The sequence below is a fragment of the Variovorax sp. CF079 genome (genome assembly GCF_900101545.1).
Classification (GTDB): Bacteria; Pseudomonadota; Gammaproteobacteria; order Burkholderiales; family Burkholderiaceae_C; genus Variovorax.
Map to the genome: position 1 here is coordinate 110,470 of NZ_FMZU01000014.1, position 55,836 is coordinate 166,305.

The following is a 55,836-nucleotide window of genomic DNA, read 5'->3' on the forward strand; positions in this document are numbered from 1 at the left end:
CCGAGCTCGAGCGCGACATCACGCGCTCGCCCTCGCTCGGCTACGAGGCGCCCGAAGAAACCGGCCTGGTGCGCTGCCTGGCGCACGGCTTTCCGAGCCCGCTGGTGCGCTGGCACTTCCACGAAGAATACGAGCTACACCTGATCACCGAGACCTCGGGCAAGGCCTTCATCGGTGACTGGATCGGGCCCTTCGAGCCCGGCCACCTGGTGCTGTGCGGGCCGCGGCTGCCGCACAACTGGATTTCGCTCGATGTGCCGGCGGGCGGCGCCGCCGGGCGCGACCGCGTGATCCAGTTCCGGCATGAGCCGATCGAACGCGCAGCCGTGGAAATTCCGGAGCTGCGCGAGGTGCTTCAGCTGCTCGAACGCGCCCGCCACGGCATCGAATTCTTCGGCTTCGCGGAACGCGCTCTGGCGCACTGGGATGCCGTCAAGGCGGCGCGCGGCCTGCGCCGCTTCGCCCTCTTCTGCGACTACCTGGCCGACCTCGCCCAGTGCACCGACTACCGCCTGCTCTCCAACGTCCAGATGCAGGGCGTGGAGGGCGATGCCGAGGTCGACCAGATCAACGTCATCGTCAACCGCATCACCGCCAACCTGGCCGAGCCGATCGTGATGGCCGACATCGCCGCCGAGCTGGGCATGAGCGAGAGCCGCTTCAGCCGCTTCTTCAAGCGCTCCACCGGCAACAGCTTCACCGATTTCGTGAACCGCGTGCGCATCAACAGCGCCTGCCACCTGCTGATGCAGACCGATCACTACGTGACCGACATCTGCTATCAGGTCGGCTTCAACAACGTCGCCAACTTCAACCGCCGCTTCCTGGAGATCAAGGGCATGACGCCGACCGAATTCCGGCGCCAGAGCGACCATCGCTTCGGCGGCGGCGCGTGAGGATCCCCTCTTGTACCTCGGACTCGATCTCGGCACCTCCGAGCTGAAGGCGCTGCTGCTGGCCGACGATCACCGCATCGTCGCGCTGGCACGAGCCCCGCTCAGCGTCAGCCGGCCGGCGCCGCTGTGGTCGGAGCAATCGCCTTCGCAATGGTGGGAGGCATTGGAAGCCGTCATGGCCGAACTGCAGCGCCATCACGCTGCCGCCCTGTCGTCCGTGCGTGCGATCGGCCTGTCGGGCCAGATGCACGGCGCCGTGGCGATGGATGCGCAAGGCCGGGTGCTGCGCCCCGCCATCCTCTGGAACGACGGCCGCAGCGCCGCCCAGTGCGACGCGTTGACGGCGCGCGTGCCGCGCCTCGCCGCGATCGCCGGCAACCTCGCCATGCCGGGCTTCACCGCCCCCAAGCTGCTGTGGATGCGCGAGCACGAACCGGAGCTATTCGCACGCATCGCCTGCGTGCTGCTTCCCAAGGACTGGCTGCGATTCAGCTTGAGCGGCGAACTCGCGAGCGACATGTCGGACGCGTCGGGCACGCTGTGGCTGGACGTGGCCGCGCGCGACTGGTCCGACGAACTGCTCGCCGCCTGCGGCCTCACGCGCGCGCAGATGCCGCGGCTGGCGGAAGGCAGTGCCACCGCGGGTCGGCTCAAGCCCGAGCTCGCGCGACGCTGGGGCCTGGCGCCCGAGGTCGCGATCGCGGGCGGCGGCGGCGACAATGCGGCCAGCGCGGTCGGCATGGGCCTCGTCGATGCCGGCGAGGGCTTCGTCTCGCTCGGCACCTCGGGCGTAATCTTCGTCTGCGGCGAGCGCTTCGAGCCCAAGCCCGAGGCCGCCGTGCACGCCTTCTGCCATGCACTGCCCGGGCGCTGGCACCAGATGTCGGTGATGCTGTCGGCCTCCAGCGCCGTGAGCTGGGCCGCGCGCAGCTTCGGCCTGGGCAACGAGGCGACGCTGCTTGCCGCGGCTGCCACGCTCGATGCCGAAGCGCGCCGCCGCGCGCCGCTGTTCCTGCCCTATCTCTCAGGCGAACGCTCGCCGCACAACGACGCGAATGCGCAGGGCGTGCTCTTCGGCCTGACGCATGCGCACGGGCCGGCCGACATCGCCTATGCCGTGGTGGAAGGAGTGAGCTTCGGCCTGCGGGACGGGCTGGACACGCTGGCCCGGCCGGCCGGCGATCTGGTGCTGGTCGGCGGCGGCGCGCGCAGCGCCTGGTGGGCCCAGCTGCTGGCCGACATCCTCGAACTGCCTCTTGCGCTATGCGAAGGCAGCGAAGCCGGCGGCGCGCTCGGTGCGGCCCGGCTTGCCTGGCTGGCGGACGGCGGCACGCAAGCCCGGGTGTGCCTGCGGCCGGCGGTGCGGGAGCGTTTCGAGCCGGCCGGAACGAAGGCCGATGTCCATGCCGCGCGCCATGCACGCTTCAAGGCGCTGTATGCGAGCTTGCGCGCCTGCTTCGCCGACGACCGATCGACACCCGACCTATGCCGCCTGGACAGGCCATGATGCGACCTTCGGCGGATTGGCCGATGGCGCCGCAGCAGCTACCTTCGAGGCCATGCCATCACTGCTCAAATTCGCAGCCCGATGCCGCGCGCCCTTTGCGGCATCCGGCGGCAAAGGGCGCTCATCAAAGCCTTGCAGCGCACCCGTGCAACCCCTGCTGGTCTTGCGCGGCGTCTCGCAGCAGGGGACGATCCGCGCGCACGCGGCCAAGGTGATCGCTGTCACCGCGCTGCACTTCGGTACGCAGATTCGGTAGATAGACGGATCTGCTGTGCCTGGCCTGCCAGGCTTACAGCATCGAGTGACCGGTGGTGAGCATGCAGGAATCCGCATCCATCGTCGATGCGGCTGCGGCGGACGGCTCCGGCACGCCTTCGGCGAGGCCCACCGGCGCCATGGGACGGCCGAAGGGTGCGAGCCCTTGCAGTACGCGCAGTGCCGAGGCGCCCTGAATGAGCGCCTCCGAATAATCGGGCAGGCCCTGGGTCGAGGAGTCGACGGGCCGGTACACCAGGCACTCCTCCGAATCCGCCTGCACTGCCTCCATCAGAACCCAATGAAATTCATAGGGCTCGAGTTCGAGCACAGTCAGGGCGAGATCGCGAAGCACCATAGGGAAACCTCTTATTCAGCTTGTTTGGGCGAATTGTTACAGGCGGTTAATCATCCACAAAGGCACTTTTGCACGATGTGCGCTCCATGTGAGGCGCCTTCGCCAACGCCGCAGCGGCCGCTGTGACTTCCATCAGCCGATGCGCACGGGCACGAAGATCCGGTCGCCATCGCGCTGGATGAGCAGCGCGATCGACTTGTCGGCCTTGTTCACCACCTCGCGCACCTGCTCGACGCTCTTTGCGGGCGTGCCGTTGACGGCCAGCAGCACGTCGCCCGCCTGCACGCCGGCGAGCGCCGCCGCGCCGCCCGCATCCTCGATCAGGAGGCCGCTCTCGACCGCGGCCTCGCGCTTCTCCTGCGGCTGCAGCGGTCTGAGCGCGAGACCGAGCTTGCCGCCGCCGGCGCGCTCGTCGCTCTTCGCCACCGTGCTCGCCTTTTCGCTCGCATCGCCCAGCCTGGCGCTGAGCTCCTGGCGTGCGCCCTGGCGCCAGACATCGAGCATGACCTTGGTGCCGGGCTTCTTCTGGCCGATCAGGGCCGGCAGGTCGCCGGAGGCGACGACCGGGTCGCCGTCGACCTTGCGGATCACGTCACCGGAGCGCAGGCCGGCCTGCTCGGCCGGGCCGCCCTTCTCCACGTTCGACACCAGCGCGCCCTCGGGCTTGTCGAGCTTGAAGGAGTCGGCGAAGGTCTGGTTCACCTCCTGCACCGCGACGCCCAGCCGCGCATGGCTGGCGCGGCCGGTGGCGACGATCTGGTCCTTCACCTGGATCGCGACGTCGATCGGGATCGCGAAGGACACGCCCTGATAGCCGCCGCTGCGGCTGTAGATCTGCGAGTTGATGCCCACCACCTCGCCGCGCGTGTTGATCAGCGGCCCGCCCGAGTTGCCGGGGTTGATGGCCACGTCGGTCTGGATGAAAGGCACGTAGCTGTCGTCGGGCAGCGAGCGGCCCTTGGCGCTCACCACGCCTGCCGTCACGGTGTTCTCGAAACCGAAGGGCGAGCCGATCGCAAGCACCCATTCGCCCGGCTTCAGCTCCTTGGTGTTGCCCAGCGACAGGGTCGGCAGGTTCTTCGCGTCGATCTTGAGCACCGCGATGTCGGTCTTCTCGTCGGAGCCCAGCACCTTGGCGCGGAACTCGCGGCGATCGGTCAGCTTGACCGTCACTTCCTTCGCGTCCTTCACCACGTGGGCGTTGGTCAGGATGACGCCGTCGGCGCTCACGATGAAGCCCGAACCCTGTCCGCGCACCGGCATCTCGCGCTGCTGCTGCTGTTTGCCGCGTGGGCCCATCTGGCCCTGGAAGCGGCGGAAGAACTCGAACATCGGATCGTCGGGATCCATGCCGGGGATGCCGGCCACACCCTCCATCGAAGTCTTCATGGTGCCCGTCACGCTAATGTTGACGACGGCGGGACCGTTGCGCGTGGTGATGGTCGAGAAATCGGGCATGGTGACCATCGGCGCGGCCACGGCGGGCGCCGGCGTGTTCACGGCATTGGCACTGGTGTAGGCGCCCGCGCCGACGGCGCCGATGACGCCCGCGGCCGACAGGGCGAGAACGAGCGCGCGGGGCGAGTTCAGACGGACATTCATTGAAGTTCCTTTCGAGGTGTCAGTTGGAAACACGATGAAAGGAATGTCGGTCCGCTCGCTTAAGCGCGCCTTAAACAGTTCTGGGAAAACGCATGCTCACGCGCAGGCCACCCAGGCTGCCGGAGCCATCGATAGCCAGCGTCGCGCCATGCAGGTCGGCGATCGACTTCACGATCGCCAGCCCGAGACCGCTGCCCGCCGCCTGCGGCTCGCCCGAGCGATAGAAGCGGTCGAGCACGCGCGAGCGCTCCTCGGCCGGCAGGCCCGGGCCGCTGTCTTCCACGCTGAGTTCCACCCCGTCCGGCGAGGCCGCGATGCCGACGTCGACGCGGCCGCCCTCGGGCGTGTACTTCACGGCGTTGTCGAGCAGGTTGCGCAGCAGCGTGCGCAAGGCCTCGGCCTGGCCGCGTACCTCGGCCGCATCCGCGCGCGCCATGCCGATGTCGATCCGGCGTGCCTGGGCGGCGGCAATGGCATCGGAGATCGCGAGCCGCGCGACCTCCTGCAGGTCCACCGGCTCCGCGCTGGCGCCGGTGGCGGCGCTGGCTTCGTGCCGCGCCAGCGCCAGCATCTGCTCGACCAGCCGCGTCGCCCGGTCGATGCCGGCTGCCAGACGGCCGACGGCGAGCTCGCGCGCGGCATCGTCGGGCGCGCGCTGCAGGCTCTGCACCTGCAGCTTCAAGGCCGCGAGCGGCGAGCGCAGCTCGTGCGCCGCATCGGCCACGAAATGCTTCTGCGCCTCGAAGGCCCGGCGCACGCGATCGAACAGCAGGTTGAGTTCGTGCACCAGCGGGCGTACCTCCTCGGGCAGGCCGCTTTCGCTGACCGGCGAGAGGTCGTCAGCCTGCCGGGAGGCAACCTGGCTGCGCACGCGCGCCACCGGCGCCAGCGAGCGGCTCACCACCCACCACACCACCAGCATCAGCAAGGGCGCCGCCAGCGCGATCGGCCCGACGGTGCGCAGCGCGAGCGTTCCCGCCATGGTGCGGCGCGCCGCCATGTCCTGCGCCACCTGGATCACCAGCCCGGCGCTCTGGATCGAGAACACCCTGTAGGTGGTGCCGCGCGCCTGCACGTTCGAGAAACCCAGCACCGCGCGCTGCGGCAGTGCGGCACGCGCGGCCGATTCGAAGATGCGCACGCCGTCGGCCGTCCATATCTGCACGACGAATTCGAAGTTCTCCTCGCCGCCGCCGAGCCCGCCCACGGCCGCACTGGGCGGCAGGCCCGCGCGCAGCGAGAACGCCATCTGCTGCATGTGGTAGTCGAAGATCTCGTCGGCTTCCTTGAGCACCGTGCGATAGGCCACGAAGGCCTGCGTTCCTGCTGCAAGCACGATGGCAGCCAATAGGAACCACAAAAGACGCGCGCGTAAGGACTTCATTCCTTGGGCACCATGTAGCCCACCCCCCGCACATTGCGAATGAGATCGGCGCCGAGCTTCTTGCGCAGCCCGTGCACATAGACCTCGACCGCGTTGCTGCTGATCTCGTCCTTCCAGCCGTAGAGCTTTTCTTCGAGCTGCGCGCGCGAGAGCACCATGCCCGGCCGCGCGATCAGCGGTTCGAGCACCGCCCATTCGCGCGCCGACAGCACCACCGGCTGGCCGCCCACGGCGACTTCGCGCGTCGACGGATTGATGCTGACACCCAGATGCTCGTAGACCGGCTCGGCCCGCCCCGATGCGCGGCGCAGCAAGGCCCGGATGCGCGCCAGAAGCTCGTCGAGGTCGTAGGGCTTCAGCACGTAGTCGTCGGCGCCGGCATCCAGGCCCTCGATGCGCTGCTGCACCGAATCGCGCGCCGTGGCGATCAACACCGGCATGCGCTGCTTGCGGGCGCGCAGCGAACGCAGCACCTCAAGGCCGTCGCGGCGCGGCACGCCGAGGTCGAGCAGCACCAGGTCGTACTGCTGCGTGCGCAGTGCGGTGTCGGCAGCGTCGCCGTCCTTGACCCAGTCGACCGCGTAGTTCTCGGCGCGCAGCAGGTCCAGCACGGCCTCGCCGATCATCACGTCGTCTTCGAGCAGCAGCAGTCGCATCGTCGTTCATCCGCCCAAAGGCGGTTCGAGATCGTAGCGGCGGCGAAGTTCAAGCGCGTTCACAGAAGCGCCCTGACCTCGCGCGCCGCCTCGAACAACAGCGGCAGCATGTCGCGGCGCAGCGCCTCTTCGGAGTGGCGCGTGCCCGACAGCACGACGTTGAGCGCCGCCACCGTGTGGCCCTGCATGTCGCGCAACGGCACCGCCAGCGCCTGCACGCCGAGCTCGTGTTCCTCGCTGGCAAAGCAGAAATCGTCCTTGCGCACCTGCGCGATGCGCTGGCGCAGCACGCGCGCCTGGGTGATGGTGCGCGGCGTGAGGCGCGGCAGGTTGCGGCCCTTGAGCCATTGCGTGAGCTGCGCCGCGCTCATGCCGGCGAGCAGCACGCGGCCGGTCGATGTCGCATGGGCCGGGAGGCGCGCCCCGAGGTGGAGGCCGTAGGCCAGCACGCGGGTCGGCGTGCCATAGCTGCCGCTGCGCGCGATGATGACCACCTCTTCGCCATCGAGCACCACGGCCGAGAAGGATTCGCCCGTCTGCGCCGCGAGCCGGTTGAGCGTGGGCTGCAGCGCGCGCGGCAGCCGCGACGACGCAAGGTAGCTGCCCGAGAAGCGCAGCACCTTCGGCGCCATCCAGAAATAGCTGCCGTCGGTTTCGAGGTAGCCGAGGTGCGCAAGCGTCAGCAGGTGGCGCCGGGCCGCGGCCCGCGTCAGGCCGGCGCGCTCGGCTGCCAGCGTGGCATTGAGACGCTGGCGCTCGGTGTCGAAACTCTCGAGCACGGCCATGCCCTTGGCGATGCCCTCGATGAAGTCGGGTTTGGCTATGGTCATGGCGCGAAGTGTTGCGCGATCATCGCGCAGGCCGCCTCATCATCGCACAGAGGATGGCATCGCGGCGAGCCGGGGAGTCCGCATCGTCCTACGCTTGAGGCCAAGCAATCAGGAGACACGCATGCGCACACAGGTCGCCATCATCGGCGCGGGCCCGGCCGGCCTCTTGCTCGGCCAGCTGCTCTACAAGGCCGGCATCGACAACATCATCATAGAGCGCCAGACCGGCGACTACGTGCTGGGCCGCATCCGGGCCGGCGTGCTGGAGCAGATCACGATGGACTTGCTCCAGCGCGCCGGCGTCGACGCGCGCGCCAAGGCCGAGGGCCTGCCGCACGAAGGCATCGAGCTGCTGTTCAAGGGCGCGCGCCATCGCATCGACATGCATGGCCTGACCGGCGGCAAGCAGGTCACGGTCTATGGCCAGACCGAGGTGACGCACGATCTGATGAATGCGCGCGAGGCGGAGGGCCTGACCACCATCTACGGCGCCTCGCCAGTCAGCCTGCACGACTTCGACACGGGGAAGCCCCGCGTGCGCTACGAGAAGGACGGTGCCACGCACGAGATCGAGTGCGACTTCATCGCCGGCTGCGACGGCTACCACGGCGTGAGCCGTGCCAGCGTGCCGGCCCAGGCGATCCACACCTACGAAAAGGTCTATCCCTTCGGCTGGCTCGGGGTGCTCGCCGATGTGCCGCCGGTATCGCACGAGCTGATCTACGCCAACACGCCGCGCGGCTTCGCGCTGTGCAGCATGCGCAGCGCCACGCGCAGCCGCTACTACGTCCAGGTGCCGGTCGAGGAGCGCGTGGAGAACTGGAGCGACGAGGCGTTCTGGAACGAGCTGCGCCTGCGCCTCGACCCCGAAGCGCGCGAGCGGCTCGTGACCGGCCCTTCGCTCGAAAAAAGCATCGCGCCGCTGCGCAGCTTCGTGGCCGAACCGATGCGCTTCGGCAGCCTGTTCCTGGCCGGCGACGCGGCCCATATCGTGCCGCCGACCGGCGCCAAGGGCCTGAACCTGGCGACGGCCGACGTCGGCTACCTGTCGCGCGCCTTCGAGATCTTCTACCGCGAACGCAGCGCCTCGGCGCTCGACCGCTACTCCGACCTGTGCCTGCGCCGGGTCTGGAAGGCCGAGCGCTTCTCGTGGTGGTTCACCTCGCTGATGCACCGCTTCCCGGAAACCGGGGAGTTCGGCCAGAAGATCCAGGAGGCCGAGCTCGACTACCTGGTGCACTCGCGCGCCGCCTCGACCTCGCTGGCGGAGAACTACGTGGGGCTGCCGCTGGAAGAGTTCTGAAGCGTTTCAGGGCCCCGGCTGCATGAGCGCCCACATGCGCGCGGGCGTGAGCGGCATGTCCAGGCGAGGCGTGAGCCCGGCCATGCCGTTGCGCGCCAGCGCATCGGCCACGGCATTGACGACTGCCGGCGTGGCGCCGATGGTGCCCAGCTCGCCCACGCCCTTCACGCCCAGCGGGTTGTTGAGGCAGGGCGTGCTCTGGTCCATCTCGGTCTTGAACATCGAGGCGATGATGTCGGCTCGCGGCGCGGCGTAGTCCATCAGGCTGCCGGTCAGCGGCTGGCCGGTTTCGATGTCGTAGACCACGCGCTCGCACAGCGCCTGGCCGATGCCCTGCACGGCGCCGCCTTCGAGCTGGCCGCGAACGATCATCGGGTTGACCACGCGGCCGACGTCGTTGACCGAGGCATAGGCCAGCACGCTCACATCGCCGGTGGGCGGGTCGATCTCGACCTCGCAGATGTGGCAGCCGTTGGGCCAGGTCGGGCCGGCGACGGCGCTGGTGGAGTCGACGAAGATCTGCCGATCCGGCTGGCGTCCGGCCAGGGTGAACAGGTCGAGCTGCAGATCGGTGCCGGCGACCTTGAAAACGCCGCCCGCGTAGCTGAGGTCGGCAGGCGCGACTTCGAGCTCCTGCGCGGCAAGCGCCTTCGCCTTGTCGATGGTGCGCTCGGCACCGATGCGAACGGCCGAGCCGCCGGTGAAGAGCGAACGCGAGCCGGCGCTGCCGAAGCCGTCGCCGCGGTCGGTGTCGCCCAGCACGATGCGCACTTTCTCGATCGGCACGCCGAAGGCATCGACCGCCAGTTGCGCCAGCGTGGTCGCGATGCCCTGCCCCATGGCGTTGACGGCGGAGAACACCTCGATGACGCCGTCGGCCTGCACCGAGACCGTCACGCGCTCCTCGAACACGTTGCCGCCGGTCCATTCGAGGAAAGTCGCGATGCCGAGCCCGCGCAACCGGCCCTGGCGCTTGGACTGCGCCGCGCGCGCATCGAATCCCTGCCAATCGGCCAGCTTCAGCGCCTGGTCCATCACCGACTCGAACTTGCCGGTGTCGTAGGTCTGCTGCATCGGGTTCGTGTAGGGCATCTGCGCCGGCTGGATGAAGTTGCGCCGGCGCAACTCGATGCGGTCGATGCCGGTCTGGCGCGCGGCCTCGTCCATCAGCCGCTCGATGGTGTAGATCGCCTCCGGCCGGCCGGCGCCCCGGTAGGCGCCCGTCGGCGCGGTATGGGTCAGCACCGCATGGAAATGGAAGTCGATGGTCTGGATGTCGTAGACGCTGGTCTGCACCCAGGGGCCGATCAGGAGCTGGATCACGACGCCGGTGCCGCCCGCGTAGGCGCCGACGTTGGCCAGGGTCCTGATGCGCAGCCCGAGAATCTTGCCCCTGGCGTCGAGCGCCAGCTCCGCATGGGCCTCGATGTCGCGGCCATGCCAGCTCGAAAGGAATTCCTCGCTGCGGTCGGCCACCCACTTCACCGGCCGCCGCACCGCGCGCGCGGCAAAGGCCACGACGATGTCTTCCGGGTAGGCGCTGGTCTTCATGCCGAAGCCGCCGCCGACATCGCCCACCACCACGCGCACCTGCTCCTTGGGCAGGCCGATCGCGTCGCAGACCGAATTGCGCACGCCCGAGGGCATCTGGGTGCTCATGCGCAGGGTGATCCGTTCCGAGGCGGCGTCGAAATCGGCCAGCACCGAGCGCGGCTCGATCGTGAGCGCGACCACCCGCTGGTTGACGACGTCGAGCGCGACCACGTGGCTGGCCTTGGCGAAGGCGGCGCTCGTCGCTTCCCTGCTGCCGTGGCGCATCTCGGCGGCGATGTTGCCGGTGGCCTCGTCCCAAACCAGGGGCGCGCCATCCGCCGTCGCGCCGGCGAGGTCGACCACCATCGGCAGCGCTTCGTAGTCGACCATCACCGCCTCGGCCGCATCGCGCGCCTCGCGCGCGGTTTCAGCGATCACGGCAGCGACCGGCTCGCCGACGAAACGAACCCGGTCGAGCGCCAGCACATGCCGCGGCGGCGCCGCGCAGTCGGTGCCGTCGGCGCGCGTGAAGCCCGCGGCGCCCGGCAGGGGCTTGACGCCGGCGCCGTGCAGCTCCGCACCGGTGAGGATGCGCAGCACACCCGGCATGGCGGCGGCCGACGCGGTGTCGAGCGACGCCAGCCGCGCGTGCGGATACGGGGAACGGACGAAGGCCAGAAAGGTCTGATTCGGTAGCGTGACGTCGTCGGTGAAACGCCCGGCGCCGGCCAGGAGGCTTTCATCTTCGAGTCGTCGAACGGCTTGGCCGCTGCCGAAGCGCATGGGATTGGTTTCTGTGCTCACCGTGGTCCTTTTTGCTTTGAGCGATGGCTGCGAATGCGGGAACGACTATAGGGGCTTCAGGCAAATTCGGCTTGCGACGACAGCGCGCCTGCGGAAGCCGTGTATACCTTCGACCATGCAACTGCCCTGGCTTGCCCCTGGTGACCCCCTGCCCGATGCCGCTTCGGCCTGGGGCGAATCCGACCCCGTGCCAGGCCTTCTGGCCGCAGGTGGCGGGCTCGATGTCGCCAGCCTCCTTCACGCCTACGCCAACGGCATCTTCCCGTGGTTCAGCGAGGGCCAGCCGATCCTCTGGTGGAGCCCGGATCCGCGAATGGTGCTCGAAACCGCCGGCTTCAGGCTCCACCGTTCGCTGCGCAAGACGCTGGAGCGTTTCCGCGCCACCGCGGGCTGCGAAATCCGCATCGACCACCGTTTTGAGACGGTGATCGATGCCTGCTCGCAGGCGCCGCGCATCGGCCAGACCGGCACCTGGATCCTGCCCGAGATGGTGCGCGCCTACACGGATCTGCACCGCGCCGGCCATGCGCACAGCGTCGAAACCTGGATCGACGGCGAACTCGCGGGCGGCCTGTACTGCGTGGCAATCGGCCGCGCAGTCTTCGGCGAATCGATGTTCGCCCGCCGGCCCGACGCTTCCAAGATCGCGCTGGCGGCCCTGGTCTCGTTCTGCCGGCGGCACGGGATCGCGATGATCGATTGCCAGCAGAACACGGGCCACCTGGCCAGCCTGGGCGCACACGAGGTGCCGCGCGAACGTTTCCTGTCGCATGTGGCCGACGCACGCCTGCAAGCAGGCCCTGCGTGGCGTTTCGAGCCCGTATACTGGTCTGAACTCCTGCCTGCGCGACTTTCCTTCACGACGTGACGCACCTCAAGGATCTCCCGCTCCACACGCTGCAGTTCTACGCGACAGCGCCCTATCCGTGCAGCTACCTGCCGGACAGGCAGGCGCGCTCGCAGGTCGCGACGCCGAGCCACCTGATCCACAACGACGCGTACTCGGACCTGGTGCTCGCCGGCTTCCGGCGCAGCGGAATGTTCACCTACAGGCCGCATTGCGACGGCTGCAGCGCCTGCATACCGCTGCGCGTACTGGCGAGCGCGTTCAAGCCCAATCGCAGCCAGCGCCGTGCCTTGGCACGCCATGCCGATCTGCAGGCCCGCGTGCTCAAGCTCTGCTTCGTGCCCGAGCACTACCAGCTCTACCTGCGCTACCAGAACGGCCGCCATGCCGGCGGCGGCATGGATCACGACAGCATCGACCAGTACACCCAGTTCCTGCTGCAAAGCAGGGTCAACTCGCGGCTGGTGGAGTTTCGCGAAACCCGGCCGGACGGCAGCGCGGGCGCCTTGAAGATGGTGTCGATCCTCGACGTGCTGAACGACGGAATCTCTGCGGTCTACACCTTCTACGAGCCCGAGGCGGGCGCGGGCTACGGCAACTACAGCGTGCTGTGGCAGATCGAGCAGGCCCGCAAGCTGGGCCTCGCCCACGTCTATCTCGGCTACTGGATCGAGGGCAGCGCCAAGATGAACTACAAGGCCCGTTTTGCCCCGCATGAAGTGCTGATCGACGGCCGCTGGCAAGCGCCGACCCATTTCACCAAGTAAAATGGCAGCCGGTTCCACACCGCGTTGCCCATGAGAAAACACCAATCAGACGTTCCTGCCGTGCCCGTCATCCAAGTGATCGAGCGCATGTTCGCGCTGATCGACGTCTTGGCATCCCGGGAAGAAGCCATCTCTCTGAAGGAAATCAGCGAGAAGACGGGCTTGCACCCGTCCACCACCCATCGCATCCTGAACGACCTGGCGGTCGGCCGCTTCGTCGACCGGCCGGAGGCCGGCAGCTACCGGCTCGGCATGCGCCTGCTGGAGCTCGGGAACCTGGTCAAGGGTCGGCTCAACGTGCGCGATGCCGCGATGGCGCCGATGCGGGAACTGCACAAGCTCACGCAGCAGCCGGTGAACCTCAGCATGCGGCAGGGTGACGAGATCGTCTATATAGAGCGCGCCTACAGCGAGCGCTCGGGCATGCAGGTGGTGCGCGCCATCGGCGGCCGGGCGCCGCTGCACCTGACTTCCACCGGCAAGCTGTTCCTCGCGCTCGACGAACCCCAGCGGGTGCGCAGCTACGCCACGCGAACCGGCCTGGCCGGCCACACGCGCAACAGCATCACGCAGCTGCCGGCGCTGGAGCGCGAACTTTCCAAGGCGCGCCAGTACGGCATCGCCCGCGACAACGAGGAGCTCGAGCTCGGCGTGCGCTGCATGGCCGCAGGCATCTACGACGATCAGGGCAAGCTGGTTGCGGGGTTGTCGATCTCGGCGCCGGCAGACCGGCTCGACGACGGGTGGCTGCCGAAACTGCAGGCCACCGCCAACGAAATCTCGAACGCGCTCGGCTACAACGCGAACACGCCCGCTTCGGCCTGATCGCCAGGCCGGCGCGGCTCAGCCCGCAACGTGCGTTGCGACGGCCTGCTGCTGCGCAGCCGGATTCACCATGTTGTGGGTGGCTTCGACCCAGCGGCGAACGCGCTCGGCATCGCCGATGCGGCCGAACTTGCCGGCCGAGTCGAGGAACACCATGATCAGCTTGCGCCCGGCGATCTTGGTCTGCATCACGAGGCATTGGCCGGCTTCCGAGATGTAGCCGGTCTTCTGCACGCCGATGTCCCAGTCCGGATTCTTGACCAGGCGATTCGTGGTGTTGTACTGCAGCACGCGGCTGCCGACTTCGACCTGGTACTCGGGCGAGGTGGAGAGCTGGCGCACCGTGGCGTCGGCATAGGCGGCATTGACCAGCAGGGCCAGGTCTTGCGCACTCGACTGATTGCGGCTCGAGAGCCCGGTGGGCTCGACGTAGCGCGTGTCCTTCATGCCGAGCATCTTGGCCTTGGCGTTCATGACGCTCACGAAGGTGGCGAGGCCGCCCGGATAGGTGCGCCCGAGCGCGTGCGCCGCGCGGTTTTCGCTCGACATCAATGCCAGGTGCAGAAGTTCGCCGCGCGGCAGCGTGGTGCCGACCGTCAGGCGTGAACGGCTTCCTTTTTCGGTGTCGACGTCATCCTGGCTGATGGTGATCAGTTCGTCGGAAGGAAGGCGCGCCTCGCTGATGATCAACCCCGTCATGAGCTTGGTCAGCGAAGCGATGGGCAGCACTGCGTGGTCGTTCTTGCTGAAGAGCACTTCGCGCGTGTCTTGGTCGATCACCAGCGCGACGCTGGATTTCAGGTCGAGCGCATCTTCGGTGCTGTGCAGGCCGGCCAGCTGGCCGAAAGACTGCCGCGCCTCGACCACACGCACCACCGACCGCCGCTGCACCGCCACCACCGTCTTGCCGCCCCGCTTGCGGATCGAAGCCACCACGTTGCGCCCGCCGCTCACGACGCGGTCGGCCTTGTCGTCATCCTTGACGCTGTGTTTCGATGCCGACTTGGCGCTGCTGCGCTTGCTGTCGGCACTCACCTGCTGGCCCTTCTTGCCTGCCGGCGGCTTCTTGGCTGCCTCCGCTGCGGGCAGCAAAAACGCCGTGGCGCAGAGCGCGACGGCGATGAGGCGGAATGCAGGAAGAAACCGCTGGCTGGAAACTCGGCAGAAACGGGCTTCGGGCATCAAAAACTCTCCAGCGGGACGAATAGAAACCGCAGTGTATCCAAATCAAAAAAGGCACGCAATATCAGTTACTTGCATCCCTTTCTTCATTAGAACCAAAGGATCCGTCGCAAGAACTAACCTTGTGCCGCCACTCTCTCAGCTTGGCTCTGTAACTTGTTGAGCGCACTCAAATAAGCCTTGGCCGATGCCACCACGATGTCCGGATCGGCCCCCACGCCATTGACGACCCGGCCCGCATTCTGCAAACGCACCGTGACTTCGCCCTGACTCTCCGTCGATCCGCTGATGGCATTGACCGAATACAGCACCATCTCCGCCCCGCTCTTCACGTGGGCCTCGATGGCCTTCAGCGAAGCATCAACCGGGCCATTGCCATCCGACTCGCTCGTGACCTCCTTGCCATGCACCGTGAAAACGATTCGCGCCTGGGGCCGCTCGCCGGTTTCGCTGTGCTGCGACAAGGATACAAAACTAAACTGTTCCGCAACGTGCGAATGCTCCTCGGCGCTTACAAGTGCAAGGATATCTTCGTCAAATATTTCACTCTTTCGATCGGCGAGTTCTTTGAAGTGCGCGAACGCGGCGTTGATGTCGGCCTCGCTCTCCATCGTTACGCCGAGCTCCTGCAGGCGCTGCTTGAAGGCGTTGCGGCCGCTCAGCTTGCCGAGCACGATCTTGTTGGCGGTCCAGCCCACATCCTCGGCGCGCATGATCTCGTAAGTGTCGCGCGCCTTGAGCACGCCATCCTGGTGGATGCCCGACGCGTGCGCGAAGGCATTGGCGCCCACCACCGCCTTGTTGGGCTGCACCACGAAACCGGTGGTCTGGCTGACCATGCGGCTGGCGGCCAAGATGTGTCGGGTGTCGATGCCGAGATCGAGGCCGAAGTAGTCCTTTCGTGTCTTCACGGCCATCACGATCTCTTCGAGCGAGCAGTTGCCGGCACGCTCGCCAAGGCCGTTGATGGTGCACTCGACCTGCCGCGCGCCGCCGATCTTCACGCCCGCCAGCGAGTTGGCGACCGCCATGCCCAGGTCGTTGTGGCAGTGCACGGACCAGACGGCCTTGTCGCTGTTCGGGATGCGCTCGCGCAGTGTCTTGATGAAGTTGCCGTAGAGCTCCGGCACCGCGTAGCCGACGGTGTCGGGCACGTTGATGGTGGTCGCGCCCTCGTGGATGACGGCTTCCAGCACGCGGCACAGGAAGTCGACGTCGCTGCGGTAGCCGTCCTCCGGGCTGAACTCGACGTCGCCCACCAGGTTGCGCGCGAAACGCACGGCAAGCTTGGCCTGCTCGAACACTTCGTCGGGCGACATGCGCAGCTTCTTCTCCATGTGCAGCGGCGAGGTCGCGATGAAGGTGTGGATGCGGCCGCTGGCAGCGCCCTTCAGGGCTTCGGCCGCGCGCGAGATGTCGCGGTCGTTGGCCCGCGACAGGCCGCACACCGTCGACTCCTTGATCGCGTTGGCGATCGCCATCACGGCTTCGAAATCACCGTTCGAACTGGCCGGAAAGCCCGCCTCGATGACGTCGACCCGCAGGCGCTCGAGCTGGCGCGCGATGCGCAGTTTTTCGTCCTTGGTCATCGAGGCACCCGGCGACTGCTCGCCGTCGCGCAAGGTGGTGTCGAAAATGATGAGTTTGTCGGCCATCGTGGATCTCCTTCTTGTCAGGCGGCTTCAGCCATGGATTGTGCGCTGCGTGCGCCCTGTGCCCGGGCCCGCTCGAGGCCCGAAACGATCGCCTTGAGCGAAGCCGAGATGATGTTCGCGTCCATGCCGACGCCGAACAGGGTCTGCGCCTCGTCGACCCGCAGTTCGAGATAGGCCACCGCCTGCGCATCGGCCCCGGCACCGATCGCATGCTGGTGATAGTCGATCACGCGGATCGAGTGCCCGGTGGCGCCGGCCAAAGCATGGATGAAGGCATCGATGGGCCCGTTGCCGCGGCCTTCGATCTTTCGAGTTTCACCCTCCCACGGCAGGTCGGCGCGCAGCACCACGGACGCGTCGGCACCCTCGCCATGCTCTTCGAGCACGCGGTGCTGCGGGCCCGTCTCGCCCTGGATGCGGTACTCGCGCTCGAACAGCTGCCAGAGGTCGGCCGCCGTGAGCTCCTTTCCCGCAACGTCCATCACGCGCTGCACGGCCTGGCTGAACTCCATCTGCAGGCGACGCGGCAGTTCAAGCCCGTACTCGCTTTCGAGCAGGTAGGCGATGCCGCCCTTGCCCGACTGGCTGTTGACGCGGATCACGGCCTCGTAGCTGCGGCCCACGTCCTTGGGATCGATCGGCAGGTAAGGCATGTCCCAGATGTCGCCGTCCTTGCGCGCGGCGAAGGCCTTCTTGATCGCGTCCTGGTGCGAACCGGAAAAGGAGGTGTAGACCAGATCGCCCACGTACGGATGGCGCGGATGCACCGGCAATTGATTGCAATGCTCGACGGCCGTCCGGATCTCGTCGATGTTCGAGAAGTCGAGTCCGGGCGATACGCCTTGCGTGTAGAGGTTGAGCGCCACGTTCACCAGGTCGAGATTGCCGGTGCGCTCGCCGTTGCCGAACAGGCAGCCTTCGATCCGGTCTGCTCCCGCCATCAGCGCGAACTCGCCGGCCGCTGTGCCCGTGCCGCGGTCGTTGTGCGGATGCACCGACAGCACGATCGCATCGCGGCGTGCGAGGTGGCGGTGCATCCATTCGATCATGTCCGCGAAGATGTTCGGCGTCGAATGCTCGACCGTCGAAGGCAGGTTGACGATGCACTTGCGCTCGGGCGTCGGCGCCCAGACCTCGGTGACCGCATCCACCACCCGCTTGGAGAAAGCGAGGTCGGTGCCGGAGAACATTTCCGGCGAGTACTGGAAGGTCCAGTCGGTCGCCGGCTGCTTGGCGGCGAGCTCGTTGAACATGCGCGCATGCGTGGTCGCCAGCTCGACGATCTGCTCTTCGTCCATGCCGAGCACCACGCGGCGCATGACCGGCGCCACGGCGTTGTAGAGGTGCACGATCGCGCGCGGTGCGCCTTGCAGCGATTCGAAGGTGCGCTCGATCAGGTGGTCGCGCGCCTGCGTGAGCACCTGGATCGTCACATCGTCGGGAATGCGGTCTTCCTCGATCAGCTTGCGCACGAAATCGAACTCGACCTGCGAGGCCGAGGGAAAGCCGACCTCGATCTCCTTGAACCCGATCGCCACCAGCATCTCGAACATGCGCATCTTGCGAGCGATGTCCATCGGCTCCACCAGCGCCTGGTTACCGTCGCGCAGGTCGGTCGACAGCCAGATCGGAGCCTGGGTCAGCACGGCATCGGGCCAGGTGCGGTCCTTGAGGCCGATGGGTGCAAAGGCGCGGTACTTGCGGTCGGGTTGCTTCAACATCTGGTATTTCTCGCTTGGTTGGAGGATCAACCAGCAACCCCAAAACAAACGGCCCGTTGCTGGTGCGAACGGGCCGTGGTCAGGGATTTGCGCGTGCGCTACCGACTCCGCCCGTAGGGGATCAGTAGTAGGGCCAGCGAAATCTTGTTCATGGGAGCGGGGAATGTAGCACAGCCCGAATCACTTGTGCAGGCCGCGCTCGTCGGGCTCGTCGGTCGAGGTGCTGATCACGCTCACATGCTGGCCCTTCGCTTTGCGCCAGCCATAGACCGCGTAGCCACTCAATCCGTAGGCCACGAAGATGCCGAACAGCACCGTCGGCGGATGGATATTGACGACTGCGATGGCGAGCGCGATCAGCACGATCACGGCAAATGGCACGCTCTTCTTCACCTGGATATCCTTGAAGCTGTAGAACGGCGCGTTGGTCACCATCGACAGGCCCGCATAGAGCGTGAAGCCGAAGGTGATCCAGGTGATCTGATGCCAGGAGAGATACAGCACCTCGCCGCCGCGCTTGCCCCAGTCGGTCATGAGCCAGATGAAGCCGGCCACCAAGGCCGCCGCCGCCGGCGAGGGCAAGCCCTGGAACCAGCGCTTGTCGACCACGCCGGTGTTGACGTTGAAACGCGCCAAGCGCAAGGCCGCGCAGGCGCAGTAGACGAATGCCGCGATCCAGCCCCAGCGGCCGAGGCCCTTGAGTGACCATTCGTAGGCGATCAAGGCCGGCGCGGCGCCGAAGGACACCATGTCGGACAGCGAATCCATCTGTTCGCCGAAGGCGCTCTGGGTGTTGGTCATGCGCGCGACGCGGCCGTCGAGGCTGTCGAGGATCATGGCGGCGAACACACCGAGCGCCGCGAGATCGAAGCGCGCATTCATGGCCATCACCACCGAATAGAAGCCGCCGAAAAGCGCCGCCAGCGTGAACAGGTTCGGCAGGATGTAGATGCCCTTGCGGCGCTTGCGCGGCGCAACTTCGTCGGGGAGCGTGTCGTCATGCATGGATCGGTGGCAGTGTAGTTCAGCAGCTCGCGCGGCATCAAAGAAAAAGGGCCACCGCGCGGGTGGCCCTTGTCGAGGCGAAAGCCGGATCAGTTGCGGGTCTGGTCGACCAGCTTGTTCTTCTTGATCCAGGGCATCATCGCGCGCAGCTTCTCGCCGACCACCTCGATTTGATGCTCGGAATTCAGGCGACGGCGGCTGATCAGCGTGGGCGCACCGCCCGCGTTCTCCAGCACGAAGCTCTTGGCGTATTCGCCGGTCTGGATGTCCTTCAAGACCTGCTTCATGACCTTCTTGGTTTCGTCGGTCACGATGCGCGGACCCGTCACGTACTCGCCGTACTCGGCGTTGTTCGAGATCGAGTAGTTCATGTTGGCGATGCCGCCTTCATAGATCAGGTCGACGATCAGCTTCAGCTCGTGCAGGCACTCGAAGTAGGCCATCTCGGGCGCGTAACCGGCTTCCACCAGCGTCTCGAAACCGGCCTTGATCAACTCGACGGTACCGCCGCAGAGCACGGCCTGTTCGCCGAACAGATCGGTCTCGGTCTCTTCGCGGAAGTTGGTTTCGATGATGCCGGCCTTGCCGCCACCGTTGGCGGTGGCGTAGGACAGGGCCAGATCGCGCGCCTTGCCGGTCCTGTCGGCGTGCACCGCGATCAGGTGCGGCACGCCGCCGCCCTGGGTGTAGGTGCTGCGCACGGTGTGGCCGGGGGCCTTGGGGGCGACCATCCAGACGTCGAGGTCGGCGCGCGGCTGCACGAAGCCGTAGTGCACGTTGAAGCCGTGCGCGAACACGAGCGAAGCGCCCTGCTTGATGTTCGGAGCGACGTCGTTCTTGTAGACGTTGGCGATCTGCTCGTCGGGCAAGAGGATCATGACCACGTCGGCCGACTTCACGGCGTCCGCCACTTCGGCGACCTTGAGGCCGGCCTTCTCGACCTTGGGCCAGGAAGCGCCGCCCTTGCGCAGGCCGACGACGACCTTCACGCCGCTGTCGTTGAGGTTCTGCGCGTGCGCATGACCCTGGCTGCCGTAGCCGATGATCGCGACCGTCTTGCCCTTGATGAGGCTCAGATCGGCGTCCTTGTCGTAATAGACCTTCATGATGGTTGCTCCTTCGTAGATTCGGTGGATGTGAAACGGGCTTTGTGTCAGACGCGCAGGACGCGTTCGCCGCGGCCGATGCCGCTGGCGCCGGTGCGAACGGTTTCGAGAATGGCGCCGCGGTCGATGGCCTCGAGAAAGGCGTCGTTCTTGCCGTGGTCGCCGGTGAGCTCGATGGTGTAGCTCTTGTCGGTTACGTCGATGATGCGGCCGCGGAAGATTTCCGCCATGCGCATCATCTCTTCGCGCTCCTTGCCGACCGCGCGCACCTTCACCATCATGAGCTCGCGCTCGGTGTAGGCGCCTTCGGTCAGATCGACGACCTTGACGACTTCGATCAGGCGGTTCAGGTGCTTGGTGATCTGCTCGATCACGTCGTCGGAACCGGCCGTAACGATGGTCATGCGCGACAGGCTCGCGTCTTCAGTGGGCGCGACGGTCAGCGATTCGATGTTGTAGCCACGGGCCGAGAACAGGCCCACGACGCGGGAGAGTGCACCGGGCTCGTTTTCGAGCAGCACGGCAATGATGTGTTTCATGTCAGCAGGACTCCTCTTTTCGCCGCCCTCCCCCGCACACGGTAATGCGCAGGCTCGACGGACAATAGATTGATCCGAAAAAGTTAATGAAGGGGCCGGTCCGCATCGCGGATCGGCTTATCGTCTGTTTACAGGTCTTCCGAACCGAGGAGCATCTCGGTGATGCCCATGCCGGCCTTGACCATCGGGAACACGTTCTCGGTGGGGTCGGTGCGGAAATCCATGAACACGGTGCGGTCCTTGAGCTTGCGCGCCTCGCGCAGCGCGGGCTCCACGTCCTGCGGGCGTTCGATCAGCATGCCGACGTGGCCGTAGGCCTCGGCCAGTTTCACGAAATTGGGCAGCGCATCCATGTAGCTGTGGCTGTAGCGGCCCGAATACTCGATCTCCTGCCATTGCCGCACCATGCCGAGATAGCGGTTGTTGAGCGAGCAGATCTTGATCGGCGTGTTGTACTGCAGGCAGGTCGAGAGTTCCTGGATGCACATCTGCACCGAGCCTTCGCCCGTGATGCAGAACACTTCCGACTCGGGTTTGGCGAGCTTGATGCCCATCGCGTAGGGGATGCCCACGCCCATGGTGCCCAGGCCGCCCGAATTGATCCAGCGCCGCGGCTCGTCGAAGCGGTAGTACTGGGCGGCCCACATCTGGTGCTGGCCGACGTCCGAGGTGATGTACGTGTCGGCGTCCTTGGTCATGTTCCAGAGGGTCTCGACCACGTACTGCGGCTTGATCACGTCCTTGTTGCCGCGGTCGTACTTGAGGCAGTCCTTGCTGCGCCAGCCCTCGATGGTGTCCCACCAGCCGGAGAGCGCCGCCGCGTCAGGCTTGGTGTTGCTCTCCTTGATCATCGAGATCAGCTCGCTCAGCACATCCTTCACGTCGCCGACGATCGGGATGTCGACCCGGACGCGCTTCGAGATGCTCGACGGGTCGATGTCGATGTGGATGATCTTGCGTTCGTTCTGAGCGAAGTGCTTCGGATTGCCGATCACGCGGTCGTCGAAGCGCGCACCGACGGCCAGCAGCACGTCGCAGTTCTGCATCGCGTTGTTGGCTTCGATGGTGCCGTGCATGCCCAGCATGCCGAGGAATTTGCGGTCGCTCGCCGGATAGGCGCCGAGCCCCATCAGCGTATTGGTGACCGGGTAGCCGAGCATGTCGACCAGCGTGCGCAGCTCGTTCGTGGCGTTGCCGAGCAGCACGCCGCCGCCGGTGTAGATGTAGGGTCGCTTGGCGTTCAGCAGCAACTGCAGCGCTTTGCGGATCTGGCCGCCATGGCCTTTGCGCACCGGGTTGTAGGAGCGCATCTCGACCTTGTCGGGGTAGCCGTTGTAGCTGACCTTCTTGAAGGACACGTCCTTCGGCACGTCCACCACCACCGGGCCGGGACGGCCGCTGCGCGCGATGTGGAAGGCCTTTTTCATCGTCATGGCCAGATCCTTGGGATCCTTGACGAGGAAGTTGTGCTTGACGATCGGCCGCGTGATGCCCACGGTGTCGCATTCCTGGAATGCGTCGAGCCCGATCGCCGCCGTCGGCACCTGGCCCGAGATGATCACCATCGGGATGCTGTCCATGTAAGCAGTCGCAATACCCGTGACCGCATTGGTCAAGCCGGGCCCCGAGGTCACCAGCGCCACGCCGACGTCGCCAGTCGCGCGTGCGTAGCCGTCGGCGGCGTGGACTGCGGCCTGCTCGTGGCGCACCAGCACGTGCTGGATCGTGTCCTGTTTGTAGAACGCGTCGTAAATGTAGAGAACCGCGCCGCCGGGATAGCCCCAGACGTACTTCACGCCTTCGGCCTGCAGTGCCTTGACCAGCACTTCGGCGCCCATGAGTTCCTGCGTTTGACTGCCGGTGACGGCTGCTGCGGAAGCGAGTTCCGCCTTCGAGATTTCCATGATGAACCTTTGCGTTTTTTCGGGAACGAAAAACCTTGGGTGCTCCTTCGCAAGCTCTTGTGAAGCCGCGTCGAAACTTGAGGCCAAAGCCATGGGCGGACTTGTCGTACCGCCGGACCGTGACCCGTTTGCCTTTTGACTTGCAGCGCGGATTATGACACCGGACTGGCGGTCCCCGCGCGACGCATGGCTGCCACAGGGGCGCAGGCATAATCCGCGGCGACAAAAACCTCACGCGTCCCCGAGACACATCCCCACGCGGCGCCTTCCCGGCGCCAGACTCTCTTTGGCCACTGAACAAGAACTCTCCGATTTCCTGAAAAGCGTCGAACGCCGTGCTTTCAAGCGCTCGGTCTACCACGTGCGGGATGAGGAAGCGGCGCTCGACATCGTGCAGGACAGCATGATGAAGCTGGCCGAGCACTATGGCGACAAGCCGCCCAACGAGTTGCCGCTCCTGTTCCAGCGCATCCTCTCGAACTGCACCCTGGACTGGTTCCGCCGCCAGAAAACCCGCCGGGCGCTGTTCTCCAACCTGAGCGATTTCGAGGCGGTGGACGACAACGGCGACTTCGACCTGCTCGAACACTTCGTGATGCCGACGGACTCCCGGGAAAGCGAGAGCGCGGAGGACACCACCCGGCGGGCACAGATTTTTCATGCGATCGAGGAACAAATCGCCGCTTTGCCGGGTCGTCAACGTGAGGCCTTCCTGATGCGTTACTGGGAAGAAATGGACGTCGCCGAGACAGCCGCCGCCATGGGCTGTTCCGAAGGCAGCGTCAAGACCCACTGTTCGCGTGCTGTGCACGCCTTGAGCAAGGCGCTCAAGGCCAAGGGAATTTCGCTATGAGTACAACGTTTTCGCACACCCCTGAAGCGGCCGAGGAGGAATTCGGTCGCCGGGTGGCCGGTCGGCTTTCGGCCGGCAATCTCGAATTGCCGCACGAAATCGGTGAACGCCTGCGCGCCGCCCGCATGCAGGCCGTTGGGCGACGCAAAGTGGTGCGGCAGCTCCGTACGGCACCGGCGGTCGTGGCTAAAGGCGGCACGGCGACGCTCGGGGCCGGCTGGTGGACGCGCATCGGCTCGGTCGTCCCGCTGATCGCCCTCGTGGCGGGCCTCCTGGTCATCAGCGCGATGCAAGACGACAACCGCGCCAACGAGTTGGCAGAGCTCGATTCGGCCCTGCTGACCGACGATCTGCCACCCGCCGCTTACACGGATCCCGGTTTTGCCCAGTTTCTGAAGACCGAGGCCCTGTCCGAGCGCTGATCGCCTGCCCCGCATGCCGTATCACCCTCTCTCCTGCTCGAAAGCGCTCCCCCTGCTGCGCCCGATCCCGTCGGGCGCAGTCGCCTGGGTGGGCGCCGCCTTGCTGCTCGCGGCCTCGGGCTTCGCTGCGCTCCCAGTCAAGGCGCAGGTCAAGGAAACACCGCCGGTAGCCTCGATGCCGGCCGCGAAACAAGTCGTCTCCAAGCCGCTGTGGCGCGACCTCACCGCTCGCCAGCAGCGCGCCCTGGAGCCGCTGGCCCCCCACTGGGACGGCCTGACCGAGCCCCACAAGCGCAAATGGCTGGCCTTGTCGCGCAACTACGCCGCGCTGCCACCCGCCGACCAGGAGATTCTGCACAGCCGCATGATCGAATGGGCCGCACTGACCAACCACCAGCGAACGCAGGCAAGGTTCAATTTCGCCGAGGTCAAGCAGGTTCCGGTCGACGAGCGAAAGGCGAAGTGGGAGGCCTATCAGGCGCTCAGCGAGGAAGAAAAACGCAAGCTGGCCGAGCGCGCCACGCCCCGGCCGGGCGCCGCCGCGACGTTCCGGCCGGTGTCGCCCCAGAAGCTCGCGCCGCTTCCCGCAGTCGCGCCCGACGGCCAGCACACGCCGCGAATCCAGCTGGCGCCGTCCACGCCGTTGCCGGTGCGTCCGCTGCTCGTGGCTCCGGCGCCGCGTCCTGCTCCGGCAGCGGATCCTGCCTTTCCGCCCGTTTCGGCCGAAGCCCAGATCCCGCCTCCTTCCTCGACGCCCTCGACCGAAACATCCGCCTCTGCCGCGCCGCCGGTGCGCGTCACCGAGCAACCTTCCTCCGCGCCCTGACTCAAGGTGTCGATGGCTTCCAGTTCTCCCGAGGGGTCCGGCCCCGGCCGACCGCGTCTCGCCGAAACACCCGCACCGATCGCACCCACCGCCCTGATCGCGCCCAGCCTGTGGCGCCGCATGGCCTGCTGGCTCTACGAGGGCATGCTGCTCTTCGCCGTCGTGTTCGTCGCCGGCTGGCTGTTCAGCACCCTCGGCCAGATGCGTGATGCGATGGATTCGCGCCGGCACCTGCTGCAGGCCTTCCTGTTCGTCGTGTTCGGCGTCTATTTCGTGTGGTTCTGGTCCAAAGGCCAGACGCTGGCCATGAAAACCTGGGGCATCCGCGTGGTGGACCGGCTCGGCCGACCGCTCACGCAGGGCCGCGCGCTGCTGCGCTACCTCTTGAGCTGGGTCTGGTTCCTGCCGCCGCTCGCCGCCATCGCACCCTTCGACCTCGGCGGCGGCGAATCTTCCGTACTGATCTTTGGCTGGGTTATCGTCTGGGCCTTGCTCGCGCGCTTCCACCCCGAGCGCCAGTTCTGGCACGATGCCTGGGCCGGTACCCGCCTGATTCCCTCCAAGCCTCTCAGCCGCAGATGAGCGCCAACATCAACGACCCCGTCAATCCGCAGAAGTCGCGACGCGGCCTGGACCGCATCTGGCATGCCACCCTGATCTCGCTCGACGGCTTCCGCGCCGGCTGGGGCGAAGCCGCGTTCCGCCAGGAAGTCCTGTGCGCCATCGTCATGCTGCCGGCTGCGTTCTGGGTCGGCCACAGCTGGGTCGAGGTGTCGCTGCTTGCCGCGACCGTGATCCTGGTGCTGATCGTCGAGCTGCTCAACACCGGCATCGAAGCCGCCATCAACCGCGTGGGCCCGGAATGGCACTCCTTTTCCAAGAACGCCAAGGACCTGGGCAGCGCCGCGGTGCTGCTGTCGATCGTCCTGTGCTGCGGCGTCTGGGCAGCCGCGTTGTGGCAACGTTTCGCGACCTGAATGCAAGCTGAGCGTCATCCGATCGCGGCATGATCGGGGGATGACTCCTCGTTTCTCGATTTGTGTTTATTGCGGCTCGCGCCCCGGCGAGCGGACCGAGTTCGCGGCCGTGGCCCAGGCGGTCGGCCGCTGGATCGGCGAACGCGGCGGCCAACTGGTCTATGGCGGCGGCCGCACCGGCCTGATGGGCACGGTGGCGGAGGCCACGCGCACGGCGGGCGGCCGGGTGGTGGGCATCATTCCGAAGGCCCTGGTCGACAAGGAGCTCGCCAACCCACTGTGCGACGAGCTGCACGTCGTCGACACCATGCACGAGCGCAAGGCCATGATGGGCGAACGCGCCGACGCCTTCATCGCCCTGCCGGGCGGCATCGGCACGTTCGAGGAACTGTTCGAGATCTGGACTTGGCGCCAGCTCGGCTACCACGACAAGCCGGTCGGCATCCTGAACGTTGCGGGCTATTACGCCGGCCTGCTCGAATTTCTTGCCCACAGCGTGCGCGAGGGCTTCATGGGCGAATGGCAGATGGGGTTGATACGAGCGGGCGGCGAAGCCCCGGCCCTGCTCGAAGCCCTGGTCGAGGAAGCGGGCCGCCATCCGCGTGGCGACAAGCTCGCCGAGATGCTCTGAGCGCCCTAGACGGCGGCTTCGTCCTCTTCGCCGGTGCGGATGCGTACCACGCGCTCCACATTGGTCACGAAGATCTTGCCGTCGCCGATCTTGCCCGTGCGGGCGGCGCTCACGATTGCGTCGACACAACGTTCGACATCGACCTCGTTGACCACCACTTCGACCTTCATCTTCGGCAGGAAGTCGACCACGTACTCCGCACCACGGTAGAGCTCGGTGTGCCCCTTCTGTCGGCCGAAGCCCTTGACCTCGGTCACGGTGAGCCCGGTGACGCCAACCTCGGCCAGGGCCTCGCGCACGTCGTCGAGCTTGAACGGTTTGACGATGGCGGTGATTTGCTTCATACGGTCTCTCTTCCGGCGGTTTCGTTGAACTTGCTGGTAGGGTAGCGCCAATCCGTAACCCGCAGCGACGATCTCGTCGATGCTCTCGGCGTCCTGCATGTAGCGTGCCAGGATGCCGTCGCATCGGCCGTCTTCGCGAGTGGCCGGCGAGGCCTCCCGCTGCGAAATTATGTCATTCGCCTTCGGAAGCCATGGCTTGTCGAACGCATTCCACGCCCGGCGACTGGGACTGATACGCTCGGCGCTCGATGCGCTCAGGTTCTTCCGCCGGCTTTTTCGGCTCCTTCCTTCCCTGGCTCCAGGGCCAAGCCTACCCGCTGCTGGTATTCACCACGCTGATCTGGGGCGCCAACGCGGTGGCCGCCCGGCTCGCGGTGGGCGAGGTGTCGCCCATGATGCTGACCTTCTCACGCTGGATCGTCTGCTGCATCGCGCTGGGCCTCAGTTCGCGCCGCCAGATCGCGGCCCACTGGCGCAGCCTGCTGCCCTCGTGGCGCTACATCACCCTCATGGGCACGGCGGGTTTCACCGGCTTCAATGCGCTGTTCTACGCCGCCGCCCATCACACGACGGCGATCAACATCGCGATCATCCAAGGCACCATCCCGGTGCTCGTGCTGGTGGGCAGCCTGTTCTTCTTCCGTACCCGGATCAGCTGGCTGCAGCTCGCAGGCGTGGTGCTCACCATCGCGGGCATCGCCATGGTGGCTTCGCGCGGCCAACTGGCCTTGCTCGCGGACCTGGCCTTCAACATCGGCGACGTCTGGATGATCATCGCCAGCCTGCTCTATGCCGGCTACGCGCTTGGCCTGCGCCGCCGCCCGCAAGTGCCGGCCATCGTGTTCTTCGCCGCCACGGCGGCAGTGGCCTGTCTCGTCTCGGTGCCGCTGGTCGCGGCAGAAATCGCGATGGGCGACTTCTTCATGCCGACGCCGAAGGGCGTGGCGCTGATCCTCTTCATCGGACTTCTGCCCTCCTTCATTTCGCAGATCAGCTTCATCCACGTAGTCGGCCTGATCGGTCCCGCGCGGGCCGGCGTCTTCCTCAACCTGGTGCCGATCTTCGGGCCGCTGCTGGCCGTCCTCGTGCTGGGCGAGGCGCTGTCGACCTATCACGCGGTGGCGCTGGCCCTGGTGCTCGGCGGCATCTACATTGCCGAAACCCTGGGCACACGCAAGCGTTGACGAGGCTCCTTTGACCAACCCTGTCATCCGCATTCACGGCGCGGCATCCGAGATCGATGCCGCGGCCTGGGACGACTTGCTGGCCACGCAGGCCGCGCCCTCCCCCTTCATGCGCCATGCCTACCTGGACGCCTTGCACCAGAGCGCCAGCGCCTCGGCCCGCAGCGGCTGGACGCCCCGCTTCGTCACGCTGTGGCGCGGACGGCAGCTGGCGGCCGCCTGCCCGCTCTACATCAAAGCGCATTCCTACGGCGAGTACGTGTTCGACTGGGCATGGGCCAATGCCTATGAGCAGCACGGGCTGGCCTACTATCCGAAGGCGGTCGTTGCCGTGCCCTTCACGCCGGTGCCGGGTGCGCGCCTGCTCGCGCGCGACGCCGGCAGCCGCGCCCTGCTGGTGCAGGCGCTCGTGGCTTGGTGCAAGGAAGAGGAGCTCTCGTCGCTGCACCTGTTGTTCGCCGCCGACGAGGACATCGCCGCCTGCGCCGATGCGGGCCTGATGCTCAGGCACACCGTCCAGTTCCACTGGAACAACATAGCCCCCACGCTCGGCACCGGCGTGTCCTCGCTGCCCCCCGAGGGGGCGCGTTCCGCCTTGGGGCGGCCCGGCGGCGAAACCGGCTGGAAGGATTTCGACGCCTTCCTCGCCAGCCTCTCGCACGACAAGCGCAAGAAGATCCGGCAGGAGCGCCGCAAGGTGCACGATGCCGGCGTGAGCTTCCGCTGGTCGCGCGGCGCCGACATCAGCGACGCCGACTGGGACTTCTTCTACCGCTGCTATGCCCGCACCTACCGCGAGCACGGCAACCCGCCCTACCTGAGCCGCGACTTCTTCCACCGCATGGCCACGAAGCTGCCCGAAGCCTGGCTGCTCTTCGTCGCCGAGCGCGGGGGCCAGGCCATCGCCAGCAGCTTGATCGCGCTTTCGGACGATGCCTCGGTCGCCTACGGCCGCTACTGGGGCGCGCTCGAGCGCGTGGATTGCCTGCACTTCGAGGCCTGCTACTACCAGCCGCTCGCCTGGTGCATCGAACACGGCGTGCAGCGCTTCGAAGGCGGCGCGCAGGGCGAGCACAAGATGGCGCGCGCGCTGCTGCCCGTGAAGACCACCAGCGCGCACTGGCTCGCCCATCCGGCCTTCGCCGACGCCGTGGAACGATTTCTCGAGCGCGAGGGCGAGGGCATCGAGAACTACATCGACCATCTCGGCGAACGCAGCCCGTTCCGCCATGCCGAATGAGTGCCGAGAGAACGGCCACTGCTATCTACATCTTCCGCGCTCGGCCCAGTCTGCGCCTGCCGCCGCCGGCGATGGCCGCGACCAGCTGCTGCACGAGCGCCCGCGCGAGCGGCGACAGCGTGCGGCCGTCGAGCGACAGCACCTGCAGGCGACGCTGGTGCATCTGCGGCTCCACGAAGGGCCGTGCAACCAGCGTGCCGTTCTCGATCAGGTGAACGGCCGTGAGATGGCCGGAGAGGACGATATCGGGCGCGCGCACCAGCGGCAGCAGCACCGATGAGAAATTGCTGACGAAGGCGGGCTCGTAGCTGAGCCCCTGCACGCTGCAACTCAGGTCGAACAACTGCCGCGCGGTGACGCCCTTGCTGCCCACGGCCAGCGGATGGCGCACCACCTCGGCCACGCTGACGGCGCGCTGGCGCGCCAGCGGATGGTCCGGGGACATCAGCGCGTACACCGGCGCGGGCGCCGAGTGCTCGATGCGGAAACCGCGCTCGGGCGCAACCGCGTACTTGAGTGCGATGTCCGCTTCGCCGCGCCCCAGCAAGGCACTGACTTCGTCAGGCGCACCCACATGGAGCTGCAACTGGCTTTGCACATGCGACGCACGAAAGCGGCGCATCACCTCGGGCATGAAACCCACCGCGAAGCCCTCGGTGCAAGCCACGCGGACGCGGCCCGCTTCCCGGCCGCCGATGCCGCGCACCTGCTCGACCACCTGCTCGGTGTCGGCCAGCGTCGTTCGCAGATGGGCGGCCAGGCGCTCGCCGGCCTGCGTGAGCGCCATGCCTCGCGCCTTGCGCTCGAACAGCGCGGTCCCCAGCGAATCCTCGAGCTTCGCGATCTGCCGGCTCACGGCGGACGACGCGACATAAAGCCGGGCCGCGGCCTGGCTGACCGACCCGTGCAGCGCCACCTCCATGAAGTAGCGCATCGGGATGCTGAGGATCGAGGGTGTCATTGGCGTGTTCTCGAGCGTTGCCTTGAAGGCAATGGTAGCTTGCCAATTCGGTGGTTCACGCAATGCTCTTTAGGCCTTTTACTTGCATCCTCGCCATCACACGCATCCACGACCATGCAACGCAACGACTGTCTCTCCGCTGCCGCCGCCTACTTCGACGACGGCCGCTTCCTGGCCGACCTGCGGCGGCGCATCGCATTCCGAACCGAGAGCGACACCGGCGCCACGACGCCCGCGCTCGGCGCCTACCTGCGCGAGGAGATGAGCGCACCGCTCACGCGGCTCGGCTTCGCCTGCGAGCTGATCGACAACCCGGCGCCCAGCGGCGGACCCTTCCTGATTGCGCGCCGCATCGAGGGCGCCGAGCTCCCCACCGTGCTGACCTACGGCCATGGCGACGTCGTCAGCGGCCAGGACGCGCAATGGCGCGAAGGCCTCGGGCCGTGGACGCTGACGATCGAGGGCGAGCGCTGGTACGGACGCGGCACGGCCGACAACAAGGGGCAGCACACCATCAACCTCGGCGCGCTCGCACAGGTGCTGCGGGCACGCAACGGCCGGCTGGGCTACAACGTGACGCTGCTGCTCGAGATGGGCGAGGAGGCCGCGTCGCCCGGCCTGCATGAGGTCTGCAGGCAGCAGGCCGACAAGCTGCGCGCCGATCTGCTGATCGCCTGCGACGGGCCGCGCGTGAACGCCCGGCGCCCGACGCTGTTCCTCGGTTCGCGCGGCGCGGTCAACTTCAGCCTGCGGTTGCGCGCCCGGCCGCGCGGCTATCACTCCGGCAATTGGGGCGGCGTGCTCGCCAACCCGGCCACGGTGCTGAGCCATGCGGTGGCGACGCTGGTGGATGCCAAGGGCCGCATCCTGGTCGACGCGCTTCGGCCGCGAAGCATCCCGGACGCGGTACACGAAGCCCTGGCGGCCATCGAGATCGGCGGCGGCGCGGACGACCCCGCGCTGGATGGCGGCTGGGGCGAGCCCGGCCTGAACCCGGCCGAGCGGCTGATGGCCTGGAACACCATCGAGGTGCTCGCGCTCGGCGCGGGCTCGCCGCAGCGGCCGGTCAATGCGATCCCCGGTGAAGCGGTGGCGCATTGCCAGCTGCGCTTCGTGGTGGGCACGCCCTGGCGCGAGCTCGCGTCGATCGTGCGTGCCCATCTCGACGCACATGGATTCGGGCAGGTCGAGGTGCAGGTCACGCTCGAAGGCGCCGCGACCCGTCTGGACCTCGACAACCCCTGGGTCGGCTGGGCCCAGCGCTCCATCGAGGCGAGCACGGGCCAGCGCCCCGACCTTCTGCCGAACCTCGCCGGCTCTTTGCCCAACGATGTCTTCGCCGACCTGCTGGGCCTGCCGACCTTGTGGGTGCCCCACTCCTACCCGGCCTGTGCACAGCATGCGCCCAACGAACACCTGCTTGCGCCACTCGCCCGCGAGGGCCTGCAGATCATGGCCGGCCTGTACTGGGATCTCGGCGATGCCGCCGCGAACACACCCTGGCAGGCTGGATCGATCGCTGCAACTTCCCATCAGAAAGCCGCATGAAGCAACTCGCCCAACTCCTTGCCGCCATCGCCTTCACCGCCGCTGCCGGCCTCGCGCAGGCCGCCGATGCCTGGCCTGCCAAGACCATCAAGCTGGTCGTGCCCTTCCCGCCCGGTGGCGGCACCGACATCGTGGCGCGCGCGCTGGGTCAGAAGCTGGCCGATCGGCTCGGCCAGCCGGTCGTCGTCGACAACAAGCCCGGCGCAGCGACCATCATCGGCGCCGACGCGGTCGCCAAGGCGCAGCCTGACGGCTACACGCTGCTGGTCTCGGGTTCTTCCACCTACAGCGTGAATGCAGCGCTGCGTGCGCGACTGCCCTACGACCCGCTGAAGGACCTGGCGCCGGTGGCGATCATCGCGAAAGCGCCGCTGGTGCTGGTGGTCAATGCGGCCTCGCCCTGGCACAGCGTGGCGGCACTCGCCGCTGCGGCCAAGGCCAAGCCCCAGGGCATCCGCTACGCCACCTTCGGCAGCGGCTCCGGCCCGCATCTGGCCGGCGAAATGTTCGCGATGGCAGCGGGCGTGAAGCTGCAGGACGTGCCTTACAAGGGCAGCAGCCAGAGCGCGATCGCATTGATCGGCGGCGAGATCGAGATGGGCATCGACACCGTGGCCGCCGTCGCGCCGCATGTGCGCTCGGGCAAGCTGCGCGCATTGGCCGTCGTGGGTACGACGCGTTCCAGCATGCTGCCGGACGTGCTCACCATGGCCGAGCTCAAGATGCCCGACGCCACCTTCGACGCCTGGTACGGATTGGCTGCGCCGGCCGGCACCCCAGCACCGGTGATCCAGAGGCTGGCGGCCGAGGTAAGCGCCACGATGGCTGACAAGGCGATTCAGGACCAGCTGCGCGCACAGGGCATGGAGCCCGTGATGATCGGCGCGGCCCCTTTCCGGAGCCTGATGGAATCGGAGATTTCGCGCTATCGCGCGCTGGCGCATCGGGCGGGGATCGCCGCCGAATGAGCGGCGGCCCTGCTCGCTCCTACTTCTTGTAGTTGGCGATGCCGTCCATGATTTCCTTCTTGGCGGCGTCGATGCCTTCCCAGCCCAGCACCTTGACCCACTTGCCGGCTTCCAGGTCCTTGTAGTGCTCGAAGAAGTGCGTGATGGCCTTCAGGCGCATCGGGTTCACGTCTTCGACCTTCTTCCAGTGGCTGTAGATCGGCAGCACCTTGTCGGTGGGCACGGCAAGCACCTTGCCGTCGACGCCGGCCTCGTCCTCCATCATCAGGATGCCGATCGGGCGGCACGGCACCACCACGCCGGGCACCAGCGCCCAGGGGGTGATGACCAGCACGTCGACCGGATCGCCGTCGCCCGAGAGCGTCTGCGGCACGTAGCCGTAGTTGGTCGGGTAGTGCATCGCGGTCGTCATGAAGCGGTCGACGAAGATCGCGCCGGATTCCTTGTCGACTTCGTACTTGATCGGGTCGGCGTTCATCGGGATTTCGATGACGACGTTGAAGGCTTCGGGGGCGTCTTTGCCGGGGGAAACTTGGCCGAGGGACATAGGTCTGTCTTGGAGTAGTTGAAAGTGTTCGCGGGATGCGGACAAACCCGAAGTTTACTTTCCGTGTCACGGCCCGGTCGCACGAAACTCGGCATTTGCCTGTAAATTGGCCGCGTTGGCCAATCGGCCCCGGCTTTTTGCAAGGCATCGGGGCTTCGAGGAAGCAACGCGGCGGAAGCACTGACCCGTACGCGTTGCGCGCAGGGCTAAGTGCTTTCGTCTCCACAAGTCACAACGTACGAATGGAGAAGCAAGGCATGATCGGCAACACCCCTCTCGTCCTCGCCATCGTCTGCGGCCTCGTGGCCGTGGGCTATGGTTTCTGGGCGCGCAGCTGGATTCTTTCGAAAGACCCGGGCAACGCCCGAATGCAGGAGATCGCGGCCGCGATCCAGACCGGCGCCGCGGCCTACCTGGCCAAGCAGTACCGCACGATCGCCGTAGTCGGCATCGTGCTCGCGATCCTGATCGGGATCTTCCTCGATGCGACCACCGCGGCCGGCTTCGTGGTCGGCGCGCTGCTCTCGGGCGCCTGCGGCTTCATCGGCATGAACGTCTCGGTGCGCGCCAACGTGCGCACCGCGCAGGCCGCGACCCAGGGCATCGGCCCGGCGCTCGACGTCGCCTTCCGCGGCGGCGCCATCACCGGCATGCTGGTGGTGGGGCTGGGCCTGCTGGGCGTCACGATCTTCTACTGGTTCCTCGTGGGCAACGGCAACCTGACGCCGGACAAGAACCTCGCCAACCTGCTCAACCCGCTGATCGGCTTCGCATTCGGCTCCTCGCTGATCTCGATCTTCGCGCGGCTGGGCGGCGGCATCTTCACCAAGGGCGCCGACGTCGGCGCCGACCTGGTGGGCAAGGTCGAGGCCGGCATTCCGGAGGACGACCCGCGCAACCCGGCGGTGATCGCCGACAACGTGGGCGACAACGTCGGCGACTGCGCCGGCATGGCGGCTGACCTGTTCGAGACCTATGCGGTGACGCTGATCGCGACCATGGTGCTGGGCGCGCTGATGGTGGCGGCGGCGCCGGTCAACGCCGTGCTGTACCCGCTGGCGCTCGGCGGCGTATCGATCATCGCGTCGATCATCGGCTGCTTCTTCGTCAAGGCCTCGCCGGGCATGGTCAACGTGATGCCGGCGCTCTACAAGGGGCTGGCGGTGGCGGGCGGCCTGTCGCTGATCGCGTTCTGGTTCGTGACGCAATGGCTCATCCCCGACAACGCGATCGCGGCCTCGGGCAGCCAGTTCAAGCTCTTCGGCGCCTGCTTCGTCGGCCTGGCACTCACGGCCGCACTGGTGTGGATCACAGAGTTCTATACCGGCACGCAGTACTCGCCGGTACGCCACATCGCACAGGCTTCGACCACCGGGCACGGCACCAACATCATCGCGGGCCTTGGCGTGTCGATGCGCTCCACCGCCTGGCCGGTGATCTGCGTCTGCATCGCGATCATGGCGTCCTATTGGCTCGCGGGCCTCTACGGCATCGCAGTGGCGGCCACGGCCATGCTCAGCATGGCCGGCATCGTGGTCGCGCTCGACGCCTACGGCCCGATCACCGACAACGCCGGCGGCATCGCCGAGATGTCGGAAATGCCGGCCAGCGTGCGCGACATCACCGACCCGCTGGACGCCGTGGGCAACACCACCAAGGCCGTGACCAAGGGCTACGCGATCGGCTCGGCCGGCCTGGCCGCGCTGGTGCTGTTCGCCGACTACACCCACAAGCTCGAGAGCTACGGGCAGGCCATCAGCTTCAACCTGAGCGACCCGATGGTGATCGTGGGCCTCTTCATCGGCGGCCTGATCCCCTATCTCTTCGGCGCCATGGCGATGGAGGCTGTGGGCCGCGCGGCCGGTTCGGTGGTCGAGGAAGTGCGCAGGCAGTTCCGTGAGATCCCCGGCATCATGGAAGGCACCGGCAAGCCGGAGTACGGCCGTGCCGTGAGCATGCTCACTGGTGCGGCCATCAAGGAAATGATGATCCCGAGCCTGCTGCCCGTGGTGGTGCCGATCGTGGTCGGCCTGCTGCTGGGTCCGAAGGCGCTGGGCGGTCTGCTGATGGGCACCATCGTCACCGGCCTGTTCGTCGCCATCTCGATGTGCACCGGCGGCGGCGCCTGGGACAACGCCAAGAAGTACATCGAGGACGGCAACCACGGCGGCAAGGGCTCCGAGGCGCACAAGGCCGCCGTCACCGGCGACACCGTGGGCGACCCCTACAAGGACACGGCCGGGCCGGCGGTGAACCCGCTGATCAAGATCATCAACATCGTGGCGCTCTTGATCGTGCCGCTGGTGGTCAAGTTCCACACCGGCGACGCAGCCGCGATGACAACGCCCGCTGCAGCGCCTGCTCCGATCACCGCGCCTGCGCCGGCGCCCGCAACGGCACCGGCGGCCTCGGGTGACATGGGCGCCTCGATCAAGACCGACAACGGCGTGGTCAAGTTCTATTTCGCCACCGCCAGCGCCGAGGTGCCCGCAGGCTCGAGCGCCGCGCTGGCCGATATCGTCAAGGCGGTTCAAAGCGGCGGCCGCGTGCTCGTGAGCGGCTACCACGACGCCAGCGGTGATGCCGAAAGGAATGCCGAGCTCGCCAAGCAGCGTGCCCTGGCAGTGGGCGCCGCGCTCAGGCTGGCCGGCGTGGCCGACGACAAGGTGGAGCTTGCCAAGCCCGCGCAAACGCAGGCCGACGGGCCGCCGGCCGAAGCGCGGCGGGTTGAAGTGAAGCTTCGGTAAGGGGTACGCGGCGCGCGCCGGCTGCGCGCGCCGCGGCGCTCAGTTCAGGCTGATGCCGTGCGTCGGCAGCGCGCCTTGCTCGGTGCGCAGCGGCACGCCCTGGAGCGTGTCGAAGTCGGACGGCGCATCCGGCATGCGCATCTCTTCCAGCTCGTGCAGCGAGGCCACCCAGCGGCCGGCCGCGGAGTTGGCGGGCTCGTCGTTGGTGAAGATGCCGTCGCGGATGTAGAAGGTTTCGCCGGCAGGCCGCTCGGCATGCAATTCGATCAGGCGTGCGATCGGGAAGGTATAGGTGACCAGTTTTTCCTTGGTCTTGCGGTCCTTGCCGCCGCAATTGAAGAAGCCTTCCGCGGCAATGACGATGCAGGAGCCGTCGACCTGGCTGTCGATGTCGCCGCCGCAGCGCCATACGGCGGTGGGCAGGCGAACGCGCACCTTGTCGATCACGAGATCGCGCTGCTTGTTGAGGGCGTTGAGGGGCGGCACCAGCGAGCGCAGCTGCCGCAGGCGATCGGCGAAGTTGTCGTCCATGCTGAATTCGACGTGGTGCGTGGCGCCACCCGAGCGCTTGACGACCTGCATGATGACGTGGCGGGGCGGCCTGCTCATACGCGCTCCGACCAATAGAAGGCAATGGTTTTAAGCGGGATCATTTGATCGACCATCAATTAGAACTTTGGTATTGAGGCAAATAATTGCATCAATTGTTTCCAACTGTAGATCGAAATTCGCCGCTTTGGTAGCCGATTTGCAGAGGCAAATCGAATTCGTCAACTACGTCGCAACGCTGTCACGATCGATCAACTCGTCGAGTGCCTTGCATGAGGGCGCGCAGACGGTTTGCGACTTGCCCAGCAGCTGCCTGGTCCGCATCTGGGAGCGCACGCGGTGCTTGCCGCACATGAAGCAGGACATGGTCGCGCCACTGAACGAAGCCGAGGCGCGGAAAGGAGAGCCCGGCGCCTTGGCCTTGTAGCGCAGGCCGTCTGCCACGACGGCGGTCTTGACATCAGCCTTGGCCATGGGTCGCGTCGGGTTCGGCATGGCGCATGGCGCGCGTGATGGCGTCCTTGGCAGCCAGTTCGGCGGCCAGCGAGGCATCCAGCCCGGAGCGGCACAGGCCGGCGTGCTGATAGTTGAGGTTTTCGTACACCTCGGCGGCGGCCGGATAGGCGTCCAGCAACTGCCCGAGGCCGGTGCCGGGCTCGACCTCGCGGAACTCGTCCACCAGGTGCATCACGACCGACCGGTACTGCTCGGCACCCACCGGCACGGCGCTGTGCTCGAGCCGCTCGAGGAGCTGGGCCAGCACGTGCGTCACCGCCAGATCGGCCTTGGGCGACGGAGTCTTGGTAGCGTTCATGGCTCGCATCTGGGGCACGGACGCCGGATTACAAGGGTGCGGCGGCCCGCGCATCCCGGAACTTCATCAGGAGGCTGTGCAGCATCTCGGTGGACAGGCCGTGGATCACCAGCCGGTGCCCCGCGCGCAGGGTCGACAGCGGCACCAGCGGGTGCTTGTTGTTCACCAGGATCAGGTGCTCGGGCGCATCCAGCACGGTGGCGGCGTAGATGCCGATGGTTTCGTCGAGCTGAAGCGAATTGGCAGCGCGCCAGAAGTCGTTGTCGGTCAGCATGAGCTGATAGAGCGGCGTGAACAGCTCGATCGCGCTTTGCAAGTCGAGAAAATTGAGCCTGCCGTGCGGCATGTCTTCGATTTGCAAGGCGGGCTCGCGGATCATCGAGAAATCGACCCGCTCTGCCTTGCGCAACTGGAGACCCTGCGCGCGCAGCGCCTGGTTGAGCCGGATCACGAAATTGAAGAGGTTCAGGTCGTGCTGCAGGAACATGTCCTCCTTCAGCGCGTCGATGTCGGCCGGCTCCAGCGGCGCGGTAGCGACCGGCACCGGCGAATTGGCGCCGATGAAGGCCAGCACCTGCGAACCCAGGTGGAAGTGCCGCAGGATCAGCCAATTCGCCTCGGGCGAGACGAAGCGTTGGAGGCCCCAGGCCAGCAGGCGGTGCAGCAGCCGCGAATGCGCCCACTTGCGCGGCACGAACACCTTGATCACCTGGAACAGCACGATGGCGGCGCGCGCCAGCGGCCGCAAAAACGGCAGCAGGTACTGGCGCGAGGCCGAACTCGAATCGGCGAGCCAGGCCGCCTTCACCTTGTCGGGCAGCGGCGTGCTCTGGTCGAGGTAGAGGGCGAGCCAGGGGCTCGGGTCGCGCAGATCGTGCTGCTGCGCCAGGAAGTCCGGAGTTGTGCTCATGCTTGCATTCGTTCCGTGACGTGCTCGAACTGCATCAGGTAGAGCGCCGCGGTGTGGCGCGCGGTGTCGACGATCTGGCGCGCGGCCCTGCCCTCGCCATCGAGCGCCATCGCCATCTCGACCGCGGCCAGCCAGCGATTGAGGTGATTCTCGTCGTTGTGGCCGTGATACTCGAGGAAGCGGAAGGCCTCGGGCGGCAGCTTCAGCCCGGGCTTGATCAGCGGCAGCAGCGCCGGCACGATGCGCTGCCCGGTGCCTTCGATGATGTAGATCGCGCCCAAAAGCCCGATCGGGTTGCGCGTCGCGGCCAGGCCATGCAGGTAGGCGTTGAGCGCTTCACCGCCCGGGTTGCGCCGCAGGGCATCGATGACTGCGATGCTGCCGCCCGCCTTGCGGTAGTCGTTGAACAGGATCATGAAGTCGTCCTGCTCCTCGCCGGCATGCACGCCGATCAGCGCCGCCAGCGCCTGGTAGGGCTCGGCCAGCGAGGCGGCGCCTTCGCGCATCCACTTGCTGCCCTCGCGCACCTGGGGAATCCAGTTCTCCATCCAGTTCAAGTAGTCGGCGAGCGCGAAGCGGCGCTCGCGGATCTGCCGCACCAGCGGCGTGCGCCAGACGCGCGAACGGTAGTCGTGCCAGATCGCGGCCAGCTCGGTGAGCAGTTCGCCCAGGCCCTCGGGCGCGGCGGCCGGGTCGTGCGGCGGCGCAATGACCTCAGTCGGCGCCTCGGCCGCCGCCTCCGCGCGAACCGGCGCAGGCGCAGCGGCAGCAGCGGCGCCGGCCTCTTCGACCTCGAACAGCATGTACGCCGCCATGAAGCGGCCCGACTCGGGCACGTAGCAGAAGATCTGCTCGCCGGGTTTCAGGGTCTTGGTCTGCAGGAATTCGGCCAGCATGATCATGATCGAGGCCGCGCCGGTGTTGCCGCGCCAGGCCAGATTGCTGTACCAGCGCTCGCGCGGAATGGCGAGGCCGGCCTTGTGCATCAGGCCGTCGACCACGGGAATGAACTTCTCCGACGAGTAGTGGCACAGGAAATGGTCGACCCGCGCCGGGTCGAGCCAGCCCTCGCGCACCAGCCCTGCGTATTCGTGGATGCCGATGTCGAACAGGTGCGGCAGAAGCCGGATGTCCTGCCTGAGCGACAAGGCGCCCGCGGCCTCGGCCTCGCCCCAGGAGCCGAAGTCCAGGTGCCCGCGCGAGCGATCCTCGGTCAAGCCCAGCTGCATGCACACGGGGTAGTCGCCCGAGAAAGCGCGCTGGTGGATCCACTTGAGGCGCAGGCGCACGCCCGGCGCGCCGGCCAGCGCCGGCGCACCATCGGACAGCAGCAACGCACCGGCACCATCGGACAGCATCCAGCGCAGGAAGTGCGAGTCGAAATCGGTGTCGTATCCGCGCGCCGCGAAGCGCGAGCGCTTGAACAGGCGCGAAGGCATCTCGCTCGCCACCGCCAGCGCCGAGCGATGCGCGCCGAGCTCCACGCCCTGCGCCGCCGACTGGATCGCCGACACGCCGGCCGCACAGATGCCGTGCACCGAGAGCGTCTCCATCGGCGGTGCCGCGAGCTCGCCCTGGATCATGTTGGCGAAGCCCGGCATCAGCGCATCGCCGCCCGAGGAGCCGCTGGCCAGCAGCGACACACGCGAGATCTCGGCCGCGCCCTGCTGCAGGCAGTGGCGGATCGCACCCGACGCGAGCTGCGCGTTGGTGTGCACCGTGCGGCCCTCGGCGTCGATCGCGTAGTAGCGCTCGCGGATGCCGTTCTCGGCCAGGATGCGCCGCTTGATGCGCTCCGACATCCGGTTGAGCGGCGCGATGTAGGCATCCATGCGTTCGTTGGACACGGGCGCGCCGGGCATGAAGTAGCCGGCACTTTCGAGATAGACACGCTGGAAGGAAACGGGCATGGATCAGGACTGTGGATTGGAATTCGGAGACATCAGCGAGCGACTGCGAAAGCGCGGCACGAGCGCACCCAGGACGAACACGCGCGCCATGTACACGAGGAGGCCGCGCTCGTTGAGCGCAGGGTCGACGCGCGCACGGTAGTGCTCGCTGTGCAGCCGTGAAAGCGCCGACCAGTGCACCTTCGAGTTCTCGTGATGCGCCGTGTGCAGGCCGATGTTGAACAGGAGCGGATTGATCAGTCCTTCGAAGTTGCGCGCGTAATCGAGCGAAGCACCTTCCGGGCGCGGCCGGCCGTCCGCATGCGCATGCTGAAGGTAGTTGGTGGCCAGCAGCCAGTGCAGGCCATGCAACTGCGGCAGGATGACAAACAGCACTGCCTTCTGCCAATCGAGCGCCAGCAGCGCGGTCCAGCTGCCGAGCCAAAGCACATACTGCGCCATGCAGTAGCGCCACGCGCCCGGCCAGTGGCGCCGCAGCCGGCCCAGCCAGGCCACGAACACCGGGTAGAGCACGGCCACGGCCTGCAGCGGATGCAGGAGGTAGCCCAGCAGGTGATTGGTGTCGCCACCGAAGCGGTAGGTGCGCGCAGCGTCCTTCGGCCCGTGCCGGTGGCGATGGTGATTGGCCACGTGCGCCGGCCAGAACACGAAGGTCGGATGGCCCTGCAGCAGCGTCAGCCAGCAATCGGTGAAGCGGTTCGCCCGGCGGCCGCGCCACAGACGCAGGTGCGCATGGTTGTGATGGATCACGCTGACCCCGAGCGTGAGGAACAGCATCGCGCCATACGGCAGCCAGTGGAAGCCGTGCACCCATTGCCAGGCCGCCAGCGCAGGCAGTGCGGCAAGGTAGGCCAGGCTCTGCCAGTCGCGCCAATGGCGCAGGCGCGGCAGGCGCGCTGGACGATCAGGCCGAGACGCCACGGTTTCTCTCTTGCTCGCGATACGCGCGCAGCTGCGGCTCGGCCGCATCGGCCGCGACGCGCGTGCGGAACAGCCGGTCCATGAAGGTGAACTGGAAGCCGTAGTTGCCGCTGTGGCAGGTGTGGTGCAGATGATGCCGGCGGCTGGCGGCGAACCAGTGGTTGTATGAGACCTTCGGAAAGAAGTCGTAGTTCGAATGCCCGACGTTGTTGAAGAACAGGCTGAACAACGGCACCGAGGCCAGCGCCCAGAAGCTGAAGTCGTGCACCAGCATCGGCGGCAGGATCACGTTGCCCAGCAGCAGCGCCTCGAGCGGATGAAAGCTGTAGGTGGCAAAGGGTGTGGTCACGACCGAGCGATGGTGCGGGCCATGGAAGCGCCGCAGGAGCCGGGTGTGCAGCAGACGGTGGTTGAGCCAGAAATGCACGTCGTTCCAGACCGCCAGCGAGAGGATCTCCAGTGCGATCTGCAGTCCGCTCGGGTTCGCATCGAGCCGCGCCCAGCCCAGTTGCAGGAATCCCCATGGGAACACCATGCCGATGCCGAAGACCAGCACCGACACGGCCGACTGCGCGAGCTCCCGGCGCAGCTGTCCAGGCGACACCGGCCGCGGGTCGAGTTCGCGGCCGATGCCCAGCGCGGGCAATAGCCTGCGCGTCAGCAGCCAGTTGGCGGCGCCGAAGAGCAGGTAGATGCTGCCGAAGAAGGCCACGCCCCACAGCATGACCTGCAGGACGGACAAGGATTGGAAGGTGGCTGCCACGCGCGAGGCTACAGGAGCATTTCCGGCACGATCGGCGCGATCAGCCTGTTGTAGAAGCGCTGGAAGAAGGTCGCCTCCGGCTCGGAGGTGAGGACCATCTCCTTCTCGCCGTCGGTGGTGAGCCACTCGACGGCGCCGGTGTCCTTGGCCAGGCGCAGGCGGTAGGAGTTCTGCACCCTGCTGACGTTGATCACGCGCAGCAGCTCGCGCGCCAGCTGCGGACTGTCGATCAGCACGCCCATCTCGGTGTTCTGGGTGGCCGAGCGCGGGTCCAGGTTGGCCGAGCCGATGAGGAGGCGGGTGCGGTCGATGGCCGCGGTCTTGGCGTGCAGGCGTCCCAGCGAAGTGCCGAAGGAGCCGAAGCGCTTGCTCGCGGTGGTGCGTTCGGGGCTCAGCTCGTAGAGGTCGGCGCCCGATCTCAGCAGCCGTTGCCGATAGCGCACATAGCCCGTGTGGACCAGCGGCTCGTCGTTGGCGGCCAGCGAGTTGGTCAAGAGCACGACCTTGACCTTGCGCTGGGCCAGGTCCTCGAAGGCCGCCATGCCCTTGTCGCCCGGCACCAGATAGGGCGAGGTCATCTGCACCTCGTTCTTGGCGCCCAGCAGGATGGTCCACATGCGCATCGTGACGCTGGTGGCCAGGGCTTCGTCGGCTGTCATGGTGGTGGGCTTGGTGGGCGGATCCGCCACCGCATTGGCCCAGCCCCACAGCAGGCCCATGCGGCCGCCGTCGAGCTCTTCGGCGATCGGCCCGTAGCCGAGGATGTCGGCGGGCGGCAGCACGATCTTGGGCGGCGGCGCGGCCATGCCGATCCAGGAATCGAACTCCGCCGTCCCGGGCGTTCGGCCGCCCTCGCCGCGCACGATGTCCTCGATCGGCCAGACCTGCTCGCTGTTCCAGTAGGCGTCGAAGATGGATTCGAGCTGCGGCAGCACCTTGCCCACCACCACCGCGTCCATGTCGATGAAGTTCTGCGCCTCGCTGAGCACGAAGTACTCGTCGGCGATGTTGCGCCCGCCCACCACCGCCATCACGCCGTCGGCGATGAAGAGCTTGTTGTGCATGCGGTGGTTGAGCCGATAGATCTCGTGCGGCGAGGCGACGAAACGCGAAAGGAAACCGTCGCGGCCGCAGCAGAAGGGATTGAAGAGCCGCACGTCGACGTTGGGCGTCTGCGAAAGCGCCAGCAGCAGGTACTGGCTCTTGGCCGTGTAGAGGTCGTCCACCAGCACGCGCACCTTGACGCCGCGCGCCGCGGCCTCGCGCAGCGAGCGCATCAGCAGGCGGCCGACGGCATCGTTCTCGAGCTGGTAGTACTGCACCACCAGCGAGCGCTCGGCCCGCTGTGCGAGCTGGATGCGTGCATCGAGCGAGTACACGCCGAGCGGCATCAGGCGAAAGCCGGAATGCTCGTCCGGCGGCGTGGATGCGGCGACGATCTTCGCCAGCGTGGTCGACGGATCCGCCGGCGCCGCATGCTCCGCGGGCCGCTCCCTGGCCGGCGGCAGCGAGCCGCAGGCGCCGAGCCCAGCGGCCAACGCGCACAGCAGCGCGATGCGCAGCAGATGGACCAGTGCGGTCATGATCTTTCCCCTCTTTGTCTGTTATTAATACGGCAGCGCACGCCTGCCGGTTTCACCTCTGCCCGCGCAACGCGTCCGGGTTCTAGAATTCGCCATGCCCCTCCCGGAGTTACGTCATGACCCGATGGATTCTCGCGCGTATCGCCGCATCTGCGCTCGCAAGCCTCGCACTTTCTCCAGCCTTCGCCGCTCTCGACATCGGCGACCCGGTGCCCAAGTTCACGGCCACTGCGGCGCTGGGCGGCAAGACCTTCCGCTACTCGCTGGCCGACGCACTGGCCAAAGGGCCGGTGGTGGTTTATTTCTTCCCGGCGGCCGGCACCACGGACTGCAACATCGAGGCGCACGCTTTCGCTGAGGCGATTGGCCAGTTCGAGGCGGTGGGCGCCACGGTGATCGGCGTCTCGGCCGACGACGTCGACACGTTGAAGGACTTCTCGGTCAAACAGTGCCAGAGCAAATTCCCGGTCGCCTCCGACCAGTCCAAGACGGTGATCCAGGGTTTCGATGCGCTGATGCAGACGCGCCCGGATTTCGCCAACCGGCTTTCCTACGTGATCTCGCCGAACGGCACCGTGGCCTACTACTACCAGAACCTCAATCCCGACAAGCACGTGGAGCGCATGCTCAATGCCGTGAAGGCGCTGCCGAAGTCGACCGCCAGCCGCTAGCGGGTGCTCCGGGCGGCGGCCGGCCGCTTTCGCGCACAATTTCGGCCATGCAACTCCATTACATCGGCAACCAAAACATCGCTTCCTCCTCCGGCCGCACCCTACCGGTGATCGACCCCTCCGACGGCCAGACCTTCGACGAACTGCAGCGCGGCAATGCAGCCGACATCGATGCCGCCGTGCGCGCCGCGCGTCATTGCTTCGAGACCCACTGGCACAAGAAGAGCGCGGCCGACCGCGGCCGGCTGCTCTACCTGCTCTCCCAGAGAATCGCCGCGCACGCCGACGAGCTGGCGCTCATCGAACAACGCGATTGCGGCAAGCCGGTCAAGCAGGCGCGTGCCGATGCCCTGGCGCTGGTGCGCTACTTCGAGTTCTACGCCGGCGCCTGCGACAAGCTGCACGGCGAGACCATCCCCTATCAGGAGGGCTACAGCGTCTTCACCTGGCGCGAACCGCACGGCGTCACCGGCCACATCATTCCGTGGAACTACCCGATGCAGATCTTCGGCCGCAGCGTCGGCGGCGCGCTGGCCGCAGGCAACGTCTGCGTGGTCAAGCCCTCGGAAGACGCCTGCCTGTCGCTGATCCGCGTCGCGCAACTCGCGGCGGAGGTCGGTTTCCCGCCTGGCGCGATCAACATCGTGACCGGCTACGGCCACGAAGTCGGTGATGCGCTGGCGCGCCACGAGGGCATCGACCACATCAGCTTCACCGGCAGCCCGAAAGTGGGCACGCTGATCCAGCAGGTCGCGGCCGAGCGCCACTGCCCGGTCACGCTCGAGCTCGGCGGCAAGAGCCCGCAGATCATCTTCGCCGACGCCGACCTGGGCGCCGCCATTCCGGTGCTGATCAACGCGATCGTGCAAAACGCCGGCCAGACCTGCTCGGCCGGCTCGCGCGTGCTGATCGAACGCGAGATCTACGAGCCGCTGCTCGAGCGGCTCGGCCATGCCTTCGAGGCGCTGCGCGTCGGCCCCGCCGCGATGGACCTCGACGTCGGCCCGCTGATCCGCCAGACGCAGCAGCAGCGCGTCTGGGACTTTCTGTCCGATGCCCAGCACGCCGGCATTCCAATGGTGGCGCAGGGCGTGGTGGTCGACGAGGCGCCGGAAACCGGCTTCTACCAGGCGCCGACCCTGCTGCGCGACGTGCCGGTGGGGCATCGCTTGGCGCAGGAAGAAGTCTTCGGCCCGGTGCTGGCCGCGATGGCGTTCAGCGACGAGGACGAGGCCGTGGCGCTCGCCAACGCCACGCAGTTCGGCCTGGTCGCCGGCATCTGGACCGAGAACGGCGCGCGCCAGTTCCGCATGGCCAAGCGCGTGAAGAGCGGCCAGGTGTTCATCAACAACTATGGCGCGGGCGGCGGTGTCGAACTGCCCTTCGGCGGCGTCAAGTCCTCAGGCTATGGCCGCGAGAAGGGCTTCGAAGCGCTCTACGGCTTCACCACGCTGAAGACCGTGGCCGTGCGCCACGGCTGATCATCATCAGCCGAGGGCGGTGTCCAGCAGCATCATCAGCACGAAACCCACCATCAACCCGCCCGTCGCAAAGGCCTCGTGGCCCTTGCGGTGGGACTCGGGAATGATCTCGTGGCTGATCACGAACAGCATCGCGCCGGCGGCAAAACCCAATCCCCAGGGTAGCAAGGCGGCCGACCCGCTCACGATCGCTGCACCGAGCACGGCACCCACCGGCTCGACCAGGCCGGACGCCATGCCGAGCCCGACCGCGAAAGGCCGCCGGTAGCCCGCGGCGAGCAGCGCCACCGCAACCACCAGGCCTTCGGGCACGTCCTGGATCGCGATGCCGGTCGCCAGCGCGCTGCCGCGCAGCGCATCCCCGCCTGCGAAGCCGACGCCGATCGCCAGGCCTTCGGGCAGGTTGTGCAGCGCAATTGCGAACACGAACAACCAGGTGCGGCGGAGCACGCCTGCGTTCTGCCCCTCCACGCCCTTGATGAAATGCTCGTGCGGCAGCACGCGGTCCAGCACCAGCAGCGCGAGCGCGCCGAGCAGGATCGCGCCGCCGACGATGCCCCCGGCACCCCACGCATCCGCACCCGCGGCGCGCGCGGCGGCAATGCCGGGGATGATCAACGAGAAGGCGCTGGCCGCCAGCATCACGCCAGCGCCGAAACCGAACAGCGTGTCCTGCGCGCGATCCGACAGACGCTGCGAGAACAGGATGGGCAAGGTGCCCAGCGCGGTCGCGAGCGCGGCCACCGAGCCGCCGGTCAAGGCCTGCAGCACCACCGGGCGACTGGTCACGAACTGCCAGAACTGCGCACCCAGCACCAGCACGCCGGCCAGCACGATCGAGATTCCGACCAACTGCCGCAGCGGCAGCACGGGGCGCTTGGCGGCGCTGGCAAGGGATGAGCTGTTGTCCATGAGCAAATGATAATAATTCTCATCTGGTTCATGCTTCAGGAATTTCAATCCCGGCGATAGAGCGCCGCCGGCGAGGTGCCTACACTTGCGCGTTCCTATTTCCCCGGAGACATACCGAATGCGCGTCAAGGACAAATCCATCATCGTGACCGGCGCCGGCGGCGGCATCGGCGAAGGCATCGCAAAGCGGCTGGCAGCCGAAGGCGCGCAGGTCGTCGTCAACGACATCAATGCCGCACTCGGCGAACAGGTGGTCGAAGCCATCCTGCGCGCCGGCGGCCGGGCCTCTTTCTTCGCCGCCGACGTCACCAAGTCGGCCGAAGTCAAGGCGCTGGTCGAGGCCGCGGTCCAGCGCCACGGCAAGCTCGACGTGATGGTCAACAACGCTGGCTGGACGCACCGCAACCGCCCGGCACTCGAAGTGAGCGAGGACGAGTTCGACCGCTGCTACGCGGTCAATGTAAAGAGCATCTACCTGTCGACCGTGCATGCCGTGCCGGCGTTGCGCGCCAACGGCGGCGGCTCCTTCATCAACATCGCCTCCACCGCCGGCGTGCGGCCGCGTCCGGGCCTCACCTGGTACAACGGCTCGAAAGGCGCGGTCATCACCACCAGCAAGTCGCTCGCCGCCGAATTCGGCCCCGACAACATCCGCGTGAACTGCATCAACCCGGTGTTCAACCCCGACACCGGCCTGGCCGCCGAGTTCGCCGGCGGGCCGATCACCGAGGAGCGCAAGGCCAAGTTCCGCGCCACCATCCCGCTCGGCCGCTTCTCGACCGCGCTCGATGTGGCCAATGCGGCGCTCTACCTGGCCAGCGACGAGGCGTCCTTCATCAGCGGCGTCTGCATCGAGGTCGACGGCGCGCGCTGCGTCTAGGGAAAAGGCGGCGCAGACCGCCCGAACGAATCCCATCCACAACGAGGAGACAAGAATGATGAAGCCATTCAAGCGCTGCCTGCGCCACATCGCGGCCGGCCTCTTCTTCGCGGGGCCGCTGCTGGCCGCCGCGCAATCGCTGCCGACCACCAGCCCCGAGCGCGTCGGGCTCTCCAGCGAGCGCCTGCAGATGCTCACCGACGTGCTCAAAGCAGACGTGGCGGCCAACAAGATCCCCGGCGCCGTATTGCTGGTGGCGCGGGGCGGCAAGGTCGCCTGGTTCGAGCCCATCGGCCGGCTCGACCCGGCCGCCGGCACCCCGATGCCGCGCGACGGGATCTTCCGCATCTACTCGATGAGCAAGCCCATCACGACGGTCGCCGCGATGATGCTGGTCGAAGACGGGCGCATGAAGCTCGACGACCCGGTCGCGATGTACCTGCCCGAGTTCGCCAACATGACGGTCGGCGTCGAGAAGCCGGGCAGCGACGGCAAGCCGGTGCTCGAGACCGTGCCGGCACGCCGGCCGATCACGGTGTACGACCTGATGCGCCACACCTCGGGCCTGACCTACGGCTTCTTCGGGCCCGGGCTGGTCAAGCAGGCCTACAACGCAGCCAACCTGCATGCCGGCGATCCGAGCAATGCGGAGTTCTCGCAGCGTCTGGCCAAGCTGCCGCTGGCCTATCAGCCAGGCACCACCTGGGACTACAGCTACTCGACCGACATCCTGGGCCGCGTGGTCGAGGTGGTGTCGGGCCAGACGCTCTACCAGTTCGAAAAAGCCCGCCTGCTCGATCCGCTCGGCATGAAGGACACCAGCTTCTACGTGAGCGATGCGCCGCGCCAGCAGCGCATCGCGGAACCGTTGGCGAGCGACCGCAGCTTCGGCGTCGGCGCCGAGTTCAGCGACCCGCGCGTCGTGCAGAAGGCCGAATCGGGCGGCGGCGGCATGGTGTCGACAGCAGCCGACTACGCGCGCTTCCTGCAGATGCTGCTGAACGGCGGCACGCTCGACGGCAAGCGCTATCTGGGCCCGCGCACGCTGGGCCTCATGGTGTCCGACCATGCCAACGGCGGCGCCGGCATCGCGCCCGGGCCGCTCTACCTGCCGGGTTCGGGCTACGGCTTCGGCTTGGGCTTCGCGGTGCGCCGCAGCAACGGCGAAGCACCCTACCCGGCCGCCGCCGGCGAGTTCAACTGGGGCGGCGCCGGCGGCACCTACATGTGGGTGGACCCCGAGAACCAGATGTTCGTGGTGCTCATGCTGCAATCGCCCAAGCACCGGGTGCACTACCGCAGCTTGCTGCGCAACATGATCTACGCCGCCGTGGTCAAGTAGCCTTGAAAAGGCGTCCGGCCGGGCTATGCGTTAAATTGCCCTTCCCATGAACCAGCACGTCGTCCACGTCTCCGAGATCGGCCGCGCCCGCCGCGTGGCGGCACCGGAGCGCGCCGTGCCGGCCACCGGCGTGCTGCTCGACCGCCTTTCGCGCCCGCTCACCGACCTGCGCATCAGCGTCACCGACCGCTGCAACTTCCGCTGCAGCTACTGCATGCCGAAGGAAGTGTTCGACAAGGACTACCAGTACCTGCCCCACAGCGCCCTCCTGAGCTTCGAGGAGATCACGCGGTTGGCGCGCATCTTCGCGACGCATGGCGTGCACAAGATCCGGCTCACCGGCGGCGAGCCGCTGCTGCGCAAGAACCTGGAAGTGCTGGTGGAGCAGCTGGCCGCCATTCGCACCCCGCAGGGCGCGCCGCTGGACCTCACGCTGACCACCAACGGCTCGCTGCTGGCGCGCAAGGCCGAGGCGCTGAAGGCCGCCGGCCTCAATCGCGTGACCGTGAGCCTCGACGGCCTCGACGACACGGTGTTCCGCAGCATGAACGACGTCGACTTTCCGGTGGCCCAGGTGCTCGCGGGCATCGATGCGGCCCATGCCGCGGGCCTCGGCCCGATCAAGGTCAACATGGTCGTCAAGCGCGGCACCAACGAGCAGGAAATCCTGCCGATGGCGCGCCGCTTCCGCGGCACCGGCGTGGTGCTGCGCTTCATCGAATACATGGACGTCGGCGCCACCAACGGCTGGCGCATGGACGAGGTGCTGCCCTCGGCCGAGGTGGTGGCACGCATCGCCGAGGAATTCCCGCTCGCGCCGCTCGAAGCCAGCGCGCCCGGCGAAACCGCGCAGCGCTGGGCCTATCGCGACGGCGGCGGCGAGATCGGCGTGATCAGCAGCGTGACCCAGGCCTTCTGCCACGACTGCAGCCGCGCGCGCCTGTCGACCGAAGGCAAGCTCTACCTGTGCCTGTTCGCCAGCAGCGGGCACGACCTGCGCCCGCTCCTGCGCGGCGATGCCGACGATGCGCAAATCGCCTCCGCCATCGGCCACATCTGGCAAGGGCGCACCGACCGCTACTCCGAACTGCGCGCATTGCGCGGGCCCGACACCGATGCGGCCGCGCCGCGCCGCGTCGAGATGAGCTACATCGGCGGATGAGCGCGCTCGCCACCATTGCCGCCAGCGAGATCACCGGCCTCGTGCTCGCCGGCGGGCGCGGCTCGCGCATGGGCGGCGTCGACAAGGGCCTGCAGAACTTCAACGGCACGCCGCTCGCGATGCATGCGCTGATGCGCCTCGGCATGCAGGTCGGCGAGCTGATGGTCAATGCCAACCGCAACCTGTCGGCCTACGAATCCTTCGGCGCACCGGTCTGGCCCGACGGCCTGGCCGACTACGCCGGGCCGCTGGCCGGCTTCCTGACCGGGCTGGAACGCTGCGAAACGCCCTATCTGCTGACCGTGCCCTGCGACACACCGCTGTTTCCGCTCGACCTGGCGAGCCGATTGGGCGAGGCCTTGCTGGCCGACGATGCCGAGATCGCCATGGTGAGCGCGCCCGAAGCCGCCGCCGAGTCCGATGGTGCATCGGCACTGCGCCCGCAGCCCGTGTTCTGCCTGCTGCGCGCCACGCTGCTTGAAAGCCTGGTGCGCTTCACCCAGGACGGCGGCCGTAAGATCGACAAGTGGACCGCGCAGCACCGAACGGTGCTGGTGCCCTTCGACCGGCCCGGCGACGCGCCCGACGCGTTCTTCAACGCCAACACCTTGACCGAGCTGCACGCGCTCGAAAACCGATGAGCCGCATCGCCGAGATCGCCGCTGCCCTGGCCGGCTACGACCCGAAAGCCCTGGGCGTCGATGCGGTGCAGGCCTTCCTGGCTCGCCTCGCCGAACCGGCCGTCGTCACGCAGAGCGAGCGCATCGCACTGCGCGACGCGCTCGGCCGGGTGCTGGCCGAGGACATCATCTCGCCCGTCAGCGTGCCGCCGCACGACAACTCGGCGATGGACGGCTTCGCCTTCGACGGCGCGCTGCTCCATGCCGACGCATCGAGCGATGCCTCGGTGGAGCTGCGCGTGGTCGGCACGGCGCTGGCCGGCGCCGCCTGGCGCGGCACGCTCGGCCTGGGCGACGCCGTCAAGATCATGACCGGCGCCATGATGCCCGCGGGCCTCGACACCGTGATCCCGCAGGAGTTCTGTTTCGTCGAGGGCGACCAGGTCCGCTTCCCGGCCAAGGTGCTGCGCCGCGGCGACAACCGCCGCCTGGCCGGCGAGGATCTGATGCAGGGCCAGGCCGCATTGCAACGCGGCGAGCGTCTCTCGCCCGCTGCGCTCGGCATGGTCGCCAGCCTCGGATTGCCGATGGTGCCGGTGCTGCGGCGCCTGCGCGTGGCCTACTTCTCCACCGGCGACGAGATCCTGAGCTTGGGCGAGCTGCCGCGCGAAGGCGCGGTCTACGACAGCAACCGCTACACCGTGTTCGGCCTGCTCACGCGCCTGGGTTGCGAAGTGATCGACCTGGGCCTGGTGCGCGACGATCCCGCGGCGCTGGCCGACACGCTGCGCCGCGCCGCGCGCGAGGCCGACGCGATCATCACCAGCGGCGGCGTCAGCGTCGGCGAGGCCGACCACACGCGCGCCGTGATGCAGCAGCTGGGCGACATGGCCTTCTGGCGCGTCGCGATGCGGCCCGGCCGGCCGATGGCGGTGGGTCTGATCCCCAAGCAAGGCGAAGCCGAGGGCACGGCCGTGCTGTTCGGCCTACCGGGCAATCCGGTTGCCGTGATGGTCACCTTCCTCGCCTTCGTGCGTCCGGCCCTGCTGCGGATGATGGGCTGCCACGCTGCGGGCTGCGCGCCGCCGCCCATGCTGCGCGCCAGGAGCATGGCCGCGATCCGCAAGAAACCGGGCCGCACCGAGTACCAGCGCGGCCGGGTGGAGGCGGTGCCGGGATCGCTGCCCGAGGTCCGCATCGCCGGCAACCAGGGCTCGGGCGTGCTCAGCTCGATGGTCGAAGCCAACGGCCTGGTGGTGCTGCACCATGAGCAAGGCGGCGTGGCCGCGGGCGACGCGGTCGACGTGATGATGTTCGACGGCGTGGGCTAGTCCGCGCGGGAGATGCGCATGCTCGCAGCGCGAATCGAATTGATGCAGCAGATGCCGATCTTCGGTGCCATCGGCGCGGAGGCCATCGAATTCCTGCTGGAGCCCGCGCCCGTGATCCGGGTCGCCGCCGGCGACTTCTTCTGCCGCGAGGGCGATCTGGCCGACGGCATGTACGTGCTCGAAAGCGGCCGTGTGACGATCTCGAAAAGCTGGCAGGGCCGTCAGCTGCTGCTGCGCCGCCTCGGCCAGGGCGACTGCTTCGGCGAGATGGCGCTCCTCGATCTGTTCCCTCGCAGCGCCTCGGTGCGCGCCGACGAGGACTGCAGCGCGATCCGGATCACGGCGGACAATCTGCTGCGCCTGTTCGAGCACGATGCGGAGCAATTCGCGTTGATCCAGATGAACATCGGCCGCGAGCTCAGCCGTCGCCTGCGCATCACCGACGAGCTGCTGTTCCGGGCGCGGATGGGCGAAGCACTGGACGAGCCCGAGCGCATCAACACCCTGCCCGGCCCTCTCTAGATCCGCCCCAGCGCCCGCTCCACGCCCTTGTTGGCCAGCATGTCGGCGCGCTCGTTGCCCGGGTCGCCCGAGTGCCCCTTGACCCAGCGCCACTCGATCTGGTGGCCGCCCTCCGCCACCAGCTTGTCCAACTCCTGCCAGAGTTCGACGTTCTTCACCGGCTGGTTGGTCGAGGTGCGCCAGCCCTTGGCCTTCCAGCCGCGGATCCATTCGGTGATGCCCATGCGCACGTACTGGCTGTCGAGGTAGAGCACGACCTTGCAGGGGCGCTTGAGCGCGCGCAGGCCTTCGATCACGGCCTTGAGTTCCATGCGGTTGTTGGTGGTGCTGAGCTCGCCGCCGAAGAGTTCCTTCTCGGTAGCACCCGACTTGAGCCATGCGCCCCAGCCGCCGGGACCGGGATTGCCCTTGCAGGCGCCGTCGGTGTAGATCTGTACTTCGTTCAAAAAAAGACTTCCTCGTTGTGATCGGTGACTGCGTCGCGATGCACCTTGCCCGCGATCGGCACCGGCGCGCTGGCGCGCTGGGCCGCGCGCCGCCAGTCGGCGCTCAAGACCCGCATGCCGCGCACCCGCTTGACCGCGACCAGAAAATAGACCGCGCCGAAAATCGGCCACCAGCGCTCGCCGGCCGTGTCGAACCAGCGGCAGCGCTCCAGCCAGGCCTCGCTGCGCACCGCCGGCCGGTAGATGCCGAAGTTGCCCGACTCGACCTCGAAGCTCAGCAAGCGCAGCCAGTCGCGCATGCGCCGATAGCCGATGAAGTCGCCGGACTCGGGCAGGAACAGCTCGCCGAAGCCGAGGCGCCGGTAAAGATGCGCGCGGCGCTGCCGCATGCCCCAGAGGCTGGCCGGATTGAGACCGCAGATGACGACGCGGCCTTCGGGCACCAGCACGCGCTCGACCTCGCGCAGCGTCGCATGAGGGTCGTGGCTGAGTTCGAGCGCATGCGGCAACACGACCAGATCGAGGCTGTTGGCCGAAAAAGGCAGCGCCGTGAAGTCGGTGACCAGCGCGCTCTGCGCCGCCAGCGCGGGATCGTCCAGCGCCAGCCAGCGATGCGGCATGCGGTTGGCGCGCAGCCCGGCGACCTCGGCCAGCCCCAGCTGCAGCGCGTGGTAGCCGAACACATCGGCCACGGCCTGGTCGAACTGGGCCTGCTCCCAGGCCAGCAGGTAGCGGCCGGGGGCGGTCGCGAACCAATCATGCAAACCTATAATTTGACCGCTCATGACCCTCGTTCCGCTGCCCGCCTTCGCCGACAACTACATCTGGATGCTGCAGGACGGTCGCAACGCGATCGTGGTGGACCCGGGGGATGCCGCGCCGGTGTTCGAAGCACTGGCGCGCGGCAATCTGCAGCTGGCCGCGATTCTAGTCACGCACCACCACCCCGATCACACCGGCGGCGTCGCAGCGCTGCACGCGGCCACCGGCGCGCAGGTCTTCGGTCCGGCGCGCGAGACGGTCCCGGCGCCCTTCACGCGACTCTCGCAAGGCGACGGTGCCGAGGTGCTGGGCCTTCGCTTCGAAGTGATCGACATCCCGGGCCACACCGCCGGCCACATCGCCTTCTTCCTGCCGGCCGATGCGCACAACGCAGTCGCCGGCGAGCTCGCGCCCTTGCTCTTCTGCGGCGACACGCTGTTCTCCGCCGGCTGCGGCCGCCTGTTCGAAGGCACGGCCGCGCAGATGCTGGCCTCGCTCGACGCGCTGGCCGCGCTGCCCGGCAACACCCGCGTGTGCTGCGGCCACGAATACACACTTGCTAACCTTCGATTCGCGCAGACCGTGGAACCCGGCAACGCCGATCTGACTCAGTACACCGCGCATTGCGAGGCATTGCGCGCACGCGGTGAACCGACGCTGCCCTCGCAGCTCGCCACCGAGCGCCTGGTCAATCCCTTTCTTCGCAGCCGCGAAGCCACTGTCCTCCGAGCAGTCCACGCTCATGCCGGCCTCTCCGCGCAAGCCGCGGAAGCCGACGTGTTCGCCGCACTGCGCCAATGGAAAAACGACTTCCGATGAAATTTATCGTTGCTGCCTGCCTCGCAGGCTCCCTGTTTCTCGCAGGCTGCGCGAGCACCACCGGCACGAGCTCCTCCTCCGCTTCCCCTACCTCGCCCACTGCTTCCGGCGCCCCCGCGGCGGCGCCGGTTTATCCCGGCGGACCGCTCACGCCCATCACCTCGGGCGACACCAAGTCGCGCTCCGTCGTCACGCTCGCGCCGCCGGCCGACATGTGGGAACGTATCCGCCGCGGCTTCAAGATGCCGGACCTGCAGGGTGACCTGGTCACGGACCGCGAGCAGTGGTATGCGACCCGGCCCGACTACATGCAGCGCATGACCGAGCGCTCGAGCCGCTACATCTTCCACATCGTCGAAGAGCTGGAACGCCGCGACATGCCGACCGAGCTCGCGCTGCTGCCCTACATCGAAAGCGCCTTCAACCCGCAAGCGATCTCCAGCGCCAAGGCCGCAGGCATGTGGCAGTTCATGCCCGCCACCGGCACCGACTTCGACCTGAAGCAGAACATCTTCCGCGACGACCGGCGCGACGTGGTCGCCTCCACCCGTGCGGCGCTCGACTACCTGCAGAAGCTCTACGGCATGTTCGGCGACTGGCATCTGGCGCTCGCGGCCTACAACTGGGGCGAAGGCAGCGTCGGCCGCGCCATCGCCAAGAACAAGCGCGCCGGCCTGCCCACCGGCTACACCGACCTGTCGATGCCGGCCGAGACCCGGCTCTACGTGCCGAAGCTGCAGGCGGTCAAGAACATCGTCGCCAACCCGGAGCGCTTCAACGCCGACCTGCCGCTGATCGCCAACCACCCTTACTTCCAGACCGTCACGCTCAAGCGCGACCTCGATGTGGCCCTGGCGGCCAAGCTCGCCGACGTGAAGATCGAGGACTTCCGCGCGCTCAACCCCTCCGCGCACAAGCCGTTGCTGCTGGCCGCCGGCACGCCGGAGATCCTGCTGCCCTGGGACAACGCCGCCGTGTTCCAACGCAACTTCGAGGCCTACACCCAGGGACAGTACGCGAGCTGGACCGCCTGGACCGTGCCCTCGACGATGACGGTGGCCGATGCCGCCCAGCGCGCCGGCATGAGCGAATCCGACCTGCGCGCGATCAACAGCGTGCCGCCGCGCATGCTCATCAAGGCCGGCTCGACGCTGATCGTGCCGCGCGGCGCGCGCGTCCAGGAAGACGTCAATGCAGCGGTGGCCGACACCGGCCACCTGAGCTTCCAGCCCGAGATCGTCACGCGCCGCACGCTCGTGAAGGCCGGACGCAGCGACAGCGTCGCAAGCATCGCGCGCCGCTACCGCCTCAGCCCGGCCAGCGTCGCCGAATGGAACGACGTGAAGACCAGCCACGCCTTCCAGCGCGGCGTCCAGGTCGTGGTCTACCTGCCGGTGAAGGCCGCGGCCGCCGAACGCGTGGGCCGGGGCGCCCGCTCCAGCACGGTGATCGTGACCAGCAAACGCGGCGGCGGCGTGGTCAAGACCAGTGCCGGCAAGGCCGCGCCCGCG

At 67.3% G+C, this 55,836-nt stretch carries 54 protein-coding genes (2 of these 54 cut by a window edge); 27 read left to right on the forward strand and 27 right to left on the reverse strand.

Annotated elements, in window-relative coordinates; genetic code table 11:
- Both BLS74_RS19550 and xylB read left to right on the forward strand, forming a co-directional pair.
- Window positions 1-896: the 3' portion of an AraC family transcriptional regulator gene (locus BLS74_RS19550; protein WP_093108812.1), read on the forward strand. Its footprint begins 43 nt before the window's first position; the window shows 896 of its 939 coding nt (coding positions 44-939); its start codon lies off the left edge, out of view; its stop codon occupies window positions 894-896.
- 10 nt (window positions 897-906) lie between these two features.
- Window positions 907-2,403 (forward strand): xylulokinase, encoded by a 1,497-nt coding sequence (gene xylB, locus BLS74_RS19555; protein ID WP_093108813.1) that lies wholly within the window; start codon window positions 907-909, stop codon window positions 2,401-2,403.
- 289 nt (window positions 2,404-2,692) lie between these two features.
- Here the strand turns inward: xylB and BLS74_RS19560 are convergent, their stop codons facing one another.
- The 5 genes from BLS74_RS19560 to BLS74_RS19580 form a co-directional block, all read right to left on the reverse strand.
- Window positions 2,693-3,016 (reverse strand): hypothetical protein, encoded by a 324-nt coding sequence (locus BLS74_RS19560; protein WP_093108814.1) that lies wholly within the window; start codon window positions 3,014-3,016, stop codon window positions 2,693-2,695.
- A gap of 132 nt (window positions 3,017-3,148) precedes the next feature.
- Window positions 3,149-4,618 carry a Do family serine endopeptidase gene (locus BLS74_RS19565; protein WP_093108815.1) on the reverse strand — a complete coding sequence of 490 codons (1,470 nt, stop codon included), beginning with the start codon at window positions 4,616-4,618 and terminating at the stop codon, window positions 3,149-3,151.
- A gap of 70 nt (window positions 4,619-4,688) precedes the next feature.
- Window positions 4,689-6,002: an ATP-binding protein gene (locus BLS74_RS19570; protein WP_093108816.1), complete on the reverse strand. Its 1,314-nt coding sequence runs from the start codon at window positions 6,000-6,002 to the stop codon at window positions 4,689-4,691.
- Window positions 5,999-6,658: a response regulator gene (locus BLS74_RS19575; RefSeq protein WP_093108817.1), complete on the reverse strand. Its 660-nt coding sequence runs from the start codon at window positions 6,656-6,658 to the stop codon at window positions 5,999-6,001. The genes BLS74_RS19570 and BLS74_RS19575 overlap by 4 nt, the downstream gene beginning before the upstream one ends.
- Before the next feature lie 59 nt (window positions 6,659-6,717).
- Entirely contained in the window at window positions 6,718-7,488 is a 771-nt protein-coding gene (locus BLS74_RS19580; protein WP_093108818.1) for an IclR family transcriptional regulator domain-containing protein, read from the reverse strand.
- Window positions 7,489-7,609: 121 nt separating this feature from the next.
- On the opposite strand from BLS74_RS19580, the gene pobA reads away from it, so the two are divergent.
- Window positions 7,610-8,791 carry a 4-hydroxybenzoate 3-monooxygenase gene (gene pobA, locus BLS74_RS19585; protein ID WP_093108819.1) on the forward strand — a complete coding sequence of 394 codons (1,182 nt, stop codon included), beginning with the start codon at window positions 7,610-7,612 and terminating at the stop codon, window positions 8,789-8,791.
- Between the two features lie 6 nt (window positions 8,792-8,797).
- Here pobA and BLS74_RS19590 read toward each other — a convergent pair whose 3' ends face one another.
- Entirely contained in the window at window positions 8,798-11,128 is a 2,331-nt protein-coding gene (locus BLS74_RS19590; RefSeq protein WP_093108820.1) for a xanthine dehydrogenase family protein molybdopterin-binding subunit, read from the reverse strand.
- Between the two features lie 115 nt (window positions 11,129-11,243).
- Between BLS74_RS19590 and aat the strand changes: the two genes are divergently transcribed.
- The 3 genes from aat to BLS74_RS19605 are packed head-to-tail and all read left to right on the forward strand — an operon-like array spanning window position 11,244 to window position 13,567.
- Window positions 11,244-11,996, forward strand: a complete 753-nt coding sequence (aat, locus tag BLS74_RS19595; protein ID WP_093108821.1) for a leucyl/phenylalanyl-tRNA--protein transferase — start codon at window positions 11,244-11,246, stop codon at window positions 11,994-11,996.
- Window positions 11,993-12,742 carry an arginyltransferase gene (locus BLS74_RS19600; RefSeq protein ID WP_093108822.1) on the forward strand — a complete coding sequence of 250 codons (750 nt, stop codon included), beginning with the start codon at window positions 11,993-11,995 and terminating at the stop codon, window positions 12,740-12,742. Before aat ends, BLS74_RS19600 begins: the two co-directional genes overlap by 4 nt.
- A 30-nt stretch (window positions 12,743-12,772) precedes the next feature.
- On the forward strand, window positions 12,773-13,567 hold the full coding sequence (locus BLS74_RS19605) for an IclR family transcriptional regulator (RefSeq protein WP_093108823.1): 795 nt from the start codon (window positions 12,773-12,775) through the stop codon (window positions 13,565-13,567).
- An 18-nt stretch (window positions 13,568-13,585) separates the two neighbouring features.
- On the opposite strand, the gene BLS74_RS19610 is transcribed toward BLS74_RS19605, so the two are convergent.
- The 7 genes from BLS74_RS19610 to BLS74_RS19640 all read right to left on the reverse strand — a co-directional run bounded on the left by BLS74_RS19610 (window position 13,586) and on the right by BLS74_RS19640 (window position 22,679).
- Complete coding sequence (locus tag BLS74_RS19610; protein ID WP_093108824.1) at window positions 13,586-14,749, reverse strand: serine hydrolase; 1,164 nt, start codon at window positions 14,747-14,749, stop codon at window positions 13,586-13,588.
- A 116-nt stretch (window positions 14,750-14,865) separates the two neighbouring features.
- On the reverse strand, window positions 14,866-16,404 hold the full coding sequence (locus BLS74_RS19615; RefSeq protein ID WP_093108825.1) for a 2-isopropylmalate synthase: 1,539 nt from the start codon (window positions 16,402-16,404) through the stop codon (window positions 14,866-14,868).
- A 17-nt stretch (window positions 16,405-16,421) separates the two neighbouring features.
- Window positions 16,422-18,125 (reverse strand): 2-isopropylmalate synthase, encoded by a 1,704-nt coding sequence (gene leuA / locus BLS74_RS19620; protein ID WP_093108826.1) that lies wholly within the window; start codon window positions 18,123-18,125, stop codon window positions 16,422-16,424.
- A gap of 180 nt (window positions 18,126-18,305) precedes the next feature.
- A complete protein-coding gene (pssA, locus tag BLS74_RS19625) occupies window positions 18,306-19,130 on the reverse strand; it encodes a CDP-diacylglycerol--serine O-phosphatidyltransferase (RefSeq protein ID WP_093108827.1) in 825 nt (274 codons plus the stop codon).
- A gap of 89 nt (window positions 19,131-19,219) precedes the next feature.
- Window positions 19,220-20,236, reverse strand: a complete 1,017-nt coding sequence (ilvC, locus tag BLS74_RS19630) for a ketol-acid reductoisomerase (protein ID WP_093108828.1) — start codon at window positions 20,234-20,236, stop codon at window positions 19,220-19,222.
- 47 nt (window positions 20,237-20,283) lie between these two features.
- On the reverse strand, window positions 20,284-20,775 hold the full coding sequence (gene ilvN / locus BLS74_RS19635; RefSeq protein WP_093108829.1) for an acetolactate synthase small subunit: 492 nt from the start codon (window positions 20,773-20,775) through the stop codon (window positions 20,284-20,286).
- 128 nt (window positions 20,776-20,903) lie between these two features.
- Window positions 20,904-22,679 (reverse strand): acetolactate synthase 3 catalytic subunit, encoded by a 1,776-nt coding sequence (locus BLS74_RS19640; protein ID WP_093108830.1) that lies wholly within the window; start codon window positions 22,677-22,679, stop codon window positions 20,904-20,906.
- 286 nt (window positions 22,680-22,965) lie between these two features.
- Here BLS74_RS19640 and BLS74_RS19645 point away from each other — a divergent pair, with 286 nt between their 5' ends.
- From BLS74_RS19645 to BLS74_RS19670, 6 genes are all read left to right on the forward strand, one after another.
- Window positions 22,966-23,532, forward strand: a complete 567-nt coding sequence (locus BLS74_RS19645) for an RNA polymerase sigma factor (protein WP_093108831.1) — start codon at window positions 22,966-22,968, stop codon at window positions 23,530-23,532.
- Window positions 23,529-23,954, forward strand: a complete 426-nt coding sequence (locus BLS74_RS19650) for a DUF3619 family protein (RefSeq protein ID WP_093108832.1) — start codon at window positions 23,529-23,531, stop codon at window positions 23,952-23,954. The genes BLS74_RS19645 and BLS74_RS19650 overlap by 4 nt, the downstream gene beginning before the upstream one ends.
- A 100-nt stretch (window positions 23,955-24,054) precedes the next feature.
- Window positions 24,055-24,780 carry a DUF3106 domain-containing protein gene (locus BLS74_RS19655; RefSeq protein WP_244503931.1) on the forward strand — a complete coding sequence of 242 codons (726 nt, stop codon included), beginning with the start codon at window positions 24,055-24,057 and terminating at the stop codon, window positions 24,778-24,780.
- A 12-nt stretch (window positions 24,781-24,792) separates the two neighbouring features.
- The gene (locus BLS74_RS19660; protein ID WP_093108834.1) at window positions 24,793-25,362 is read left to right on the forward strand and encodes an RDD family protein; all 570 of its coding nucleotides are present in this window, start codon (window positions 24,793-24,795) and stop codon (window positions 25,360-25,362) included.
- Entirely contained in the window at window positions 25,359-25,757 is a 399-nt protein-coding gene (locus BLS74_RS19665; protein WP_093108835.1) for a diacylglycerol kinase, read from the forward strand. Before BLS74_RS19660 ends, BLS74_RS19665 begins: the two co-directional genes overlap by 4 nt.
- A 40-nt stretch (window positions 25,758-25,797) precedes the next feature.
- Window positions 25,798-26,388 (forward strand): LOG family protein, encoded by a 591-nt coding sequence (locus BLS74_RS19670; RefSeq protein ID WP_093108836.1) that lies wholly within the window; start codon window positions 25,798-25,800, stop codon window positions 26,386-26,388.
- A 5-nt stretch (window positions 26,389-26,393) separates the two neighbouring features.
- Here the strand turns inward: BLS74_RS19670 and BLS74_RS19675 are convergent, their stop codons facing one another.
- The gene (locus BLS74_RS19675; RefSeq protein WP_093108837.1) at window positions 26,394-26,732 is read right to left on the reverse strand and encodes a P-II family nitrogen regulator; all 339 of its coding nucleotides are present in this window, start codon (window positions 26,730-26,732) and stop codon (window positions 26,394-26,396) included.
- A gap of 248 nt (window positions 26,733-26,980) precedes the next feature.
- Here BLS74_RS19675 and BLS74_RS19680 point away from each other — a divergent pair, with 248 nt between their 5' ends.
- Window positions 26,981-27,916: a DMT family transporter gene (locus tag BLS74_RS19680; RefSeq protein ID WP_093108838.1), complete on the forward strand. Its 936-nt coding sequence runs from the start codon at window positions 26,981-26,983 to the stop codon at window positions 27,914-27,916.
- A 10-nt stretch (window positions 27,917-27,926) separates the two neighbouring features.
- Window positions 27,927-29,156 (forward strand): GNAT family N-acetyltransferase, encoded by a 1,230-nt coding sequence (locus BLS74_RS19685; protein WP_093108839.1) that lies wholly within the window; start codon window positions 27,927-27,929, stop codon window positions 29,154-29,156.
- Between the two features lie 25 nt (window positions 29,157-29,181).
- On the opposite strand, the gene BLS74_RS19690 is transcribed toward BLS74_RS19685, so the two are convergent.
- On the reverse strand, window positions 29,182-30,117 hold the full coding sequence (locus tag BLS74_RS19690; protein ID WP_093108840.1) for a LysR family transcriptional regulator: 936 nt from the start codon (window positions 30,115-30,117) through the stop codon (window positions 29,182-29,184).
- A gap of 114 nt (window positions 30,118-30,231) precedes the next feature.
- Between BLS74_RS19690 and BLS74_RS19695 the strand changes: the two genes are divergently transcribed.
- The gene (locus BLS74_RS19695; protein ID WP_093108841.1) at window positions 30,232-31,665 is read left to right on the forward strand and encodes a M20 family metallopeptidase; all 1,434 of its coding nucleotides are present in this window, start codon (window positions 30,232-30,234) and stop codon (window positions 31,663-31,665) included.
- Window positions 31,662-32,633, forward strand: a complete 972-nt coding sequence (locus tag BLS74_RS19700) for a Bug family tripartite tricarboxylate transporter substrate binding protein (RefSeq protein ID WP_093108842.1) — start codon at window positions 31,662-31,664, stop codon at window positions 32,631-32,633. The genes BLS74_RS19695 and BLS74_RS19700 overlap by 4 nt, the downstream gene beginning before the upstream one ends.
- A gap of 19 nt (window positions 32,634-32,652) precedes the next feature.
- Here BLS74_RS19700 and ppa read toward each other — a convergent pair whose 3' ends face one another.
- Window positions 32,653-33,180, reverse strand: a complete 528-nt coding sequence (gene ppa / locus BLS74_RS19705) for an inorganic diphosphatase (protein ID WP_093108843.1) — start codon at window positions 33,178-33,180, stop codon at window positions 32,653-32,655.
- 257 nt (window positions 33,181-33,437) lie between these two features.
- Here ppa and BLS74_RS19710 point away from each other — a divergent pair, with 257 nt between their 5' ends.
- The gene (locus tag BLS74_RS19710; protein WP_093108844.1) at window positions 33,438-35,927 is read left to right on the forward strand and encodes a sodium-translocating pyrophosphatase; all 2,490 of its coding nucleotides are present in this window, start codon (window positions 33,438-33,440) and stop codon (window positions 35,925-35,927) included.
- A 39-nt stretch (window positions 35,928-35,966) separates the two neighbouring features.
- Here BLS74_RS19710 and BLS74_RS19715 read toward each other — a convergent pair whose 3' ends face one another.
- The 8 genes from BLS74_RS19715 to BLS74_RS19750 all read right to left on the reverse strand — a co-directional run bounded on the left by BLS74_RS19715 (window position 35,967) and on the right by BLS74_RS19750 (window position 43,377).
- Entirely contained in the window at window positions 35,967-36,536 is a 570-nt protein-coding gene (locus BLS74_RS19715) for a hypothetical protein (RefSeq protein WP_093108845.1), read from the reverse strand.
- Between the two features lie 165 nt (window positions 36,537-36,701).
- Window positions 36,702-36,950: a hypothetical protein gene (locus tag BLS74_RS19720; protein ID WP_093108846.1), complete on the reverse strand. Its 249-nt coding sequence runs from the start codon at window positions 36,948-36,950 to the stop codon at window positions 36,702-36,704.
- Window positions 36,937-37,290 carry a hypothetical protein gene (locus tag BLS74_RS19725; RefSeq protein ID WP_170855658.1) on the reverse strand — a complete coding sequence of 118 codons (354 nt, stop codon included), beginning with the start codon at window positions 37,288-37,290 and terminating at the stop codon, window positions 36,937-36,939. Before BLS74_RS19725 ends, BLS74_RS19720 begins: the two co-directional genes overlap by 14 nt.
- 28 nt (window positions 37,291-37,318) lie before the next feature.
- Entirely contained in the window at window positions 37,319-38,200 is an 882-nt protein-coding gene (locus BLS74_RS19730) for a DUF6999 family protein (RefSeq protein WP_093108848.1), read from the reverse strand.
- A complete protein-coding gene (locus BLS74_RS19735; RefSeq protein ID WP_093108849.1) occupies window positions 38,197-40,110 on the reverse strand; it encodes a StlD/DarB family beta-ketosynthase in 1,914 nt (637 codons plus the stop codon). Before BLS74_RS19735 ends, BLS74_RS19730 begins: the two co-directional genes overlap by 4 nt.
- A gap of 3 nt (window positions 40,111-40,113) precedes the next feature.
- Window positions 40,114-41,031, reverse strand: a complete 918-nt coding sequence (locus BLS74_RS19740; protein WP_093108850.1) for a fatty acid desaturase — start codon at window positions 41,029-41,031, stop codon at window positions 40,114-40,116.
- Window positions 41,015-41,794 carry a sterol desaturase family protein gene (locus tag BLS74_RS19745; protein WP_093108851.1) on the reverse strand — a complete coding sequence of 260 codons (780 nt, stop codon included), beginning with the start codon at window positions 41,792-41,794 and terminating at the stop codon, window positions 41,015-41,017. The genes BLS74_RS19740 and BLS74_RS19745 overlap by 17 nt, the downstream gene beginning before the upstream one ends.
- A gap of 8 nt (window positions 41,795-41,802) precedes the next feature.
- A complete protein-coding gene (locus BLS74_RS19750; RefSeq protein WP_093108852.1) occupies window positions 41,803-43,377 on the reverse strand; it encodes a phospholipase D family protein in 1,575 nt (524 codons plus the stop codon).
- 116 nt (window positions 43,378-43,493) lie between these two features.
- On the opposite strand from BLS74_RS19750, the gene BLS74_RS19755 reads away from it, so the two are divergent.
- Together BLS74_RS19755 and BLS74_RS19760 are read left to right on the forward strand one after the other, a co-directional pair.
- Complete coding sequence (locus tag BLS74_RS19755; protein WP_093108853.1) at window positions 43,494-44,048, forward strand: peroxiredoxin; 555 nt, start codon at window positions 43,494-43,496, stop codon at window positions 44,046-44,048.
- Between the two features lie 47 nt (window positions 44,049-44,095).
- Window positions 44,096-45,529 (forward strand): aldehyde dehydrogenase family protein, encoded by a 1,434-nt coding sequence (locus tag BLS74_RS19760; RefSeq protein ID WP_093108854.1) that lies wholly within the window; start codon window positions 44,096-44,098, stop codon window positions 45,527-45,529.
- Between the two features lie 6 nt (window positions 45,530-45,535).
- Here BLS74_RS19760 and BLS74_RS19765 read toward each other — a convergent pair whose 3' ends face one another.
- A complete protein-coding gene (locus BLS74_RS19765) occupies window positions 45,536-46,441 on the reverse strand; it encodes a ZIP family metal transporter (protein WP_093108855.1) in 906 nt (301 codons plus the stop codon).
- Window positions 46,442-46,559: 118 nt separating this feature from the next.
- On the opposite strand from BLS74_RS19765, the gene BLS74_RS19770 reads away from it, so the two are divergent.
- Genes BLS74_RS19770 through BLS74_RS19795 form a run of 6 tightly spaced genes read left to right on the forward strand, consistent with a single transcriptional unit; the run spans window position 46,560 to window position 52,298 of the window.
- Window positions 46,560-47,321, forward strand: coding sequence for an SDR family oxidoreductase (locus BLS74_RS19770; protein WP_093108856.1), 762 nt, complete (start codon window positions 46,560-46,562; stop codon window positions 47,319-47,321).
- Between the two features lie 55 nt (window positions 47,322-47,376).
- Window positions 47,377-48,663 (forward strand): serine hydrolase domain-containing protein, encoded by a 1,287-nt coding sequence (locus BLS74_RS19775; RefSeq protein ID WP_348272433.1) that lies wholly within the window; start codon window positions 47,377-47,379, stop codon window positions 48,661-48,663.
- A gap of 46 nt (window positions 48,664-48,709) precedes the next feature.
- Window positions 48,710-49,825, forward strand: coding sequence for a GTP 3',8-cyclase MoaA (gene moaA, locus BLS74_RS19780; RefSeq protein ID WP_093108857.1), 1,116 nt, complete (start codon window positions 48,710-48,712; stop codon window positions 49,823-49,825).
- Entirely contained in the window at window positions 49,822-50,466 is a 645-nt protein-coding gene (mobA, locus tag BLS74_RS19785; RefSeq protein ID WP_093108858.1) for a molybdenum cofactor guanylyltransferase MobA, read from the forward strand. Before moaA ends, mobA begins: the two co-directional genes overlap by 4 nt.
- Window positions 50,463-51,776, forward strand: coding sequence for a molybdopterin molybdotransferase MoeA (gene glp / locus BLS74_RS19790; RefSeq protein WP_093108859.1), 1,314 nt, complete (start codon window positions 50,463-50,465; stop codon window positions 51,774-51,776). Before mobA ends, glp begins: the two co-directional genes overlap by 4 nt.
- Window positions 51,777-51,794: 18 nt before the next feature.
- Window positions 51,795-52,298, forward strand: coding sequence for a Crp/Fnr family transcriptional regulator (locus BLS74_RS19795; RefSeq protein WP_093108902.1), 504 nt, complete (start codon window positions 51,795-51,797; stop codon window positions 52,296-52,298).
- Here BLS74_RS19795 and rnhA read toward each other — a convergent pair.
- Together rnhA and BLS74_RS19805 are read right to left on the reverse strand one after the other, a co-directional pair.
- Complete coding sequence (gene rnhA / locus BLS74_RS19800) at window positions 52,295-52,744, reverse strand: ribonuclease HI (protein WP_093108860.1); 450 nt, start codon at window positions 52,742-52,744, stop codon at window positions 52,295-52,297. The genes BLS74_RS19795 and rnhA overlap by 4 nt on opposite strands.
- Complete coding sequence (locus tag BLS74_RS19805) at window positions 52,741-53,529, reverse strand: class I SAM-dependent methyltransferase (protein WP_244503932.1); 789 nt, start codon at window positions 53,527-53,529, stop codon at window positions 52,741-52,743. Before BLS74_RS19805 ends, rnhA begins: the two co-directional genes overlap by 4 nt.
- On the opposite strand from BLS74_RS19805, the gene gloB reads away from it, so the two are divergent.
- Both gloB and BLS74_RS19815 read left to right on the forward strand, forming a co-directional pair.
- Window positions 53,528-54,325 (forward strand): hydroxyacylglutathione hydrolase, encoded by a 798-nt coding sequence (gene gloB, locus BLS74_RS19810; RefSeq protein ID WP_093108862.1) that lies wholly within the window; start codon window positions 53,528-53,530, stop codon window positions 54,323-54,325. The genes BLS74_RS19805 and gloB overlap by 2 nt on opposite strands.
- A protein-coding gene (locus BLS74_RS19815; protein WP_093108863.1) for a transglycosylase SLT domain-containing protein crosses the window boundary here: on the forward strand, window positions 54,322-55,836 show its 5' portion. Its footprint extends 72 nt past the window's final position; the window shows 1,515 of its 1,587 coding nt (coding positions 1-1,515); the start codon lies at window positions 54,322-54,324; the stop codon falls past the right edge of the window. The genes gloB and BLS74_RS19815 overlap by 4 nt, the downstream gene beginning before the upstream one ends.

Excerpts from the sequence above, each read along its gene's own strand:
- BLS74_RS19760 (WP_093108854.1), top strand. The coding sequence starts at position 44,096 with ATGCAACTCCATTACATCGGCAACCAAAACATCGCTTCCTCCTCCGGC.
- BLS74_RS19695 (WP_093108841.1), top strand. The coding sequence starts at position 30,232 with ATGCAACGCAACGACTGTCTCTCCGCTGCCGCCGCCTACTTCGACGAC.
- BLS74_RS19775 (WP_348272433.1), top strand. The coding sequence starts at position 47,377 with ATGATGAAGCCATTCAAGCGCTGCCTGCGCCACATCGCGGCCGGCCTC.
- BLS74_RS19805 (WP_244503932.1), bottom strand. The coding sequence starts at position 53,529 with ATGAGCGGTCAAATTATAGGTTTGCATGATTGGTTCGCGACCGCCCCC.
- BLS74_RS19735 (WP_093108849.1), bottom strand. The coding sequence starts at position 40,110 with ATGCCCGTTTCCTTCCAGCGTGTCTATCTCGAAAGTGCCGGCTACTTC.
- glp (WP_093108859.1), top strand. The coding sequence starts at position 50,463 with ATGAGCCGCATCGCCGAGATCGCCGCTGCCCTGGCCGGCTACGACCCG.
- BLS74_RS19700 (WP_093108842.1), top strand. The coding sequence starts at position 31,662 with ATGAAGCAACTCGCCCAACTCCTTGCCGCCATCGCCTTCACCGCCGCT.
- ilvN (WP_093108829.1), bottom strand. The coding sequence starts at position 20,775 with ATGAAACACATCATTGCCGTGCTGCTCGAAAACGAGCCCGGTGCACTC.
- BLS74_RS19570 (WP_093108816.1), bottom strand. The coding sequence starts at position 6,002 with ATGAAGTCCTTACGCGCGCGTCTTTTGTGGTTCCTATTGGCTGCCATC.
- BLS74_RS19730 (WP_093108848.1), bottom strand. The coding sequence starts at position 38,200 with ATGAGCACAACTCCGGACTTCCTGGCGCAGCAGCACGATCTGCGCGAC.
- BLS74_RS19690 (WP_093108840.1), bottom strand. The coding sequence starts at position 30,117 with ATGACACCCTCGATCCTCAGCATCCCGATGCGCTACTTCATGGAGGTG.
- mobA (WP_093108858.1), top strand. The coding sequence starts at position 49,822 with ATGAGCGCGCTCGCCACCATTGCCGCCAGCGAGATCACCGGCCTCGTG.
- leuA (WP_093108826.1), bottom strand. The coding sequence starts at position 18,125 with ATGTTGAAGCAACCCGACCGCAAGTACCGCGCCTTTGCACCCATCGGC.
- aat (WP_093108821.1), top strand. The coding sequence starts at position 11,244 with ATGCAACTGCCCTGGCTTGCCCCTGGTGACCCCCTGCCCGATGCCGCT.
- BLS74_RS19680 (WP_093108838.1), top strand. The coding sequence starts at position 26,981 with ATGCGCTCAGGTTCTTCCGCCGGCTTTTTCGGCTCCTTCCTTCCCTGG.
- BLS74_RS19580 (WP_093108818.1), bottom strand. The coding sequence starts at position 7,488 with ATGACCATAGCCAAACCCGACTTCATCGAGGGCATCGCCAAGGGCATG.
- BLS74_RS19675 (WP_093108837.1), bottom strand. The coding sequence starts at position 26,732 with ATGAAGCAAATCACCGCCATCGTCAAACCGTTCAAGCTCGACGACGTG.
- pssA (WP_093108827.1), bottom strand. The coding sequence starts at position 19,130 with ATGCATGACGACACGCTCCCCGACGAAGTTGCGCCGCGCAAGCGCCGC.
- BLS74_RS19725 (WP_170855658.1), bottom strand. The coding sequence starts at position 37,290 with ATGAACGCTACCAAGACTCCGTCGCCCAAGGCCGATCTGGCGGTGACG.
- pobA (WP_093108819.1), top strand. The coding sequence starts at position 7,610 with ATGCGCACACAGGTCGCCATCATCGGCGCGGGCCCGGCCGGCCTCTTG.
- BLS74_RS19605 (WP_093108823.1), top strand. The coding sequence starts at position 12,773 with ATGAGAAAACACCAATCAGACGTTCCTGCCGTGCCCGTCATCCAAGTG.
- BLS74_RS19660 (WP_093108834.1), top strand. The coding sequence starts at position 24,793 with ATGGCTTCCAGTTCTCCCGAGGGGTCCGGCCCCGGCCGACCGCGTCTC.
- BLS74_RS19565 (WP_093108815.1), bottom strand. The coding sequence starts at position 4,618 with ATGAATGTCCGTCTGAACTCGCCCCGCGCGCTCGTTCTCGCCCTGTCG.
- BLS74_RS19750 (WP_093108852.1), bottom strand. The coding sequence starts at position 43,377 with ATGACCGCACTGGTCCATCTGCTGCGCATCGCGCTGCTGTGCGCGTTG.
- BLS74_RS19650 (WP_093108832.1), top strand. The coding sequence starts at position 23,529 with ATGAGTACAACGTTTTCGCACACCCCTGAAGCGGCCGAGGAGGAATTC.
- BLS74_RS19575 (WP_093108817.1), bottom strand. The coding sequence starts at position 6,658 with ATGCGACTGCTGCTGCTCGAAGACGACGTGATGATCGGCGAGGCCGTG.
- BLS74_RS19640 (WP_093108830.1), bottom strand. The coding sequence starts at position 22,679 with ATGGAAATCTCGAAGGCGGAACTCGCTTCCGCAGCAGCCGTCACCGGC.
- ilvC (WP_093108828.1), bottom strand. The coding sequence starts at position 20,236 with ATGAAGGTCTATTACGACAAGGACGCCGATCTGAGCCTCATCAAGGGC.
- BLS74_RS19710 (WP_093108844.1), top strand. The coding sequence starts at position 33,438 with ATGATCGGCAACACCCCTCTCGTCCTCGCCATCGTCTGCGGCCTCGTG.
- BLS74_RS19615 (WP_093108825.1), bottom strand. The coding sequence starts at position 16,404 with ATGGCCGACAAACTCATCATTTTCGACACCACCTTGCGCGACGGCGAG.
- BLS74_RS19610 (WP_093108824.1), bottom strand. The coding sequence starts at position 14,749 with ATGCCCGAAGCCCGTTTCTGCCGAGTTTCCAGCCAGCGGTTTCTTCCT.
- BLS74_RS19720 (WP_093108846.1), bottom strand. The coding sequence starts at position 36,950 with ATGGCCAAGGCTGATGTCAAGACCGCCGTCGTGGCAGACGGCCTGCGC.
- BLS74_RS19715 (WP_093108845.1), bottom strand. The coding sequence starts at position 36,536 with ATGAGCAGGCCGCCCCGCCACGTCATCATGCAGGTCGTCAAGCGCTCG.
- BLS74_RS19795 (WP_093108902.1), top strand. The coding sequence starts at position 51,795 with ATGCTCGCAGCGCGAATCGAATTGATGCAGCAGATGCCGATCTTCGGT.
- ppa (WP_093108843.1), bottom strand. The coding sequence starts at position 33,180 with ATGTCCCTCGGCCAAGTTTCCCCCGGCAAAGACGCCCCCGAAGCCTTC.
- moaA (WP_093108857.1), top strand. The coding sequence starts at position 48,710 with ATGAACCAGCACGTCGTCCACGTCTCCGAGATCGGCCGCGCCCGCCGC.
- BLS74_RS19670 (WP_093108836.1), top strand. The coding sequence starts at position 25,798 with ATGACTCCTCGTTTCTCGATTTGTGTTTATTGCGGCTCGCGCCCCGGC.
- BLS74_RS19665 (WP_093108835.1), top strand. The coding sequence starts at position 25,359 with ATGAGCGCCAACATCAACGACCCCGTCAATCCGCAGAAGTCGCGACGC.
- BLS74_RS19765 (WP_093108855.1), bottom strand. The coding sequence starts at position 46,441 with ATGGACAACAGCTCATCCCTTGCCAGCGCCGCCAAGCGCCCCGTGCTG.
- gloB (WP_093108862.1), top strand. The coding sequence starts at position 53,528 with ATGACCCTCGTTCCGCTGCCCGCCTTCGCCGACAACTACATCTGGATG.
- BLS74_RS19770 (WP_093108856.1), top strand. The coding sequence starts at position 46,560 with ATGCGCGTCAAGGACAAATCCATCATCGTGACCGGCGCCGGCGGCGGC.
- BLS74_RS19755 (WP_093108853.1), top strand. The coding sequence starts at position 43,494 with ATGACCCGATGGATTCTCGCGCGTATCGCCGCATCTGCGCTCGCAAGC.
- BLS74_RS19560 (WP_093108814.1), bottom strand. The coding sequence starts at position 3,016 with ATGGTGCTTCGCGATCTCGCCCTGACTGTGCTCGAACTCGAGCCCTAT.